General features: G+C 72.8%; 50 protein-coding genes and 4 pseudogenes (2 of these 54 running past the window's edge). 26 read left to right on the forward strand and 28 right to left on the reverse strand.

Annotated features, from left to right (window positions below; translation table 11 throughout):
- A protein-coding gene (locus ACPU2J_RS34270; protein ID WP_423835041.1) for an aminoglycoside phosphotransferase family protein crosses the window boundary here: on the forward strand, window positions 1-240 show its 3' portion. 645 nt of this gene lie to the left of the window's left edge; only the last 240 of its 885 coding nucleotides appear in the window; its start codon lies off the left edge, out of view; it ends in the stop codon at window positions 238-240.
- A 70-nt stretch (window positions 241-310) separates the two neighbouring features.
- Here the strand turns inward: ACPU2J_RS34270 and ACPU2J_RS34275 are convergent, their stop codons facing one another.
- The 3 genes from ACPU2J_RS34275 to ACPU2J_RS34285 form a co-directional block, all read right to left on the reverse strand.
- Window positions 311-841 (reverse strand): hypothetical protein, encoded by a 531-nt coding sequence (locus ACPU2J_RS34275; RefSeq protein WP_423834808.1) that lies wholly within the window; start codon window positions 839-841, stop codon window positions 311-313.
- Between the two features lie 196 nt (window positions 842-1037).
- Window positions 1038-2222, reverse strand: a complete 1185-nt coding sequence (locus tag ACPU2J_RS34280; protein WP_361595821.1) for a cytochrome P450 — start codon at window positions 2220-2222, stop codon at window positions 1038-1040.
- Window positions 2212-2919, reverse strand: a complete 708-nt coding sequence (locus ACPU2J_RS34285; RefSeq protein WP_361595818.1) for a tRNA-dependent cyclodipeptide synthase — start codon at window positions 2917-2919, stop codon at window positions 2212-2214. The genes ACPU2J_RS34280 and ACPU2J_RS34285 overlap by 11 nt, the downstream gene beginning before the upstream one ends.
- Before the next feature lie 217 nt (window positions 2920-3136).
- Between ACPU2J_RS34285 and ACPU2J_RS34290 the strand changes: the two genes are divergently transcribed.
- Window positions 3137-4183 carry a TAXI family TRAP transporter solute-binding subunit gene (locus ACPU2J_RS34290; protein WP_423834809.1) on the forward strand — a complete coding sequence of 349 codons (1047 nt, stop codon included), beginning with the start codon at window positions 3137-3139 and terminating at the stop codon, window positions 4181-4183.
- Window positions 4184-4241: 58 nt separating this feature from the next.
- Here ACPU2J_RS34290 and ACPU2J_RS34295 read toward each other — a convergent pair whose 3' ends face one another.
- The 4 genes from ACPU2J_RS34295 to ACPU2J_RS34310 all read right to left on the reverse strand — a co-directional run bounded on the left by ACPU2J_RS34295 (window position 4242) and on the right by ACPU2J_RS34310 (window position 10349).
- Window positions 4242-8573: an NACHT domain-containing protein gene (locus tag ACPU2J_RS34295; RefSeq protein WP_423834810.1), complete on the reverse strand. Its 4332-nt coding sequence runs from the start codon at window positions 8571-8573 to the stop codon at window positions 4242-4244.
- Window positions 8574-8644: 71 nt separating this feature from the next.
- On the reverse strand, window positions 8645-9502 hold the full coding sequence (locus ACPU2J_RS34300) for a hypothetical protein (RefSeq protein ID WP_423834811.1): 858 nt from the start codon (window positions 9500-9502) through the stop codon (window positions 8645-8647).
- A gap of 247 nt (window positions 9503-9749) precedes the next feature.
- Complete coding sequence (locus tag ACPU2J_RS34305; protein WP_361595806.1) at window positions 9750-9929, reverse strand: hypothetical protein; 180 nt, start codon at window positions 9927-9929, stop codon at window positions 9750-9752.
- Between the two features lie 36 nt (window positions 9930-9965).
- On the reverse strand, window positions 9966-10349 hold the full coding sequence (locus ACPU2J_RS34310) for a hypothetical protein (RefSeq protein ID WP_361595803.1): 384 nt from the start codon (window positions 10347-10349) through the stop codon (window positions 9966-9968).
- A 232-nt stretch (window positions 10350-10581) separates the two neighbouring features.
- On the opposite strand from ACPU2J_RS34310, the gene ACPU2J_RS34315 reads away from it, so the two are divergent.
- Together ACPU2J_RS34315 and ACPU2J_RS34320 are read left to right on the forward strand one after the other, a co-directional pair.
- Window positions 10582-11787: a serine hydrolase domain-containing protein gene (locus ACPU2J_RS34315; RefSeq protein WP_423834812.1), complete on the forward strand. Its 1206-nt coding sequence runs from the start codon at window positions 10582-10584 to the stop codon at window positions 11785-11787.
- Window positions 11788-11930: 143 nt separating this feature from the next.
- Window positions 11931-13031: a glycosyl hydrolase gene (locus tag ACPU2J_RS34320; protein ID WP_423834813.1), complete on the forward strand. Its 1101-nt coding sequence runs from the start codon at window positions 11931-11933 to the stop codon at window positions 13029-13031.
- Here the strand turns inward: ACPU2J_RS34320 and ACPU2J_RS34325 are convergent.
- The 4 genes from ACPU2J_RS34325 to ACPU2J_RS34340 all read right to left on the reverse strand — a co-directional run bounded on the left by ACPU2J_RS34325 (window position 12973) and on the right by ACPU2J_RS34340 (window position 17040).
- Window positions 12973-13464: a hypothetical protein gene (locus ACPU2J_RS34325; RefSeq protein ID WP_423834814.1), complete on the reverse strand. Its 492-nt coding sequence runs from the start codon at window positions 13462-13464 to the stop codon at window positions 12973-12975. The genes ACPU2J_RS34320 and ACPU2J_RS34325 overlap by 59 nt on opposite strands.
- A gap of 22 nt (window positions 13465-13486) precedes the next feature.
- Window positions 13487-14833, reverse strand: a complete 1347-nt coding sequence (locus ACPU2J_RS34330) for a HAMP domain-containing sensor histidine kinase (RefSeq protein WP_423834815.1) — start codon at window positions 14831-14833, stop codon at window positions 13487-13489.
- Between the two features lie 17 nt (window positions 14834-14850).
- On the reverse strand, window positions 14851-15555 hold the full coding sequence (locus ACPU2J_RS34335; RefSeq protein WP_420078161.1) for a response regulator transcription factor: 705 nt from the start codon (window positions 15553-15555) through the stop codon (window positions 14851-14853).
- Between the two features lie 69 nt (window positions 15556-15624).
- Window positions 15625-17040 (reverse strand): MFS transporter, encoded by a 1416-nt coding sequence (locus tag ACPU2J_RS34340; protein ID WP_420078160.1) that lies wholly within the window; start codon window positions 17038-17040, stop codon window positions 15625-15627.
- A 296-nt stretch (window positions 17041-17336) separates the two neighbouring features.
- Here ACPU2J_RS34340 and ACPU2J_RS34345 point away from each other — a divergent pair, with 296 nt between their 5' ends.
- Window positions 17337-18692 (forward strand): phytase, encoded by a 1356-nt coding sequence (locus ACPU2J_RS34345; RefSeq protein ID WP_423834816.1) that lies wholly within the window; start codon window positions 17337-17339, stop codon window positions 18690-18692.
- 49 nt (window positions 18693-18741) lie between these two features.
- On the opposite strand, the gene katG is transcribed toward ACPU2J_RS34345, so the two are convergent.
- Window positions 18742-20973: a catalase/peroxidase HPI gene (gene katG / locus ACPU2J_RS34350; RefSeq protein WP_423834817.1), complete on the reverse strand. Its 2232-nt coding sequence runs from the start codon at window positions 20971-20973 to the stop codon at window positions 18742-18744.
- A gap of 271 nt (window positions 20974-21244) precedes the next feature.
- Between katG and ACPU2J_RS34355 the strand changes: the two genes are divergently transcribed.
- The 3 genes from ACPU2J_RS34355 (at window position 21245) to ACPU2J_RS34365 (ending at window position 22667) form a co-directional block, all read left to right on the forward strand.
- On the forward strand, window positions 21245-21655 hold the full coding sequence (locus ACPU2J_RS34355) for a Fur family transcriptional regulator (RefSeq protein ID WP_423834818.1): 411 nt from the start codon (window positions 21245-21247) through the stop codon (window positions 21653-21655).
- A gap of 179 nt (window positions 21656-21834) precedes the next feature.
- Window positions 21835-22206, forward strand: a complete 372-nt coding sequence (locus tag ACPU2J_RS34360; RefSeq protein ID WP_420078156.1) for an STAS domain-containing protein — start codon at window positions 21835-21837, stop codon at window positions 22204-22206.
- 14 nt (window positions 22207-22220) lie between these two features.
- Complete coding sequence (locus ACPU2J_RS34365; RefSeq protein ID WP_423834819.1) at window positions 22221-22667, forward strand: ATP-binding protein; 447 nt, start codon at window positions 22221-22223, stop codon at window positions 22665-22667.
- 59 nt (window positions 22668-22726) lie between these two features.
- Here the strand turns inward: ACPU2J_RS34365 and ACPU2J_RS34370 are convergent, their stop codons facing one another.
- Window positions 22727-23665 (reverse strand): SigB/SigF/SigG family RNA polymerase sigma factor, encoded by a 939-nt coding sequence (locus ACPU2J_RS34370; RefSeq protein ID WP_423834820.1) that lies wholly within the window; start codon window positions 23663-23665, stop codon window positions 22727-22729.
- Between the two features lie 268 nt (window positions 23666-23933).
- On the opposite strand from ACPU2J_RS34370, the gene ACPU2J_RS34375 reads away from it, so the two are divergent.
- From ACPU2J_RS34375 to ACPU2J_RS34390, 4 genes are all read left to right on the forward strand, one after another.
- Complete coding sequence (locus ACPU2J_RS34375) at window positions 23934-24425, forward strand: DUF6328 family protein (protein WP_420078153.1); 492 nt, start codon at window positions 23934-23936, stop codon at window positions 24423-24425.
- Window positions 24426-24508: 83 nt separating this feature from the next.
- Window positions 24509-24733: a DUF6480 family protein gene (locus tag ACPU2J_RS34380; RefSeq protein WP_365490343.1), complete on the forward strand. Its 225-nt coding sequence runs from the start codon at window positions 24509-24511 to the stop codon at window positions 24731-24733.
- A 167-nt stretch (window positions 24734-24900) separates the two neighbouring features.
- Complete coding sequence (locus ACPU2J_RS34385) at window positions 24901-26295, forward strand: AI-2E family transporter (RefSeq protein ID WP_423834821.1); 1395 nt, start codon at window positions 24901-24903, stop codon at window positions 26293-26295.
- Window positions 26296-26411: 116 nt separating this feature from the next.
- The gene (locus ACPU2J_RS34390) at window positions 26412-27392 is read left to right on the forward strand and encodes a helix-turn-helix transcriptional regulator (RefSeq protein WP_420078151.1); all 981 of its coding nucleotides are present in this window, start codon (window positions 26412-26414) and stop codon (window positions 27390-27392) included.
- Between the two features lie 4 nt (window positions 27393-27396).
- Here ACPU2J_RS34390 and ACPU2J_RS34395 read toward each other — a convergent pair whose 3' ends face one another.
- The 4 genes from ACPU2J_RS34395 to ACPU2J_RS34410 form a co-directional block, all read right to left on the reverse strand.
- The gene (locus ACPU2J_RS34395; RefSeq protein ID WP_420078150.1) at window positions 27397-27783 is read right to left on the reverse strand and encodes a hypothetical protein; all 387 of its coding nucleotides are present in this window, start codon (window positions 27781-27783) and stop codon (window positions 27397-27399) included.
- 98 nt (window positions 27784-27881) lie between these two features.
- Window positions 27882-28940 (reverse strand): iron-containing redox enzyme family protein, encoded by a 1059-nt coding sequence (locus ACPU2J_RS34400; protein ID WP_423834822.1) that lies wholly within the window; start codon window positions 28938-28940, stop codon window positions 27882-27884.
- Window positions 28937-29164, reverse strand: a complete 228-nt coding sequence (locus ACPU2J_RS34405; protein ID WP_361595749.1) for a CDGSH iron-sulfur domain-containing protein — start codon at window positions 29162-29164, stop codon at window positions 28937-28939. Before ACPU2J_RS34405 ends, ACPU2J_RS34400 begins: the two co-directional genes overlap by 4 nt.
- A complete protein-coding gene (locus ACPU2J_RS34410) occupies window positions 29142-29837 on the reverse strand; it encodes a HemK2/MTQ2 family protein methyltransferase (RefSeq protein WP_423834823.1) in 696 nt (231 codons plus the stop codon). Before ACPU2J_RS34410 ends, ACPU2J_RS34405 begins: the two co-directional genes overlap by 23 nt.
- 231 nt (window positions 29838-30068) lie before the next feature.
- Between ACPU2J_RS34410 and ACPU2J_RS34415 the strand changes: the two genes are divergently transcribed.
- Window positions 30069-30731 carry an HAD family hydrolase gene (locus tag ACPU2J_RS34415; RefSeq protein ID WP_420078147.1) on the forward strand — a complete coding sequence of 221 codons (663 nt, stop codon included), beginning with the start codon at window positions 30069-30071 and terminating at the stop codon, window positions 30729-30731.
- 1101 nt (window positions 30732-31832) lie between these two features.
- Window positions 31833-32798: an LLM class F420-dependent oxidoreductase gene (locus ACPU2J_RS34420; RefSeq protein ID WP_423834824.1), complete on the forward strand. Its 966-nt coding sequence runs from the start codon at window positions 31833-31835 to the stop codon at window positions 32796-32798.
- A gap of 612 nt (window positions 32799-33410) precedes the next feature.
- On the opposite strand, the gene ACPU2J_RS34425 is transcribed toward ACPU2J_RS34420, so the two are convergent.
- From ACPU2J_RS34425 to ACPU2J_RS34455, 7 genes and pseudogenes are all read right to left on the reverse strand, one after another.
- A complete protein-coding gene (locus tag ACPU2J_RS34425; protein ID WP_420082535.1) occupies window positions 33411-33629 on the reverse strand; it encodes a hypothetical protein in 219 nt (72 codons plus the stop codon).
- Between the two features lie 119 nt (window positions 33630-33748).
- Window positions 33749-33859, reverse strand: a pseudogene (locus ACPU2J_RS34430) (hypothetical protein); the annotation flags it as partial.
- A gap of 99 nt (window positions 33860-33958) precedes the next feature.
- Window positions 33959-34159, reverse strand: coding sequence for a hypothetical protein (locus ACPU2J_RS34435; protein WP_420078145.1), 201 nt, complete (start codon window positions 34157-34159; stop codon window positions 33959-33961).
- A 99-nt stretch (window positions 34160-34258) separates the two neighbouring features.
- Entirely contained in the window at window positions 34259-34882 is a 624-nt protein-coding gene (locus ACPU2J_RS34440) for a flavodoxin family protein (RefSeq protein WP_399313592.1), read from the reverse strand.
- Between the two features lie 107 nt (window positions 34883-34989).
- The gene (locus tag ACPU2J_RS34445) at window positions 34990-35391 is read right to left on the reverse strand and encodes a cofilin family protein (protein ID WP_423834825.1); all 402 of its coding nucleotides are present in this window, start codon (window positions 35389-35391) and stop codon (window positions 34990-34992) included.
- A 313-nt stretch (window positions 35392-35704) separates the two neighbouring features.
- Complete coding sequence (locus tag ACPU2J_RS34450) at window positions 35705-36055, reverse strand: ATP-binding protein (protein ID WP_420078143.1); 351 nt, start codon at window positions 36053-36055, stop codon at window positions 35705-35707.
- Window positions 36056-36140: 85 nt separating this feature from the next.
- The gene (locus ACPU2J_RS34455) at window positions 36141-36458 is read right to left on the reverse strand and encodes an STAS domain-containing protein (RefSeq protein ID WP_423834826.1); all 318 of its coding nucleotides are present in this window, start codon (window positions 36456-36458) and stop codon (window positions 36141-36143) included.
- A 391-nt stretch (window positions 36459-36849) separates the two neighbouring features.
- Between ACPU2J_RS34455 and ACPU2J_RS34460 the strand changes: the two genes are divergently transcribed.
- From ACPU2J_RS34460 to ACPU2J_RS34475, 4 genes and pseudogenes are all read left to right on the forward strand, one after another.
- Window positions 36850-37299 (forward strand): SRPBCC family protein, encoded by a 450-nt coding sequence (locus ACPU2J_RS34460; protein ID WP_389077332.1) that lies wholly within the window; start codon window positions 36850-36852, stop codon window positions 37297-37299.
- An 80-nt stretch (window positions 37300-37379) separates the two neighbouring features.
- Window positions 37380-37737 (forward strand): annotated as a pseudogene (locus tag ACPU2J_RS34465) (hypothetical protein); the annotation flags it as partial.
- 19 nt (window positions 37738-37756) lie between these two features.
- Window positions 37757-39125 (forward strand): annotated as a pseudogene (locus ACPU2J_RS34470) (thiamine pyrophosphate-binding protein).
- 163 nt (window positions 39126-39288) lie between these two features.
- Window positions 39289-40419: an alcohol dehydrogenase catalytic domain-containing protein gene (locus tag ACPU2J_RS34475; protein ID WP_423834827.1), complete on the forward strand. Its 1131-nt coding sequence runs from the start codon at window positions 39289-39291 to the stop codon at window positions 40417-40419.
- Window positions 40420-40519: 100 nt separating this feature from the next.
- Here the strand turns inward: ACPU2J_RS34475 and ACPU2J_RS34480 are convergent, their stop codons facing one another.
- Genes ACPU2J_RS34480 through ACPU2J_RS34490 form a run of 3 tightly spaced genes read right to left on the reverse strand, consistent with a single transcriptional unit; the run spans window position 40520 to window position 42182 of the window.
- The gene (locus tag ACPU2J_RS34480; RefSeq protein WP_423834828.1) at window positions 40520-41281 is read right to left on the reverse strand and encodes a metallophosphoesterase family protein; all 762 of its coding nucleotides are present in this window, start codon (window positions 41279-41281) and stop codon (window positions 40520-40522) included.
- Window positions 41278-41532 carry a hypothetical protein gene (locus tag ACPU2J_RS34485; protein WP_389077338.1) on the reverse strand — a complete coding sequence of 85 codons (255 nt, stop codon included), beginning with the start codon at window positions 41530-41532 and terminating at the stop codon, window positions 41278-41280. Before ACPU2J_RS34485 ends, ACPU2J_RS34480 begins: the two co-directional genes overlap by 4 nt.
- Complete coding sequence (locus ACPU2J_RS34490; protein WP_420078137.1) at window positions 41532-42182, reverse strand: hypothetical protein; 651 nt, start codon at window positions 42180-42182, stop codon at window positions 41532-41534. The genes ACPU2J_RS34485 and ACPU2J_RS34490 overlap by 1 nt, the downstream gene beginning before the upstream one ends.
- Before the next feature lie 238 nt (window positions 42183-42420).
- Here ACPU2J_RS34490 and ACPU2J_RS34495 point away from each other — a divergent pair, with 238 nt between their 5' ends.
- Together ACPU2J_RS34495 and ACPU2J_RS34500 are read left to right on the forward strand one after the other, a co-directional pair.
- Window positions 42421-42720 carry a DUF6479 family protein gene (locus ACPU2J_RS34495; protein ID WP_423834829.1) on the forward strand — a complete coding sequence of 100 codons (300 nt, stop codon included), beginning with the start codon at window positions 42421-42423 and terminating at the stop codon, window positions 42718-42720.
- A gap of 181 nt (window positions 42721-42901) precedes the next feature.
- A pseudogene (locus ACPU2J_RS34500) lies at window positions 42902-43525 on the forward strand (FAD-dependent oxidoreductase); the annotation flags it as partial.
- A 276-nt stretch (window positions 43526-43801) separates the two neighbouring features.
- On the opposite strand, the gene ACPU2J_RS34505 reads toward ACPU2J_RS34500, so the two are convergent.
- Window positions 43802-44542: a phosphate/phosphite/phosphonate ABC transporter substrate-binding protein gene (locus tag ACPU2J_RS34505; RefSeq protein ID WP_420078135.1), complete on the reverse strand. Its 741-nt coding sequence runs from the start codon at window positions 44540-44542 to the stop codon at window positions 43802-43804.
- A gap of 287 nt (window positions 44543-44829) precedes the next feature.
- Here ACPU2J_RS34505 and ACPU2J_RS34510 point away from each other — a divergent pair, with 287 nt between their 5' ends.
- The 6 genes from ACPU2J_RS34510 to ACPU2J_RS34535 form a co-directional block, all read left to right on the forward strand.
- Window positions 44830-48888, forward strand: coding sequence for a Pls/PosA family non-ribosomal peptide synthetase (locus tag ACPU2J_RS34510; protein ID WP_423834830.1), 4059 nt, complete (start codon window positions 44830-44832; stop codon window positions 48886-48888).
- A 95-nt stretch (window positions 48889-48983) separates the two neighbouring features.
- Complete coding sequence (locus ACPU2J_RS34515; RefSeq protein WP_420078133.1) at window positions 48984-50315, forward strand: M1 family metallopeptidase; 1332 nt, start codon at window positions 48984-48986, stop codon at window positions 50313-50315.
- A gap of 271 nt (window positions 50316-50586) precedes the next feature.
- Window positions 50587-51096 (forward strand): hypothetical protein, encoded by a 510-nt coding sequence (locus ACPU2J_RS34520; RefSeq protein ID WP_420078132.1) that lies wholly within the window; start codon window positions 50587-50589, stop codon window positions 51094-51096.
- Window positions 51097-51239: 143 nt separating this feature from the next.
- The gene (locus ACPU2J_RS34525) at window positions 51240-53069 is read left to right on the forward strand and encodes a VanW family protein (protein ID WP_423834831.1); all 1830 of its coding nucleotides are present in this window, start codon (window positions 51240-51242) and stop codon (window positions 53067-53069) included.
- 198 nt (window positions 53070-53267) lie between these two features.
- On the forward strand, window positions 53268-55901 hold the full coding sequence (locus tag ACPU2J_RS34530; protein WP_423835042.1) for a SpoIIE family protein phosphatase: 2634 nt from the start codon (window positions 53268-53270) through the stop codon (window positions 55899-55901).
- A 58-nt stretch (window positions 55902-55959) separates the two neighbouring features.
- Window positions 55960-56584, forward strand: the 5' portion of a protein-coding gene (locus ACPU2J_RS34535) for an RNA ligase family protein (protein ID WP_423834832.1). Its footprint extends 380 nt past the window's final position; the window shows 625 of its 1005 coding nt (coding positions 1-625); the start codon lies at window positions 55960-55962; its stop codon lies off the right edge, out of view.

Below are 56584 nucleotides of genomic sequence, written 5' to 3' on the forward strand. Positions count from 1 at the left end.
TTCGGGTGCGCCGGGACGGGAGACCCGGCCTGCGACCTCTTCCCGGCGTGGAACCTGCTGCCTCCCGGTGCCCGCGAGGTCTTCCGCGAGACGCTCGGCGCGGACGACGCCACCTGGACCCGCGGCCGCGGGCGGACCCTCTCGCAGGCGCTGATCGCCCTGCCCTACTACCGCCGTACGAACCCGGTGATGGCGCGGGGCGCCCGCCATGTGATCCGCGAGGTGCTGGCGGAGCGCTGACCCCGGCCGGGCCCGTACGACGGGCCCGGCCGGGAGGCCGTGGCGGGACCGCAGTGCGCGGCGCTCCCCGTCAGGAGGAGGCGGAGGCGGTGCAGGCCGCGCTGCCCCCGCAGAAGGTGACGTCCCAGTGGTTGCCCTCGCGCGCGTACACGTTGCCGGCGGCGGAACGCCAGCGCGCGGCCCCGTCCCCGCGGTCGGCGATGCGCGTGAAGCTCCGGGTGATGTAGCCGCTCACGCAGCTCGTCGGGCTGAAGTCGACCTTGTAGCCGTTCCAGTGGCTGTACGTGCCGGAGGCGTGCCCCGTCTCGGTCCCGCCGGTGATGGTCAGGGAGCAGGCACTGGCCCGCCGCAGGGTGGTCACGTCGCTGATGGTGGCCGCGTTGACCTGCTCCAGGGAGGTGCACGTCGGGTTGTTGCGGTTGCTGCAGCCCCCGCTGGAGGACAGGCCGATCCCGCCGGTCGCGTTCAGCCGGCTCACCGCCTCCGCGTGGCCGAGTTTGGCCGGCGCGGCCTGGGCCGTGCCGGGTACGAGCAGCGCCACGAGGGCGGCGGTGGTTCCCACGAGACCGGTGACGGCGGTGGCGCGGAATCTGCTGGACATGCGTCCTCCCCTGGTCGGATCGGTGTGCGGTGCCGGCGGTGCGGCGCCGGGAGGCGCCCCGTCACAGCCTGCCCCCGCGTCCCGCCGCCCCTCCGGTCCGAACCGGCCAATTCCGGGTACGGCACCCGACGGCGGCGGTCCCGGCCGGATTCCCCCCGGCCGGGACCGCCGCCGCGTACGGGCGCGCGGCTCCCGGTTACCAGAACACCGGCAGGCGCTCCGGCAGCCGCTTCATGAAGCGGGTGCGCCACACGAGCTGGTCGACCGGCACGGCCAGCTGGAGGTTCGGCATCTTCTCCAGCAGCACCTCGATGGCGATCTCGGTGTGCCGCTTGCCGAGGGCGGTGGCGGGGCAGTAGTGCGGGCCCCCGCCGAAGGACAGGTGCGTACCGGCGTTCGCGCGGTCGATGTCCACCACGTGCGGGTCGGAGTAGACCGCCGGGTCGGTGTTCGCGGCCTCGACCAGGACGAGCATCAGCTCGCCCTTCTTGACCTCCACGTCACCGAGGGTGACGTCCTCCAGGGCGAGCCGGGGCAGGCCGTCGGCGATCGACAGGTTGATGCGCAGCAGCTCGTCCACGGCCGAGGGGATCTTCTCGGGCGCCTTGCGCAGCTGCTCCCACACGTCGGGGTTCTGCAGGAGGGAGACGATCGCCATCGTCAGGAACCCCATGGTGGAGATGACGCCCGCCCCGAACAGCGTCACGCCGACGGTCGCGAGCATCTCGTCCGTCAGGTGGGCGTACTCCGGGTCCTCGCGCAGGGCGGCCAGCTCCGCCATCAGGCCGGTGGTGGCCGGGTCGTCCAGGCGCTCGACCATGTAGGCCATGTCCCTGTCCCAGTTGAGCTTGGCGCCCGTGACGGGGCAGGCCGAGTTCATGAACGCGATGTCGAGGCTGGCGGCCAGGCGCGGGGCGTCCGACTCCGGTATGCCGAGGATGCGGCAGTGCAGGTTCTCCGCGTACGGGTTGGTGAACTGGCCCCGCAGGTCCACGGGCGCGCCGTGGCTCAGCAGCCCGTCGACCAGGGACTCGGCCTGCTCGCGCATCCAGCCGGTCAGGTTGCCCGTCTTCGGGTTGATCGCCTTCAGCACCGCCTTGCGCAGGCCGGCGCCGGTGATGTTCCCCATGTTGTTGACGACCTCGGGCGGGATCGTCAGCGCGTACTGGCGCGGCACGCCCGGAGCGGAGGTGTCCTTCAGGCTGAACCGCGGATCCTCGAGGACCTGCTTGCACAGTTCATAGGAGGACACGAGCCAGGCTTCGTCGCCGGCGATCGTGCGGACCCGCTTGACCGGCTCGCCGCGCAACTCCTCGACCTCGGCGGGCAGCTGGTCACCCCGGGCCGAGAACGGGAAGTGCAGAAGGGTGTCAGTGGTCATCGGAGGCTCCTTCGGCGGGGGTGATGATGGCGTGTCCCTGGTTGCGCGAGGCGCGCAGACCCGAGCCACGGGAGTAGAGCAGTTCCGCCATGGGCAGGAGCTGGTGGTAGCAGTTGAGGGAGGACGGCACGCCCAGGATGGCGGGCGTGTCCAGGAACAGCGGGGCTTCGGCGCAGACGTACTCGAGGCAGACCTCGCGCTGGCGGGTCGTGGCCGCCTTGCCGCCCAGCACCTTGGACGAAAGGAACGCGTCGACCAGGGAGTTGCAGGTCTCGCGGAACTCCGGATCGATGTCGAGCAGGTTGTTCAGGTGGTTGTGGAGCGTGCGGTACGCCGGAATGTCGGTGAGGGACGACATCGGGCGGGCACGGAGGCGGACGCCGGTGGGGTCGGCTTCGGCGGCGGCGTTGTTGACCTTGGCGCGGACACCGCGCAGGTTCTTCACCGCCTTGCGTCGGGCTTCGTCCTCGCCGTATCCGAGGGCCTCGTACATCTCCGCGACGTGCAGGTCGGTGTAAATGAGGTCGACCTGCTCGAAGTTGCGCATCCCCCAGTGGGCGAGGTCGATGACGCGCTGGGCGGAGAAGTAGCTGTTCCCCGGCGAAATGCCGATGACGGCGTGATCACCTTCTGTGGTGATCACCTGGCAGTGCGGGGTGTACGGCCGGACTGTGAAGACTTCGGTTGCTGTCGTCAACAGGGGTCGGGTCCTTTGCGCCGCAAGTCCCCGTGGGCCCTGTGCCCCGGGTGTGGCGGCGACGGAATGGAAGGTACAGCAACAGTGAGCGACGTTCCATGTCTTCTGGGTAGTAACTCATCTGACGGACAGACCAGTTGACCAGGGCATCCTTCCGCGCCGCGACGGCGGGCCGCGACGGGCCGGGGCGGGTGCGCGGGCGGCCGGACGGCAGGTCATGATGGGGCCCGCGCGCAGCGCGCCCGGCCCCCACCCGCCGCCCCTGGAGACCGACGTGGCCCCCGCCCCCCGTACCGGCCGCCCGTACGGCACCCCGCGGCGCGCCCTCCTCGGCGCCGGGCTCGGCCTCCTGGCGGGCGCGGCGGCGGGCTGCGCGGGCCGACCCGGACCATGGCCGGGGCTGCGGCTCGCCACGGGCCCGGAGGGAGGCCCGTACAACGCGTTCGGCCGGGCCCTCGCCACGGCCGCGGCCCGCAGCGGCGTGCCCGCGCCGATCCTCCCCGTGGCCACCGCGGCCAGTGTGGACAACCTGCGGGAGCTGGACCGGGGTTCGGTGGAACTCGCGCTGGCCATGGCCGACACCGCGGAGGATGCCGTCCGGGGCCGCGAGGACTTCTCCCGGCCCGTGGCCGTCACCGCGCTGGCCCGCGTCTACGTCAACCACACCCACCTCGTCGTCGCCGCAGGCGGGCCGGTGCGGACCATGGGAGACCTGGCCGGCCGGCCCGTGGCGACGGGAGCCGAGGGATCGGGCGTGCGCGTGGTCGCCCGGCGGGTCCTGCGCGCCGCCGGGCTCACCACCGGACCGGCAGCCGTCCGCGAACGCCCGCTGGGGCTCGGCGAGTCCGTGACGGCGCTGCGCTCGGGAACGGTCGACGCCCTCTTCTGGTCCGGCGGCGTACCCACGCCCGCCCTGGCCGCACTGGCCCGGGAGACCCCCGTACGCCTCCTGCCGCTCGACGGCTGGGTGGATGCCCTGCGCGAGCACCACGCACCCGTGTACTCCGCGGTCACCCTGCCCGCCGGCGCCTACGGCCAGACCGAGCCGGTCGGCACCATCGGCGTCGGCAACTACCTCCTCGCGCGCGCCGACGTCGCCGCGCCCGCCGTCCGCGACCTGCTCGGGGCGATCTTCGGCCAGTGGCGCGACCTGCTGCGCGACGTGACCGCCGGAGCCCGCCTGGAACCCCGCTTCGCGATCTCCACGGGCAGCGTCCCCCTGCACCCGGGAGCCACGGAGTACTACCGCTCGGTGTACGGCTAGGGGGCGCAGCAGAGCCGTCCGCCCGGAGGAGGGGCCCGGTGTCGTGCGGCGGCCGCCGCTACTGGTTGGATACCTCCCCCGGCAGGCGCAGGCACAGCGGCCCGGAGGGAGTCTGCAATGCGATGAGGTCCGGGGAGGCCAAAGCCCATGCGGAGACCGGCACGCCGATCCGGATCCGGGACGGTGAAGGACCTTCCGCATCGTTCAGCAGGGCGAGGCTCTCGTCGGAGCAGAGGGCGAGAACGGCAGGCATTCCGTGGGACATCAGGGGAAGCAGACGGACGGCGTGGTTGTGGTCCGGTACCTGCCACCGCCCGAGTTGCTCGTGTGTGGCGACATCGTGGACGACCACGGATCCGTCGATGCCTGCCCAGGCCACGACGAGTTGCCCGTCCCAGTCCCCGATGGCCATGACCAACTCACCCTGGGGGTTCTGTACCACCGTCGACGTCGGGGTCACCACTCCGACCGGCGTCACGGAGGGCAGTTCGTGAACATGGACCGGACTCTTGGGGCGGTGGCACAGGGCGGTGAACGTACGGTCGCCGACCCGGGCCGTCCTGAGGGTGGGAGCTCGCCCTGCGCGCGGCAACGTCAACATCCACCTTCTTCCCAGAATCTCTCCGCTGGACAGGTCCCAGAGGACGAGCCGATTGCCCGTATAGGCGACGAGGAGTTGTTCGTGCTCACGGGTTCTTGCGACGGCGAGGCCGGCTTTCGCCGTGATGCTGATCGATCCCAGGTTCGCTCCAGGTGCCTGAGGGAGAGCGAAACGGACCTTCCTGGCGTTGCCATTTTCCTCCGCAAGGCATGCGACGGCAGGAAACCCCTGATCCGCGCTGGGCACGAATCCTTCGATCGGTGCCGAGAACGGCCAGGGAGTGATCGGTTGCCCGGAGTCCGGTTCCACCGCGATCCACTCCGGCCCCCGGCGGGCCAGCAGCATCGGTCTGTTTCCCACCCTGGCGAGCGTCATGTCGGAACCGGTCTTCGCGGAATGGGTGAGGAGGGGAACCACGGTTTCCTGTTCAGCGTTCACGGCGACGGTCCATGCCTTGAGTGTTCCGCCTCCGGCGGCTGTGGTGGTGATCACCATCAGTTCGCCATGCCCCAAGGCGACCGGCAGAATCGGCTGTGCCCGATCGCCCGTCTCCACATGGGCGACGACACGGCCCGCTTCCGCGTCGCCCCGGGCGATCACGATGCCCCCGTCGACGGACCCCACCACCAGCGGAATACCGTCGTTCACCAGTACCCCGGCTGTCCCCTTTCTCAGCCCGGACCCGACGCCGTCCCCGGCCGGAACGGAAATCTCGGTCAGCCATTCGGCACGGTTCACGCTCCCGCGCGGGTCGCTCGTCGTCAACCGGACTTTGCCCTCGTGCACCATCAGGTGCTCGACGCGCTCTCCCTGGTAGGCAGACTCCTGGATTGCGATGGTGCTCCAGCCGGCCGAGTCGATCGTGTGACGGGTGAGCGTGCGGCCGTGGACCGTCTGCAAGGTGGGGAGATAGGTCGGCTCCGTGCGGCCGTTGTCAGGACTGGGCAGGATCGTGGGCAGCCCCGGCTCAGTCCTACTCCACGAAGTCGCCGCTGCCACGACGAGTCGCCCGGAGTGCGTGCCGCAGGCGACGGCGTGGGGGGTGAGCGCCCCCTGAAGGTCGAGCGAGACCTTCACCAGAGGCAGCCCCGAGCCCGAATCGACCACGTGCACCATCCCGTCTTCCAAGAAGACGGCGAGTGGGCGGCCGTCGACCAGGAACAGACAGGCCTTGGCGTCTCTCTGGATCGGGTACGCGGGGCCGACCGGGTGGCGCTCACGGACGTCCCAGACGGAAGCGACGGACGGAGTGCGTACAAGGAGGTAGGCGCGCTCGCCGTCGTCGACCGCGGTCATGTCGACCACGGGACGCCCGCCCTGGTCGTGCGTCGGCAGGCCCTCCAGCTCTTCGCCCGTGCCAAGGTCCCACAGGCGAATGCGGTGTGGCGACTCCAACGTCGCGATCACCGGGCGACCGTCCAGGCGGAATGCCGCCGCCGAATCGACCCGGCCGTCGAACCATCCCAGCGCGCGGTAGGGAGCGGCGTCCTGGAGGTGTTCCCACACCAGGCCGAACGGCAGGTCCGGGAAGCGCTCCCGCACGGACGCGAGGAGCTGTCCCGCGCCCGTCTGGGCTGCCGCCAGGCTCAACTGTGCAGCCCTGGCTGCGAAGTCCGGTTCCCACCTGAGGTAGGGCGTGCAGCGCAGCCATGCATCGCCGGCCGCTGCCGCCTCGCGCAGGTTGGCGTCGTTCCGTATCTGCGGCAGCGCGGTGCTGAGTGCGCGACTGAGTGTGGTGCTGTCGACGTTCAGCAGGAATCCGGCATCCGTGATGACCTCGTGCAGCAGGTCGTGTTCGGCCAGGTGGGTGGCCACATGGGTGAGCACGTAGGGGTCGGCGCCCGACCAGTCAGGGGTACCCGTTGCCGCGTCCACGGGAACGCTGCCGAGCAGGCAGCGGGACACCTCGCGCCCGGTGTCCGGAGGGAAGGCCGACCTGAGCTCTTCGGCGTAGGCCTCGTGGTAGAGGCGATAGACCGACCGGCCCCGCGAGTCCAGCTGCTCCACCAGGTACGGAGCTGCCTCCCGCAGGATCCAGCGCAGGTCCTCTTCGGTGAGGGCGCCCTCCGTCAGGGTCCGGGCGATCGTCAGCCACGCCGTCCCGGGAACCAGGCCGGCGCCCTCCGTGAAGGCCAGGGCGGCGAGGAGCGCTCGGCCGTCGGACTCATGGGCCCCGAGGTGCTTGCCCAGGGACCACCCGAAAACGGCGGCGGCGGTGCCGGTGGCTCCGGCGGAGGGGAGCTGCCCCTGCCAGTCTGGCACCGTCACGTCCAGGGCCCGGTCCTGCTGGGCGAGCGCGCGGGCCAGGAGTCGGGCCACCAGGTACACACCACCGGCCCTGCGCGCGACCTCCCGGGCCACGGCGGTCAGGGCGGAGCCATCGGCCTGGTACGGACCGTGGCTTGCCGGCCCGTCCGGTGCGAGCAGGAGCTTGCGGGCGTAGCCCTCGATGTCCTCCGCTCCCGTCCACTGGGGATCGTCCAGGTCGAGCTGGTCGAAGGCGGGACCGAGCGCGGCCACGACGTGCCGCCGCGTCCCGACGAGCAGGCGTACGCTCGCCAGGTCGGTCATCGGCCGCAGCAGGGCGGTGGCGATCCTGGCCGGCTCCGTACCCCCCACCGGGCCCGCCTCGTCGAGCGCGTCGATGACCACGAAGAGCGGGTCGGACCGTTCCTGCAGCGCGGACAGCAGGTCGGCGGGGTCGGCCGTCTCCAGTCCGAGGGCATCCGCGATGCCGGATACGACTTCCTCCAGCCGCAGACTCCTCGCGTGGATGGTGACGTCCGCCGCGCGACGCGGCAGCGGAACGTCGGTGGCCACGTCGGGCAGAGTGGCCCGCTGTTCGTCGTCGGCGAGCAGGACGAGTCGCCCCAGCAGCGAGGACTTGCCGACCCCCGGGCCGCCGGTGACGACCAGATGCGCGGGCGGGGCCGTGCCCGTGGCGTTCAGCCAGTCGACCAAGCGGGCGAGTGCGACGGCCCGACCGGTGAAGTAGGAACCCTGGCCGCCCGCGTCGACCCCTCGGCCCCGTGGGCCGAAGTGGGCCATCAGTTCAGCACGGCGGCGGCGGCCTTCAGGGCTCAGCCAGGTCCTCTGCTCGGCGAGGTCCATGCCGGGCTCGTCCTGGGCCGGAAGGTCCGGGATGTACCGGGGGTTGGGGAAGAAGGCGACTCCCTCCCCGTACGGAGTCCCGTAGACGGCGTGCTGGCTGCCGCCCAGCAGGGTGTTGATGCGTCCGACGAGTTCGGGCAGGTACAGGCGGGTCTGCCGGTTGCCCGCGAGCAACAGGTCGTCGATGGCCGTGGCGAAGGCCTTGGCGAAGGCGCCGTCGGTCGCCGGCTCACAGGCGCGGGCCGCCACGATCACGGACAGTTCGGAGATGTCGACGGGATCCGCCTGCCGACTGCCGTTGATCTTGGCCTGGATGCGCTCCACATGTTCGCGCACCAGGTCGGCTCCGCCCTGGCCGGCGGAGCAGGTGTCGATGATCAGGAGCAGTCGCCTGACACCGTTCTCGGCGGTGATCCCGATGAGATCGTCGGTGGCCAGCGCCGTTGCGGTCAGCTTGCCGGTACGGCTGTCGGTGAAGAGCAGGTAGTGCCGATTGTGGTCGAAGTCGCCGTGGCCGGTGTAGTAGATGACGAGGGCGTGGTCGGTGCGGTCCGTCTGCCCCGTCCACTCCATGAGCTCGTTCCGGAAGCCCTGGGTGGTCAGGTCGGTCGGGAGGACGGAGACCAGGTAGCCGAGTCGGGACAGCGATTTCTCGAGGGTGGCGATGTCGTCGGGCACGGCGTCGAGAGGGTCCTGGGACTCGTACTGCGCGGTTCCCGAGAGCAGGGCGGTTCTGATGGTTCCGTCGGTCATGTCGTCAGTCCGGCGGCGATGGCCGCTCCCGTCTCCTTCGCGGTCAGATGGTGCTCAATGGCATGCGCCTCCCACCCGTTGTGTACGGGGATGTCGTCGATGCGATGCGGACCGTTGCCGAAGAGCGGCGCGAGTTCCTTGACCAGCGCCACGACGTCGTAGGCGTCGCACAGGTTGGTCCAGGAGTTCACCCCGGCGGGCCAGGCTCCCGTTCCCTTTTCCGGCCGGGGGCGTAACCGGTCGAAGACGAGGTTGGGGATCCCGAGCGGTGATCCGATGGTCACGAAAGTGGTGACGGGCCACTCGGGGTGTGCGCAGAGCGCCTCGTAGGCCACGACGGAACCCAGTGAATGTCCCACGATCACCCTGGTGTCGCTGGTGACGGTCTCCGCGACCCAGCGTTGCACCTCCTCACGGAGGTCCGGCTCGGTCAGATAGCGCCGGACCTGCGCCAGGACCCCCATCATGAACCGGTCGGGATTGCGAGCGGTGAAGCGGGACCGGCTCAACGCGAGAAAGGCCCGCTGCACGAACCGCGGTACCGCTGCCTTGGTGGTCTCGGACGGGTCCGGGGGTGGCGGAATGCGGTCCGGTTCGTTCCTCGCCGCCTGCGCCCACATCGCCTGGAGCAGTTGAGCCTCGAAGGGATCAGCCGGGGGCGACTGGCTGGTTCCCTTCGTTCCGGGCTTTCTGAACAGATGACCGTAGAACGCCACCTCGACCTCGTCGACGGCCAGTGACGGTCCCTCTGCCAGACGGACCCCGTCGACGACCGCAGGGGCTATGGAACCCTGCAAGGTCTGTGGTCCGAGGAACTGTTTGGCAATGCCATGCACAACGACGACCGCCGCCATGGACTCCTCCTTCGGGGTGAGCCCCGAGAGCGCCGGCCAGCAGGGCCGGCCGGCGCTCTCGGGGCTTCGGCCGGCCCACGACGGACAGCGGCCCTTCCGTGAGCACGGACAGGTTCCTATCAGACGGAGGAGGCCCGGGGAGTGGAGCTCGTGAAAACCGATACGCTGCCGCTCCCCGTCACTTCGCATGCTGCGGCGCCGCAGTGCCGACGGATTCCGAAAGCCGGGCGGTCGCACGGGGCGAGTGCTACGGGTTTCGGGTCGGGTCCGACTCGGGGGTGACGACGAGGAAGGAGTCCGTCGCCAGGTCCATCACGACGGTCGCCGTCTCGCCCCGCTCCCGGCACCGTGCCGCGTACTCCTCCGCCGGCCAACTCCCGTGCGGGTCACCGGCGGGGAAAGAGACGAGTACCTTCTTCGTGCGCATCGCTGCCACCTCCCGAGTGACGGACCGTGCCGGCCTTCAACGCCCCGCGCCGCGGACCGACGCGCGCCTGCTGCGCCGGGCCAGCACCGCGGCCGTCAGCACGCCGGCGGCCGTCATCACCGCGGTGCGGTGCGTACGCGCCGTGCGGACGACCCGGCCCGCGCCCGCCCGCAGGGGGCTGCGGTCGGTGCCCCGCAGGAGCCGGCGGGGGTGGGCGGCCCCGTCCCGCATCGCGGCCGTGAGCCGGGCCACGCCGTCCTTGTCGCGGGCGCTGCCCTGGGCCTTCGCCGCGGCGTGCGCCGCCCGGGAGGCCAGTGCCCCGACCGTCCGGCCCAGGCCCTTGCGGGCACCGGTCACGTGCCGGCGGAGCTCCTCCACGCCGGGTGCGGACGGGCTGCGGTGCGGCTTCATCATCGTCATCGGGGATCCCTTCCCTCGTGTCCTCGGTGCGTGCCGGCCGGTGCCCGACCGCGGTGTGCTGCGCGCTTACCCGCTGACGGGCCGTACAAGCGGCCGAGTTGACGGAACCCGCCGGGCCGGCTCGCGTTCGACCCCGTACGGGAGTGCGCTCAACCCCGGGCGGGCGCACCGCGTCCTCCGCGGCGAGGGGCGGCGCACCGGACCGACCCACGACCGCCGGGGGATCACGACCATGACGCACCGGACCGCACGCGGCGCACTCGCACTCTCGCTCACCGCGGCGCTGCTGGCCGGAGGAGGGCTCCTGGCCCCGGCCGCGCACGCGACGGCGCCGCCGGGCCGCAAGGGGAGCGAGGCGACCCGGACGGCGCTGCGCGATCTCGTCGGGAAGGGCGGACTCCCCGGGGTGGCAGCCACGGTCCGCGACCGCAACGGCAGCTGGTCCGCCGCCTACGGGCACGCCGACACCGCCACGGGGCGGGGCCGCTCCACGGACGAGCACTTCCGCGGAGCGAGCATCACCAAGACGTTCGTCGCGACCGTCCTGCTCCAGCTGGAGGCCGAAGGACGCCTCGACCTGGACGACACCGTCGAACGGTGGCTGCCCGGACTGGTCCGCGGCAACGGCTACGACGGGAACCGGATCACCCTGCGCCAACTGCTCGACCACACCAGCGGGATCGCCAACCACACCGACGACCCGGAGTTCATCCACGACGCCGCGGGACCCGGCTTCCCCGAGCACCGCTTCGACTCCCACACCCCGGAGGAACTCGTCGCGATCGCGCTGACGTACCCGCCGGGCAAGGACCCGCTGCGCGCACCGAAGTACTCCAACAGCAACTTCACGATCGCCGGGATGGTCATCGAGAAGGTCACCGGCCGCTCCTACGCCCAGGAGATCAGGCGCCGCATCGTCGTCCCGCTGGGACTCCGGGGGACCTCGTTCCCCGGCTCGTCCCCGAAGATGCCCGCCCCGCACCCCGTCGGCTACTCCCGGCTCCACCAGAAGGCACCGGACGCCGAGATCCACGACGCCACCGAGCAGAACATGACCTGGCTGGGCGCGGGCGGGGACGTCATCACCACCCTCGACGACCTCGACCGTTTCCAGGGCGCCCTGCTCGGCGGCCGGTTGCTGCCGCCCGCGCAGAGGGCGGAACTCCTGCGCGAGGTCCCCGCCGAGGACGGCATCGGCTTCGGCCTCGGCGTGGAGTTCGCCGTCCTGTCCTGCGGGGTGAGGATCGTGGGCAAGACCGGGCGGACGAACGGCTCCCTGTCCGGCATGGCCTCCACGACGGACGGCAGGCACCGGCTGACCTTCAACATCAACGGGGACTGGCTGCAGGACGGCGCGCTCTACGTGAACGTCGTCGAGGCGGAGTTCTGCGGCGCGCCCGCCGGCCGCCCGGCGCAGGGGACCCGACCGGGCCCGTAGACGTCACCCGGTCGGGCCAACGGCAGCCGGGCCGCTCCCGCGAACGGCCCAGTGCCGGGCCTCCCGGCACACCGCGCCCCCGGCGGGATGTCCTAACGTCGCTGCCGGACACGTCGGTCCGTCGCGGAGCGAGTGGAGGCGTCATGGCCCAGCGGTACCGCCCGTCGGCGGGTGCGTGGACGGCCGCGGTGGCCGTCGGCGCCGTCCTCGTCGGCTGCCTCCTCGCCACGCCCCCTCCCCGGGCGGGCTCGGGCGGCCCCGCCGGTGCCGCCGGGACCGGTGCCGCCGGGACCGACGTAGCCCTGGGCGCCTACCTCCACTACGGCTCACCCGGCGTCGAGCGGATGGAGGCCCTCTCGCGCTGGCTCGGCGGTACGGAGCTGCGCGCGGGCCACACCTACCTGCCCGGGGACACCTGGGAGAACATCGAAGGAGCCCCCGACTCCCTGCGGACCTGGGCGCGCTGGCGCACGGAGCGTCGGGACCGGATGTTCGTCCTCAACGTGCCCATGCTGGAACACAACGAGGCCCGCGTCCCGGACCCGCAGGTCGCCGCCCTGCTCCGGGCCGGCGCCGCGGGGGAGTACGACCACCACTTCCGGCGGCTGGGCGAACGGCTGGTGGCCCTCGGGGTACCGGACACGGTGGTCGTGCTCGGCTGGGAGATGAACGGCTTCGACTACACGCACCGGTGCGCTCCCGACCCGGAGAGCTGGAAGCGCTACTGGCGGCGCGTCGTGGCCGCCATGCGGTCGGTGCAGGGGCAGCGCTTCCGCTTCGACTTCGCACCCAACCGCGGTGGCGACGCGGTCGCGTGGACCACGTGCTACCCCGGGGACGACGTGGTCGACGTCGTGGGCATGGACTCCTACGACCAGCCGCCGGGCCACACCTTCGACGAGCAGGTGGAGCAGCCGTACGGGCTCCGGCAGCAGGTCGACTTCGCGAAGGCGCACGGCAAGCGGATCTCCTACCCCGAATGGGGGCTGTTCCGCAACGGCGACAACGCGGAGTACGTGCGGCGCATGCTGGCCTGGATCGCCGAGCACAGGCCGCTCTACCACAGCATCACGGACTACTGCCCGCACGGGGTGTGGCAGTGTGCGGAGAACCCGCGCTCGGCACAGGTGTTCCGCGAGCTCCTCGGCCGGGCCGGCCCCGCCCGTCCTGCCCGTCCTACCCGTCCTACCCGTCCTGCCGGTCCTGCCGGTCCTGCCGGTCCGGCAGGGGGTCCTCGTCGGTGAGGAAGTGGACGTCGTGGAGGCCGGCCGGCTCCAGCGGGCCGAGCCCGAGCAGGCCGCAGTCGTCCCGGACCTCCCGCCAGAACTCCGCCTCGGTCGGCGCCGTCCCGAGGACCGCCCAGGGCGCGCCGTGGCGCGTGTCCGCCCGCCACACCCGCAGGGGCCGGTCACCGGGGCCGTGGAGCTCCTCCCCGACGGGAGGCTCCTGCATCTCTGCGACCAGGGCGGGCGTGTGCCGGTGCGGGCACGCGGCCCGCAACCGGGACCCCTCCCACGCGGCGCGGAGCCGGTCCGCGGTGGCGTCGGCGGCGCGGTCCGCGTCGTCCAGCGCCGTCTGCACGGCGTTCGGCGCAGCGGGCCGGACGACCCGTACGAGCAGCTCGTGCCCGCAGGGCGCGTAACGGAACAGTCTGAAGATCGTGATCGGAGCAGCCACGTCCGCCATTGTGCCGCGCCGCTCATGCGGTCGGCAGGGCGAGCTCCACGGACAGCCCGTGCGGCCGGTTCGCCCCGACGGCCAGACGGCCGCCGCTGATCCGGGCGATCTCGTCGGCGATGGCCAGGCCCAGTCCGCTTCCGGGCACGTTCTGGTGTCCGGGGGAGCGGGCGAAGCGCCGCAGCAGCAGGCCGAGCTGGTCCGCCGGGACCCCCGGACCGTCGTCGTCCACCCGTACGGTCACCGTGCCGTCCGGCCCGGACGCGGCCCGCACCTCGACCCGGCTCCCGCGCGGCACGAACTTGACGGCGTTGTCCAGTACGGCGTCCAGGACCCGCCCCGCCGCGTCCGGGAGGGCGCGCGCCCGCAGGCCGTCCGGGACGGCGGCCACGGCGAGCTCCACACCCGCCGCCCCGAAGACCGGCGTCCACGCCGCCACCCGGTCCCGTACGCACCGGGACACGTCCTGCTCGACGGGTTCCGTCGCGCCGGCCTCCACCCGCGCCAGCGCCAGCAGGCCGTCGAGCAGCTCTTCCAGGCGCTCCGCCTCGTCCAGGGCGCGGGCGTGCTCGGCGAGACCGGGCGCGCCCGCGATGTGCGGCTCGACGTTCTCCAGCTGGAGCACCAGGGTGGCCAGGGGATTGCGCAACTGGTGGGAGGCGTCCGCGACGAAGTCGCGCTGGCGGCCGATGGAATCGGCCACGGCATCGGCCATCGCGTTGAAGTGCCTGTGCAGCCGCCGCAGTTCGGGCGGCCCGCTGCCGGAGCCGGCCCGGGCCAGCAGGCTCCCGGCCGCCAGCCGCTCCACGGCCCGGTCCAGGTCGAGCACGGGACGCAGCAGCCAGCGCGCGATCCCCGCCGCCACCAGGGCCGCCGCCGCGAACGCGGCCAGGGCCCCGGCGGCGATCCACGTCCAGCGCACGGCCACGTCCCGGCGGGCGGCGGTGGTGGGCACCGTCAGCAGGACCGCCCCGCTCACCCGCTCGTCCCGGCCCACGGGCTCGGCCACGACGACGCTCCCGGGCCCCCACGGCAGCAGGGTCGGCAACCGGTCGGTGGAGCGCCCGGTCAGGGCCCGGCGCCGCGCCTCCGCGGCCCCGGCGGCGGTTTGCGCACCGGCCCGCGCCAGGGTCGCCCCGGCCGTGTCCACGACCACCACGCCCGCGCCGTACAGGTCGGCGTACCGGTCGATCTCCGCGGCCAGCTCCGCGCGGTCGGCCGGGGTACGCAGGCGCTCCGCGAGATCGGCGAACCGTACGGCCTCCGACCGCCGCTGGAGCAGCAGGTGCTCGGTGCGCCCGCGGGCGTACCCGTCGGCCAGCGGGACGCAGAGCAGCAGCGCGGCGACCCCCATGAGTACCGTCAGCACGGCGAGGAGCCGGCGCCTCACCGCTCGGTGCCGAGCTGGTAGCCGAATCCGCGGACGGTGCGCACCAGCCAGGAACGGCCGGTCTTGGCGCGGATGCCCGCCACGTGGACGTCGAGGGAGCGCGAGGCGGCGAAGAAGGCGTCGCCCCAGATCCGGTCCAGGATCTCGGCCCGCGGATGCACCTCGTCGGGGCGAGCCGCCAGGTGGGCGAGGACGTCGAACTCCCGCCGGGTCAGCCGTACTTCGGCTCCCGCCACGCACACCGTCCGGGCCGCCAGGTCCACTTCGGCGTCCCCGCGGCACACCGTCCGTACGGCAGCGGCGTCCGGCCCCGCCGGACCCGCTGGCCCGGGCCGCCCGGCCACGGCCCCGGGGGCCCGGCGGCGGACCGTGTCGATGCGCGCCATCAGCTCGGCCATCCGGAACGGCTTGACCACGTAGTCGTCGGCTCCCGCCCGCAGGCCCTGCACGACGTCGCGTTCCTCGCAGCGGGCCGTCACCACGATCAGCGGCGCCGCGCACACGCTCCGCAGCCGCCGCAGCAGCTCCATCCCGTCCAGATCGGGCAGCCCCAGGTCCAGCAGGACGAACTCGGCCTCGCGGGTGTGGCGCAACGCGTCCGCGGCGCGCGCCACCCGGCGCACGGTGTGTCCCCGCTGCGCGAGGGCGGTGCCCAGCGCGTGGGCCATGCGGTCGTCGTCCTCGACGAGCAGCGCGTGCACGGGAAGCCCCCCTCGGCGTCCGGGATCCGCGGCCCGCGCGAGCCGCGGCCCCAGGCTACCGCCGGCCGCTCAGCGCACCGTCTCGACCGGCTTCCCGGCCGGACCGGTGCCCTCGCCCGTGCCCCCGCCCCTGCCGGACGCCGCGGCCGCATCGGCGTCCGCCTCGGCGCGGCTGAGCGCCGCGTCACGGGTGTCGGGCATCAGCACGTAGGTCACCAGGGAGATCAGCGCGCATCCGGACACGTACCAGAAGAACATGGTCTCGTGACCACTGTTCTTGAACCACAGCGCCACGTACTCCGCCGTCCCGCCGAAGAGGGCGTTGGCGATGGCGTACGGCAGGGCCACGCCCAGGGCGCGGACCCGGGTCGGGAACAGTTCCGCCTTGACCGCCGCGTTGATCGAGGTGTAGCCGGTGATGATCACGAGGGCGAGCAGGGACAGCCCGAGCGCGGACCAGTACGACGACGCCGACCCGAGCGCGGTCATGATCGGGTAGGTGCCGACGGTGCAGCCGACCGCGAAGGTGATGAGCAGGGGACGGCGGCCGATCCGGTCGGACAGCATTCCGGCGAAGGGCTGGAGCACGGCGAAGAGGGCCAGGGCGGTGAAACTGACCAGGGTCGCGGTGGTCTTCTCCATGCCGGCGCTGCCGACCAGGTACTTGGTCAGGTACGTGGTGTACGTGTAGTACGCCACGGTTCCGCCGAGCGTCAGCGCCATCACCAGCCCGGCCTGGCGCCGGTACTGCCACAGGGCCCGCAGGGTGCCGCGCGCGCCGTCGTCGTGGGCGTCCTCGCCCGAGGACTGCTCCCGGAAGGCGTCGGTCTCCTGGAGCCGCCGCCGCAGCCAGAACACGACCACCGCGAACAACGCCCCGAGGAGGAAGGGGATCCGCCATCCCCAGCTCTCCAACTGTGCCGTGGTGAGCGTGTGTTGCAGGGTGATCAGGACGGCCAGGCCCAGGAGCTGGCCGCAGGTCATCGACACGTACTGGAAGGAGGACCCCAGACCGCGCCGGTTGCGGGCCGACGCCTCGGTGAGGTAAGTGGCGCTGGCCGCGTACTCGCCGCCGATGCTCATGCCCTGGAGGAGGCGGGCCAGGAGGAGCACGAGGGCGCCGAAGTAGCCGGCCTGTCCGTAGGTGGGGGCGACGGCGATCAGCAGCGCGGCCACCGACATCATGGTGACGGTGAGGGTGAGCGCGCTCTTGCGCCCGTGGCGGTCGGCCGCCCGGCCGAGGATCCAGCCGCCGACCGGGCGCATCAGGAAGCCGACGGCGAAGATCCCGGCGGTGTTCATCAGCTGGGTGGTCGGGTTGTCGCCGGGGAAGAAGGAGTCGGCGAAGTAGATCGCGAAGCTGGCGTAGACGAACCAGTCGTACCACTCGACCAGATTGCCGAGGGAGCCTCCGACCAGGGCCGTACGGCGCCTGCGGCGTTCCTCCCCGGATGTCGGGGCGGGCACGGCGACGGACGAGGGCATGGCGGCTCCAACGGGAAGTCCCCGAGGGGAAGGGGGAGAACGGCCCCGGACGCGGGGGAGTGCCCAGAGCATGCGGCCGCCGCCGGGGCCGTTCAAGCTCCGCCGCGCAGATCTAACGTTCCGCTAAGGAAGCGCGTCGGCCGGGGAGTTCACGACGTGGACATGTCCGCGTCACGTCCGCAACACGGCGGCCACCCGCGGGTGCCCCACCGTGGGGGCGGCCCGCCGCCGGACAGAAGCCGTACCCGGCTCCCCGGCCGGCGCCATCGAACACGACCCCGTGAGCAGGAGGCAGGATGAGCGTGACACCGGCGAGGCGGACACCGGCACGGCGGACCCCGGCGGTGGCCGTGGCGGCCGTCGTGGTGCTGGGGGTGGTCGCCGTCCCGGCGCACGCCCGTGCGGACCGCGGCACCCCGCCGCCCACGGCCCGGGTGGAGGCTGCCGTCGAGACCCCCTCCCTCTTCGACGACGAGGCGGGCGGCAACGCCAACGCGGACGACCCGGCGATCTGGCGCAATCCCGAGGACCCCGACCGCAGCCTGGTCATCGCCACCGCCAAGGAGGGCGGCCTGCGCGTCTACGACCTCGACGGACGCCAGGTGCAGTCCCTGCCCGCCCCGCCCCCGCCCCGCGAGGGCGACAAGCCCGGACGTTTCAACAACGTCGACCTGGTCACCGGCCTGCGCTTCCCCGACGGCCGCCACGACGTGGCCGTGGTCTCCGACCGCGGCAGCGACCGGCTGCGCGTCTACCGGATCGACGCCGGACGGCCCTCCGCACCCCTGGTCGACGTCACCGACCCGGCGGCGGCCCCGCTGGTGTTCTCCGCGGACCAGGACGAGGTCAACGACCAGCGCACCGCCTACGGCCTCGCCGCCTACACCGACCGCCGCACCGGGCGCTCGTACGCGGTGGCCAGCCGGCGCAACGGCACCGAACTCGCCCTGGCCGAACTCCGGCCCACCGCGCGCGGGAAGGTCGGCTACCGCACCGTCCGCACGACGAGCCTCCCCGCCGCCTTCACCCTGCCCGACGGGACCTCCTGGTCGCCGTGCGGTGAGCCGGGCGAACTGCCCCAGATCGAGGGGATGGTCGTCGACCCCGACACCGGAGACCTGTACGCGGGCCAGGAGGACGTCGGCATCTGGAAGCTCGGCGCGGACCTGCGCTCCCCGGCCCGGCTGATCGAGAAGGTCCGCTCCTACGGCGTGCCCGGCACCTACGACCCGCAGACCGAGGAGTGCACCGCGGGCGCGGACCCCGGATTCGGCGGCCGGCACGTCTCCGCCGACGTCGAGGGCCTGACCATCTGGCGCGACCCGAGGGACCCCCGGCGCGCCGGCTACCTGCTCGCCTCCAGCCAGGGCGACGACACCTTCGCGGTCTTCGACCGGCAGAAGGGCAACGCCCACGTCCGCGGCTTCCGCGTCGCGCCGGGCACGGGAGCCGGATCCCCCGACGGCTCGGAGGAGAGCGACGGCGCCGCCGTCACGAGCGCCCCGCTGGGCCGGAAGTTCCCCCAGGGGCTCCTCGTCGTCCAGGACGGTCACAACGGCCCGGCGACCCCCGGACCCGACGGGGAGCCCCGTACCGACACGAACTTCAAGTTCGTGGACCTGGGCGCCCTGCGGCGCGCGGCGGGGCTCTGAGGCGGCCGGTGTCCGGGCCGGCTCTCCCGAGCCGGCCCGGACACGGCGGTCACGCGAGGTCGAACCGGTCCAGGTTCATGACCTTGTCCCAGGCCGCGACGAAGTCCCGGGCGAACTTCTCCTTCGCGTCGTCGCTCGCGTAGACCTCCGCGATGGCCCGCAGCTCGGAGTTGGAACCGAAGACCAGGTCGGCGCGGGTACCGGTCCAGCGGACCTCGCCGGTGGCCGCGTCGCGCCCCTCGAAGGTGTTGGCGTCCCCGGAGGCCGCCGTCCAGACCGTCCCCAGGTCCAGCAGGTTGACGAAGAAGTCGTTCGTCAGCGACCCGGGGGTCGTGGTGAGGACGCCGTGCCGCGACTGCTGGTGGTTGGCGCCCAGCACCCGCAGACCGCCGACGAGGACCGTCAGCTCGGGCGCGCTCAGGTCGAGCAGGTTCGCCCGGTCCAGCAGCAGGTACTCGGCCGGGAGCCGGTTGCCCTTGCCGAGGTAGTTGCGGAACCCGTCGGCGGTCGGCTCCAGGGCGGCGAAGGACTCCACGTCCGTCTGCTCCTGCGAGGCGTCCGCACGGCCCGGCGTGAACGGCACCGTGATCGCGAACCCGGCGTCCTTCGCGGCCTGTTCGACGGCAGCGGCGCCACCGAGCACGACCAGGTCGGCGAGCGAGATCCGCTTGCCGTCCGTCCGGGACCCGTTGAACGACTCCTGGATGCCCGTCAGGGTGCGCAGCACGGCCGCCAGCTGGTCCGGCTCGTTGACCTCCCAGCCGCTCTGCGGCTGGAGCCGGATCCGGCCGCCGTTGGCGCCGCCGCGCTTGTCGCTCGAGCGGAAGGAGGAGGCCGACGCCCAGGCGGTGGAGACCAGCTGCGCCACCGACAGGTCCGAGGCCAGCACCCGCGCCTTGAGGTCGGCGACGTCGGCGTCGTCGACGAGCTCGTGGGTCACTGCGGGCAGCGGGTCCTGCCACAGCAGCTCCTCGGACGGGACCTCCGGGCCGAGGTAGCGCACGATCGGGCCCATGTCGCGGTGGGTCAGCTTGAACCAGGCGCGGGCGAAGGCGTCCGCGAAGGCCTGCGGGTCCGCCAGGAAGCGGCGCGAGATCTGCTCGTACGCCGGGTCGAAGCGCAGCGACAGGTCCGTTGTCAGCATCGTCGGGGCGTGCGTCTTCGACGGGTCGTGGGCGTCGGGGACGGTACCGGCGCCGCCGCCGTCCTTCGGCCGCCATTGGTGGGCGCCGGCCGGGCTCTTGAACTGCTCCCACTCGTAGCCGAAGAGGATCTCGAAGAAGCTGTTGTCCCAGGTGATGGGCGTGTTGGTCCAGATGCCCTCCAGACCGCTGGTGATCGTGTCACCGCCCTTGCCCGTGCCGAAGGAGTTCGCCCAGCCCAGCCCCTGCGCCTCGATCGGCGCGGCCTCGGGGTCGGCACCGACGCTCTCGGCCGGTCCGGCTCCGTGGGTCTTGCCGAAGGTGTGACCGCCCGCGATCAGGGCGACCGTCTCCTCGTCGTTCATCGCCATGCGGCGGAAGGTCTCGCGGATGTCGCGGGCCGCGGCGACCGGGTCCGGGTTCCCGTTCGGGCCCTCGGGGTTGACGTAGATCAGGCCCATCTGGACGGCGCCGAGCGGGTTCTCCAGCTCCCGGTCACCGGTGTACCGCTGGTCGTCGAGCCAGGTGGTCTCGGGGCCCCAGTACACGTCCTCGTCGGGCTCCCACACGTCGGCGCGGCCGCCGCCGAAGCCGAAGGTCTCGAAGCCCATGGTCTCCAGCGCGACGTTCCCGGCGAGGATCATCAGGTCGGCCCACGAGAGGTTCTGGCCGTACTTCTTCTTCACCGGCCACAGCAGGCGGCGGGCCTTGTCCAGGTTGCCGTTGTCCGGCCAGCTGTTGAGCGGGGCGAACCGCTGCTGTCCGGATCCGGCGCCGCCGCGGCCGTCGCTGATGCGGTAGGTGCCCGCGCTGTGCCAGGCCATCCGGACCATGAAGGGGCCGTAGTGGCCGAAGTCGGCCGGCCACCAGTCCTGGGAGGTGGTGAGCACCTCGGCGATGTCCCGCTTCACCGCGGGCAGGTCGAGGGTGCCGAAGGCCGCGGCGTAGTCGAACTCCTCGCCCAGCGGGTTGGAGACGGCCGGGTTCTTGGCGAGGATCTTCAGGTTCAGCCGTTCGGGCCACCATTGGCGGTTTCCGCCGCCCTGGGTCGGGTGCGCGGCGCGCTCGTGGGCGACCGGACAGCGGCCGGCGCCCTCCGGCGTCGCGTCCGTGACGATGGCGTCGTGGTTCTCAGACATGGGAATCCTTCCGTACCAGGCGGATCAAGGTGCTCATGAACTGAATGCGGCCGAGCGGGGCGGGGCACGGGACCCCGTGCGGGGCGCGGCTTCGTCGGACGCGTGCCGACGCCGGCGGGTCACCGTCCCGGACGGTCTTTGTTGTCAACGGATTCCGATCCTATGATGGACCCATTCCAAGTCAAGAAGCACACCAAGCCCGTATTCCATCGGAACCCGGATCCGACCGATAATCTCCGGGTCCCCGTCGAGCTTGATTGGGTGAGCCGATATGAGTGACCTGCTGGAGCGGCTGCGCGGACGCGGCTGGCGACTCACCTCCCAGCGGCGGGTCGTCGCGGAGGTCCTCGACGGCGACCACGTGCACCTCACCGCCGACGAGGTGCACGCCCGCGCGGTCCGGCGGCTGCCCGAGATCTCCAGGGCGACCGTCTACAACGCGCTGGGGGAGCTGGTCGCCCTCGGGGAGGTCGTGGAGGTCACCACCGACGGCCGGGCCAAGCGCTACGACCCGAACGCCCACCGCCCGCACCAGCACCTGGTGTGCTCCGGCTGCGGGCTCATCCGCGACGTCCACCCCACCGGCGACCCGCTCACCGGCCTGCCGGACGGGGACCGCTTCGGCTTCACGGTCTCCGCGGTCGAGGTCACCTACCGCGGTCTGTGCCCGGACTGCGCCTGAGCCGGTCGGTCCCGCGCACGGCCTGATTGGCGATTGTGCGCCCGGGTAGGTGCCCCACATAACCGACCCGGATCCCCCGGACGGCCCGGAGGGCGCCACGCGCCCCCGGTCGCGGCACGGGGAGGGGCACAGCACGATGTCACTGCTCGGGCCGTCGCGTGTGGAAGGGGTGGTCCTCGATGACCTCGTCGGCGGAGGGTGATCGATTCGCCGTGGACGTGCGGCCGGCCGGAGACGGCGTCGTCGTCCTCGCGCTGGCCGGGGAGCTGGACCACGACACGGCCGAACCTCTGCGGGCGGCCTTGGCCGCGGCGATCGGGAGCGGCGTGCGCAGGCTCCTCGTCGACTTCACGCAGCTGAGCTTCTGCGATTCCACCGGGCTGAACGTGCTGCTGCACAGCAGGCTCGACGCCCAGGCGGCGGGCGGGACCATTGCGCTGGTCGGGCTGCGGCAGCCCGTCGCCCGCATGTTCCGGATCACGGGAGCCGACGCGATCTTCCCCGTGTACCCCGAAGTGGCACAGGCACTGGCGGAACCCCGGCACGCGTAGGGGAGGAGCACCTCATGGAGCGACGGTCGTCCGACCGGATCCGGAGCCTGCGGCTCGCGGGTACGACGGACGCCGTCACCCGGTGCCGGGACTTCACCCGGGACGCGCTGGTGGCCTGGCACTGGATGGCCACCGCCCGCGAGGAGTCCGAGGACGTCCTGCTGCTGGTCTCCGAGGTCGTGGCCAACGCCTGCCTGCACGCGGGCGGCCCGCACGCGCTCCTGCTGGACTGCACCGACGAACGGCTCCGCATCGAGGTCGCCGACAGCAGCCCGGAACCCCCGGCCCCGAGGTCCCGCCCGGATCCGGGCCGCCCCGGCGGCTACGGCCTGCTCATCGTGGAGCGGATCGCCCGGCGGTGGGGCTCGGTGCCGACGGCGGACGGCAAGTACGTCTGGGCGGAGATCGACACACCCCTGCGGTCCCCGGACCTCCGGGGACCGCAGCCGGTGGCGCCGTAGCGGGCGCCCGCCGTCATGACGGCGGGCGTCGGGTGGTGTTCGTACCGGCGGCGCGGCCCTCAGGCCGGGTGCTCGCCGTCCTGGACCCCGGTGCGGCCCTCGTCGCCGGGTCCCTCACCGAGGGGCTCGTCGCCGGGCTCCTCCTCCCGGTCCTCCAGCATTCCGGCCCGCAGTCCCGTCATGATCCGGCTCAGCAGCCGCGACACGTGCATCTGCGAGATGCCGAGGCGCTCGCCGATCTGCGACTGGGTGAGCTCCTCACCGAAGCGCAGCGACAGCACCAGCCGGTCCCGCTCGCCCAGGGCGTCGAGCAGCGGCTTCAGGGTCTCCAGGTCCTCGATGAGCTCGTAGGCCGCTTCCTCGGTGCCCAGCGACCGGGGCAGCACCCTGCCGTCCGCGTCCTCGCCCAGCGACGTGCTGAGGGACTCGGCCACATAGCAGTTCGCGGCCTGGCGGCCCTCGGCCAGCGCCTCGTCGCTGATCCCGAGGTGCTCCGCGAGCTCGTGGTCGGTGGGCCGCCGGCCCAGGCCCTGCTCCATGGCGTCGCAGGACTTGGCGATGTCCAGCCGCATCTCCTGGAGCCGCCGGGGGACCTTGACGGACCAGCTCGTGTCCCGGAAGAAGCGCTTCATCTCGCCGGTGATGGTCGGCACGGCGAACGTGGCGAACTCGACCCCCCGCTCGACGTCGTACCGGTTGATCGCCTTGATCAGGCCGATCGTGCCGACCTGCACGATGTCCTCGAAGGGTTCGCTGCGGCTGCGGAAGCGCCGGGCCGCGTACTTCACCAGGCTGAGGTTCAGCTCGACCAGCGTGTTGCGCACGTACGAGTACTCCGGCGTCCCCTCGGCCAGCGAGTCCAGGCGGCGGAAGAGCACGACGGACAGGGTCCGGGCGTCGTCGGTGCTCACGCCGAGCGGATTCTCGGGGATCTCGAAGGTGTCCACGGGGGACCCGGTGCGGACGGGGTCCTCGGCGTCGTGGGATGTGCGGGTCATGAGTGTCCTCCGACGGGTCGGGAAGCCGCGCTGGGCGCGGCAGGGCCGTCGTGGTTTCCCGAGGAGTCTTATACCCGCTCCGGCGGTCCTGACCCCTGAAGCCCGGAAGCTCAGGTTCCGCTCCTGTCGCCGGGCGGTACGGGTGGGGGCGGGTGCGTGGACTCCCGCGGAGCGGGTACCCGGGCGCGCGGGGATGCTGGGAGGACCACTCCGCCCGGCGCGACCAGGGGGCCAAGGGGGCCGCCGCCACGACCCGCAGGGAGCCGGCATGGCCGAGGAACAGGACACACACGGTGGACGCGGCGAGACCGAGAAGGAGCGCGCCGACCGGCAGTGGCAGGAACTCATCCAGGAGATCAGAGTCGCCCAGACGGGCGTGCAGATCCTCTTCGGCTTCCTGCTGACGGTGGCCTTCACGCCGCTCTTCCACCAGCTGCCGCAGACCGACCGGACGATCTACATCGTCACGATCGTGCTCGGCGCCCTGGCGACCGGGGCGCTCATAGGGCCGGTGGCCTTCCACCGGGTGGTCTCCGGCCGCCGGATCAAGCCCGAGGCCGTGGCGTGGGCCTCGCGGCTCACCTTCGTGGGCCTGATCCTGCTGCTCGCGACCTGCACCTCGGCGCTGTTCCTGGTGCTGCGGGTGGCGACCCACAACGCCCTGGTCCCGTGGCTGGTGGCCGCGGTGGTGGCCTGGTACGTGGCCTGTTGGTTCGGCCTGCCCTTGTGGGCGCGGGTGCGCTACACCGCCGAGAAGTAGGGATGGGAACGGGACGGGGCGGGTAGGCGCCGGGCAGCCCGGCCGGCCCGCCGACAGGGCGCACAGGGGGGCAGGAGGCCGACATGTCCGCAAGCATCCCCGACCCGCACGCACCCCGTATGCCCCGACCCGTCGGGGGAGTGCCGCCCGGCGAGACCCCGCCCGGTGAGTCGAGCACCGGCTCGGGCGCGGGTCCGTACCGCCCCCTCACCCGCGGGTGGGCCATGGCCCCCCTCGTGCTGATCTGCCTGGTGGCCCTGGCCTGTGCCCTCTTCTTCCTCGCCTACGCCGTCATGCTGAACGTATGAGGTCCGTCAGGCGGCAGCCGTCGGTGGACCGCCCCTTCCGGGCCGCCTCTCGCGCAGGCCGGACCGCGTCCGCCCGGTACCGCCGCCGGAACACCTCCACCGATCCGATCGTCTGACCACCCGTGCCGTGGGCAGACGGTCGACCGGGGGCGGAGGGAGGCCCGAGGATGTCCAGGATCCGTGACCTGCTCGGCCGGGCCAAGGGCGCCGCGACCGGGCTGGAGGAGCGGCGCGGACGGGCGCTAGCCCGCCACGACGCCGAGGAGGCGGCCGAACGGCAGCGGACGGCGAGCCGCTACCCCGCCCGGGCCCGGGACCGCGCCCCGGACCCGGCCCGCGCGGTGCCCTGGAGCATGCGGGTCGCGGCGGAGATCGCCTGGCGGTTCCTGGTCCTCGCCGCGGCCGTGTGGGTGCTGATGCGGGTGATCGGATCCGTCCGGCTCGTCGCGCTCGCGTTCATGGCCGGGCTGCTGATCACCGCGCTGCTGCAACCGACGGTCGCCCGGCTGCACCGCCGCGGGCTCCCGCAGGGGATCGCCACCCTCGTCACGGCACTCTGCGGGTTCGTCGCGCTCGGGCTCACCGGCTGGTTCGTCGTATGGCAGGTGCTCGACAACCTGGACAGCCTGTCCGCACGGCTCCAGGAAGGCGTCGCGGAGCTGAAGCGCTGGCTCCTCAACAGTCCGTTCCATGTGACCGAGCAGCAGATCAACGACGTGACGCAGCGCCTGAGCGATGCCATCGGCACCGGCGCCGGCGAGATCACCTCGACCGGTCTCCAGGGGGTGACCGTCCTGATCGAGGTCATCACCGGCATGCTCCTGGCGATGTTCATCACGCTCTTCCTGCTGTACGACGGCCGGCGCGTCTGGGAGTGGACGCTGCATCTGCTGCCGGTCGCGGTCCGGCCGCCCGTCGCGGGAGCCGGCATGCCGGCCTGGCGGACGCTCACCGCCTACATCCGCGGGACCCTGATCGTCGCCCTCATCGACGCGGTGTTCATCGGCATCGGCATCTACGTCCTCGGAGTCCCCCTGGCCGTACCCATCGCCGTGGTGATCTTCCTGGCCTCGTTCGTACCGCTGATCGGAGCCATCGCCTCCGGCGCGCTCGCCGTGATCGTCGCGCTGGTCACCCAGGGCGTCTTCACCGCGCTGATGACCCTGGGGGTGGTCCTGCTCGTCCAGCAGATCGAAGGGCACATCCTCCAGCCGTTCATCCTGGGCCGGGCGGTCCGCATCCATCCGCTGGCCGTGGCCCTGTCCGTCGCCACCGGCGGGCTCGTCGCCGGCATCGGCGGTGCGGTCGTCGCCGTCCCCCTGGTCGCCGTCGCGAACACGGTGATCACCCACCTCAGGTCCCATGCCGGCGAGTACGAAGGGCCGGACACCGGACCGGGATCCGGCCCGGACGCGTCGCCCGACCCGCACCCCGCGGCGGCGCCGACGGAACCCGGGGCACCCGTCACCGCCGGGCAGTCCGTGCCCGGCCGCCCGGCTGCCGAGGACGGACCCGCAGAGGGGGCCGACGCGCCGGGGCGGCGTCCCGACGCCGCGGAGTGAACCCCATGCCGTGTTCCGGCGTGCGGATACGCACTCCGGAGGCCCGCCCCGTCGATAGGCTGAAGACGCGTGGGTCCTCCGTGCCGCGCCCGTCGCACGAGAGGACGCCCGCCCCCGTGTCACAGCAGTCGCAGAGCACCACGCCGAGTCGGCACAGCAGCTTCCGGACCACCGAAGTCGACGTCGCCCGCGACTGGTTGAGGGCCTCGTACGGGACCAGCCTGCGCATGCGCAGCCCCGCGCCGCACAGCCCGTTCCGCTACGCGCGCACCAGTGTCGGCGCCCTGTCGCTGAGCACGCTGGCACTGCCCACCGACTACGCGTACGCCACGGATCCGCTCGGCGCCGTGGCCGTCACGCACGTCGTCGGCGGCCGGATGACCCGCGAGTGCAAGGACGACGTCACCACCGCCGGCCCGGGCGACCTCCTGGCGATCTCCCAGCCCCACCTCCCGTACGCGGGCCGGGTGTACGCCGCCGAGCTGCGGGCCGTGACCGTACCGCTCGCCCTGGTGAAGGAGCTCGCGGGACATCCGGCCGGGCACGAACCCCGCCCGCTGCGCTTCACCCGCTTCACACCGGTCTCCGCGGCCATGGCCGCCCACTGGAAGCGGACCGTCGACTATGCGGAGACGAGCGTCCTGGCCCTCCCGTCGGACGGCGCGCGGCTGGTGGTCGACGCGCTCGCGCGGCTCCTGGCGGCTACCCTCCTGACGGTCTTCCCCACCGACGCCCGCCCCGAGCCGGTCCTCGCCGACACCCGTGACGCGACCTCCGAAACCGTGCGCAGGGCCGCCGCGTTCATCGAGTCGCACCCCCTGGCGGAGATCGGACTCGCCGACATGGCCGCGGCCGCCGGCGTCACCCCCCGGGCCCTGCAGTACGCCTTCCGGCGCCACCTCGGCACCACCCCCACGGCCCATCTGCGGCGCGTACGCCTCGCACTGGCGCACGAGGAGCTGATCGCGGCGGATCCGGCCCGGGACACGGTCACCGCCGTGGCCCACCGCTGGGGCTTCCACCACCAGGGCCGGTTCGCCGCCGCCTACCGGGCGGCGTACGGGGTCCTGCCCCGGGACACGCTGGCCGGCCGCTGACGGATCAACCCGGTGCCGCCGGGGCCCCGTCGGCCACGGCGGGCCGGGCCCGGACCACGACGAGGCGGTCCCCGTGGGCGGCCGCGTCGAGGCCCGCGTCGCGCAGGATCACGGCGAGGGCGGTCTGGAGCACCCTGTGCAGACCGGACAGGGAGGTCAGCCGGGCGAGGTCCTCCTCGTGGCCGTGCACCTGCACGGTCGGCCGCAGGACCTCGCGGGCGAGCCACCCCACCATCACGCCTTCCGGCTCCTCCCACACCCGCAGGCCGTCCTCGTCCCACGACGACGTGTCGAACCCGGCGCGGTCCAGGATCCGCCGCACCCGCTCGCAGCCGTCCTCCGGAGCCCGCGGAGGGCCGGGGTTCCCCGTGTGCCCGGTGGTGGTGTGCATGGACCCACTCCAGCGCCCCGCGCCACGGCGGGAAAGCCGCTGCGCGAACTCTTCCGGGCCGGCAGCCGCAGAACGAAACCGGCCGGACCGGCACTTCCTCAGCTCGGGCGGGCGGGGCCGCCGGAGGTGCCACCGCGGGCGTCGCCCTCCGGGCGGCGCAGCGCCGAGCGCCCCGCCCCCCAGGCGGTGAGGAGGTGCGTGCCCAGCCGGTCCTCCAGCAGGCCGGTCGCGGCGCAGCCGAAGGCGACGTCGGGCTCCAGCCCGGGCTCCTCCGCGAGCAGACCGCCGACCACCTCGTGGCGGACCACCTGCTCGTGCACGGCGTCGGCCTCGACGTGTTCCGCGTAGAAGTGCTCCGCCGCCGGCCCGGCGCCGCACCGGCGCATGGCCGCGGCGAGACGGCGCGACCCCGGCGAGGAGGTGATCTCGACGCAGGCGAAGTGCCCCACCAGGGCCCCGCGCAGCGCGCGGTGCAGACCGAAGAGGGACATCAGGTTGACGGTTGCCAGCAGCACCGCGGGCGCCAGGTCCAGGTGGGCACCGTACGAGGTGTCCAGGCCCAGGTCGTCCAGGAGCGCGGCGAACAGCCCCGCGTGGATGCGCTCGGCCCGTCCCGCGCCGAACTCGTCGTACTCGACGGCCACCATGCCCGCCTTCGCGCGGCCGGTCAGCCGGGGGACGACCCAGAGGTGGGGGTCGGCCTCCTTCAGGTGGTAGAGCGAGCGCAGGGCCGCGTACTCGCGCAGCTGCCACAGCTCGCCGTCCGTCTCGAGGTGGCGGCTGACGCTGCCCGACAGGTCGACGGGCTCGACGAGGAGCGGCGCGAAGGCCTCGTCCACGGTGCGCGGCCCGTCCTCCAGGCCGGTCCGCAGGGCCCCGAGGAAGCGGTCCTCCAGCGCTCGGCGCAGCCGGAGCAGCTCCGGGTCCCATTCGCGGTCGTCGTCGACACCCGCGAAGCCCCGGTAGTGGAGCTCGTACAGCAGGTACAGGGCGAGCTGCAGGTCCTCGCCCCACGGGTCGGCGTCCGGGACCGCCGCAGGGTCGTGAGCGGGCGGCCGCCCGGTGCGCAGCGAACGGACCACGGCGGACGAGATGTCACCCCTTCCCCCGACCAGTGCCGGCGCGGAGCGGGCGGGAGCGGGAGCCGTCGCGTTCACGAGCCGTCTCCTTCCGCCGGGCCGCGGGACACCCGCCGGCGGTGGCTTGTGTCGCACCACGGGTAGGTCCGGCTGCGGCGGCAGGTGCACAGAGCGACGGCGAACCGGTCGGAGCGGGCCAGGGTGCCGTCCTCCAGCACGACCTCGACCGGCCCCTCCACCACCACCGGGCCCCCGCGTTCCATGTGGACCCGGCGCGCCCTAGGAGCAGGATCGTTCGGCACGGATGACCACCAGTCCTTCCCGGTCCTCACCGGCTCCCACGAGCCCCTGCTCCTCCAGCCAGGCCCGGCGGGAACGCAGTACGGGCCCCCAGGGCACGACGGCCCGCATCGTGACCCCGGCCGACAGCCCCGTCCGGCTCAGGTGGTCCACCGTCGTGCGGGAACCGCACAGGGCGGAGTGGACCATCAGCAGGACGCCACCGGGGCGCAGCAGGGTCGCGGCCCGCGCGCAGATCCGGTCGATGACGCGACGTCCGGCGTCCCCGCCCTCCCAGGCGCGTCCGGGCCCGTGACCGGGCGGCTCGGCCGCGGGGGAGGGGACGTACGGCGGGTTGGCCACGACGACGTCGAAGCGCCGCCCGGGGCTCACGGCGGCGAAGTCGCCGTGCAGGACGTGCAGGGGCAGGCCGAGCCGGATGCCGTTCAGGCGGGCCGCCGCGACCGCCCTCCAGGAGACGTCGACCGCGGTGACACGGGCGCCCCTGGAGGCGGCGAGGAGCGCGAGGACGCCGGACCCGGTGCCGATGTCCATGACCTCCGTGTCCGGGCCGACGCGCTCGCCCGCGAGGGCCCGCGCGAGCAGCCCGGTGTCGGCCTGCGGGCGGTACACGCCGGGCGGGACGTACAGGCGGGCCGGTGGGGCCGCCACTGCCGCCATGAGTGCGGACGCCATGGATGACCTCCCTGGGTCGGCCGTGCGCTGCCGGTGCGGGCGGGCACGGTGTGGCTGATGGTCCGCTGACGCGGCTACCCGCACACCGGCGCGCTACCCACGGCCGTCCTGTCGTGCTGCCCGTGAGGGCCGCGCGCGGTCCGCGGGCGGCGCACCCGGCACGCGTGTCCCGACGGACAGCGGGTAGACGCCGCTGGTGCGGATCCCATGCCGACGGAGGCGGAGGCGGAGATGAACCGAGCAGCCCTCTTCGATGTGGACGGCACCCTCGCCGACACCAACCACCTGCACGTCACGTGCTGGTGGGAGGCGCTCCGGCAGGCCGGACACACCGTGGCCATGCACGACATCCACCGCGCCATCGGGCTGCCCGGCGGGGACCTGCTGCGCCACCTCCTCGGCGACGACCACGACACGGGACGGGACGAGTCCCTCAGCGCGGCGCACGCCACCCTGTACGCCACATACTTTGACCGGCTGCCCGCCCTGGACCGGGCCGGCGACCTGTTGCGTGCGCTCGACGGGCGTGGCTGGCGGGTGGTCCTGGTGACCTCCGCGGGGAGCAGCGAGCTCGGCGCGTTGCGCAGGGCCGTGGCGGCCGACGACGCCATCACCGCGACCGCGAGCGCCGACGACGTCAGGGAGGGCAAACCCGCACCGGATCCGGTGTCCCACGCCCTCGGACTCGCCGACGCGAACGCCCACGAGGCCGTCTTCGTCGGCGACACGGTCTGGGACATGGAAGCCGCCACCCGCGCCGGCGTCACGGCGGTGGGCCTGCTCAGCGGCGGGATCCCGCGCCATGACCTGGAGGACGCCGGCGCCTGCGCCGTCTACCTGCACCCGGCGGATCTCCTCCGCAACCTCGACGACAGTCCCTTCGCCGGGGCCTAGGGGGTACGTGCCGCTCCCGGGGCGGGGCAGGCGCGCCGGTCGAGGGCACTGCGGCCGCGCCGCACCGGTGAACGGACCTGCCCGCGTCCCGCGCGCAGCCGCCCGGCCCGAGGAGCGACGACGGTGTGCCGCGGCCCACGCCTGGCACCAGGGGCCGTTCACCGAGGCGGGTACAGACGGCAACCTGTCTGCTGTTTCTCCCCCACGGACGGGGGGCAGGCGCAGGTCAGGCGGTCGCCCGACGGGACGGCCCGTCGCCGCCCGGGCCCGATTTCCGAGGGGAGCCGGTGTCATGCATTCCGGCGAACGACGGGCACCCCTGGCCGAGCGAACGATCAGCCGGCCGACCACGCGGAACGGACGGCCGTACGATCGGCTCCACCGGGCGCGGTGGCTCCCGTGAAGGTCGTGGTCACCGGAGCCACCGGCAACGCGGGGACAAGCGTCGTCCACGCCCTTGCGGCGCACCCGCGGGTGAAGGATGTCCTCGGTATCGCCCGTCGCCTGCCCGCCCCGGGCTCATCCCGGCGCTGCCGGCCATCACGGGACTCCGCTTCCAGGCCCTGCACACCGACGACGCTGCCGCGGCCTACCTGGCCGCGGTACTACGCGCCGTACGCGGACCCTTCAACCGGGTCGCCGACCCGGTGCTGGACATCCAGGCCGTAGCCCGACTGCTCGATGCGCGGAACGTTCCGAGGCCCCCCGGAGCGGCACGTGCCGCCCTGGCCGCAGCATGGCGCCTGCACGTGGCCCCCGCCGACCCGGGGCTGCTGGACGCGGTGTTGCGACTGCCGCTCCTTGATGCCGGACGTGCCCGCGACGAGACGGCCTGTATCCCCTCACACACGGCCACGGACGCGGTCGGCGCCTTCCTCGAAGGCCTCCACCGCGGGGCCGGACTCGAAACCCCGCCGCTCGCAGCGGCAGCGGCCGAAGGAGCAGGACGGTAGCGACCGAAACCGGTCGGAAGGAAAGGAGGCTCGCGATGTCCCGAGGAGAACCCCTTGCTCGGCGGGTGCCTCGGCGGCTCCCAGGAAGTGGCACCTCGGCCTCGCCCCGTGAGCGTTTCCCGACGCCCGCAGCGGTAAGACGCAGGACATGGTGCGCATCGGGTACACGATGATGACCGAGCAGGCCGGACCCCGCGAACTGGTCGGCCACCTGGTGGCGGCCGAACGGGCGGGCTTCGACTTCTCCGTCACTTCCGACCACTCTTTCCCCTGGTTGGAGGCCCAAGGGCACTCCCCCTACGCCTGGAGTGTCCTGGGCGCCGCCGCGCAAGCGACCTCCCGTATCCCCCTCATGACCTACGTGACCTGCCCGACCTTCCGCTACCACCCCGCGGTCGTCGCACAGAAGGCGGCCACGATGCAGCTGCTGTCCGGAGGGCGCTTCCGGCTCGGCCTGGGATCGGGCGAGAACCTCAACGAGCATGTCGTCGGGGCGGGCTGGCCGGCCGCCCACGTCCGCCTGGAGATGCTCGAAGAGGCCGTGGACATCATCCGCTCCCTGTTCGGGGGAGGGTACGTCAGCCACCACGGCACCCACTTCGACGTCGAGAACGCCAGACTCTGGGACCTTCCCGACGACCCGCCCCCGATCGGCATCGCCGCCTCCGGCGACCGGTCCTGCGCGATCGCGGGCACCCGCGGGGACCTCCTGATCGCCACCGAGCCGAAGCGGGAGCTGCTGAGCGCGTTCGACGCTCACGGAGGTGCGGGCAAACCGCGTGTGGGCCAGCTACCGGTCTCCTACGACCCTGACCACGATGCTGCCGTGGCCCGGGCGCATGAGCAGTTCCGGTGGGCGCTCGGCGGATGGAAGGTCAACGCCGAACTACCAGGCCCGGCCTCCTTCACCCAAGCGGCGCAGCACACCAGGCCCCAGGACGTCGCCGACGCCATCCCCTGCGGCGACGACGTGGATACCTTCGTCGATGCCGTACGCCCTTATGTGGAGGCCGGATTCGACGAGATCGCCCTGGTCCAGATAGGCGGCGACCAGCAGGACTCGTTCCTGGCCTGGTCGGAGACGAAGCTGCTGCCCGTGTTGCGAAAGCTGTGAAGCAGACCTCCCGCGGCCCCCGGCCGGGCCGGAACCCTGCACCCCTCCGCCAACGGCCCGTCGGGTGGCGGTGGCGCCGACCGCCCGGACCCTGGCGGTGTCGCCGCCGACCGTCGTCGGGCCGTCGGCTCGGTCACCTGCAGTATCCGGTGTGGAGGAAGTCCCGGTGTCCCGGTGTCCCGGTGTCCCGGTGCCCCGAGGTCCAGCGGGATGGCGATGTGGCTCGGCAGTGCGGTGAAGAGGGCGTTCGGCAGGATGAACTCGCGTCCGGTGTACCGCTCCCGCACACTCTGCCGGTCGGCGGGCCGGCACACGAACGGGTTGGCGTACGTGTTGTGGCCCAGCCCCACACCGGTGTGAGGAACCCGGCGTCCTGGCACTGGAACAGGGCGCCCCGCAGTGCGGAGGCGTCCCGGTCGCCCCGGTAGCGCGTCTGGAAGTGCGCGAAGCACGCCGAGGAGTCGGCGCCGTCGTACGGGCCGGCCGCCTGACCACCAGCGCGTGCAGGATGCCGGCTCGTGCCGCGAACGGACTTCACAGCAGCCCGTGCACCGGGCTGCGCGGTGATGCAGGCGCCCGGCGGCGGGAGCAGAAGGACCAGCCCGGGGGAAGTCATCGTCGGCGGTGTTGCCTGCCGGCCCGCGAGGCCAGAGCCGCCGGCGCCGTGGCGCCCACGACCCACGTACGGCGCCGCGTCAGGACGGCCACGATCGGGGGGACGCCGTTGCCGGCCTCGTGGGGCGTGTCGTCCGCTCCGAGGAGCCGGTCGGCGATGATCGCGGTCTTCCGGCGTGTCGACTGTCGGAGTTCACTCGTGCTTCCGTTGGCCACGGTTTCCGTCTTCCTTCCTCGTGCATGCGTCGAATGTCGAAGTCATCCGCCGACGCCACATGCCCGGACAGAACCCCCATGCTCCCCAGCAGCCGCGGCTTGATGTGCTCCGGCCGCAGCGGCTCGGTGAGCAACAGGTTGTCCTGCAAGAAGATCAGGGCTGCCGCGACATAGTCGGCCGCCCGTCCGTAAGGGGCCCGCTGGGACTGCGCAGACACGGTCACGGTCACGACCGCCTCCGGGGAGGTCGGGGATGCGCTCTGCCGCGCCTGCCCAGGTCCTCCCCGCTCAACCCGGCGCTGCCGAGCGGCGTCGATCCGTTCGACGGATCAGGGCTTCTGCGTATTCGAGTTCTTCGCCTTCGCCGCGCGGGTCTGCGCCTGCCGGCCGGTGGTGCGCGGGCCGGCAGCTCCGGCCTTCCCGGTGCGGGGAACGACCGCCTCCTCGGCTTGTCGGCGCGCCTCGGTGTCTCCGCTTTCGCCGGGGGCCTGCGACGGCGTGGTACGTCGATGTCCGTGCTTCTTGGTCATGCTGTCCTCCTGCATCGGGGGATCCGGGCCGAGCCCCGGATCCGGATGTCCGAACCGCGCTGCGGCGCGGCCCCGTTCCGTCGGCGCGCTGTTCGCTGTTCAGGTCGACGGGTAGACGCTGCGCTTGAGGCGTCGGGCAAGGTGCGCGGTGTTGGCGGCGAGCGTCCGGGTGGTTGCGGCGGTCTTCTCGGGGGTCTTGTCGAGGTCCTGGTAGTCGGTGCCGTGCATCGCCTCGCCGACCCAGTAGGTGACGGCGTTCGGCGCCAGGGAGAAACCGACGTCGTTGAGGCCCTGGAACAGATCGGCGCTGACCTTGTGCGCACCGTCCTCGTTGCCCACGACGCAGACGGCGGCCACCTTGCCGTACGTGAGCAGCCGCCCTTCGTCGTCGGTCTCGCCGATCTCCGCATTGAGACGTTCCAGGACGCGCTGGCAGATGCTGGAGGGGTGGCCGAGCCAGATCGGCGTCGCGAGGATCAGGATGTCCGTTCCCAGGATGGTCTCCCGAATGTCCGGCCACGCGTCACCCTCACCCAGATCGGTCTTCACCCCCGACTTCACGTCGTGGTCTGCGATTCGGACGGTCTTGCCCGTCACGCCGTGCTCGGCCAGGGCTTCCAGGGTCTGCTGGGCCAGGAGCTCGGAACTGGAGGGGGCGGGGGACGGGGACAGCGTGCAGATCAGTGCGACGGCACGCAAAGGGGTGTTCTCAGTGGCATCCATGCCGTGCGCCTACCCGGGGTTCCGGTTCCAACCCGGGGCTGTCGCATCAGATCCGTGGAAGTCGGGACAACATCCCTCCGGCCACCGGCGCAGCGCGATCGGCCCGGTCAGCCGGCGAGCGCCACGAGCCGTCGGTACTCGAGCTGGCTCGCCCGACGAGCGGTGAGATGCACGTGAACGTCGCCCAGATACTCCTGCAGGGCTGCGAATCCGGCCGTGTACGTCTTCTCCTCCTCTTCGGCCGTCTGCGGTATCCACATGATCAGCAAGGGTTCGTTCCGACGGGAGCCGTCCGCCGTGGCGAAGCACAACGAGTGGAGGACCAGCCGCGGCTCGTCCGCGGGCAGGGCCCGCACCAGCTCGTCGTGCGTGAGGTTGCCCTCGAGGTCCGGGAGCAGGGCGTCCGGGGACTCGCCGTAGCGCAGGACCACGGTGTTGATCTCCCGCCTTTCCCTCAGGTGGTGCAGGGCCGCGAGCGCGCCCTGCGAGAGGACGATCGGGCTGCTCACAGGCATCTCACCTCACTGATGGACAGAGTGTGACCGGGAAGCCGGGACGTATGACGAGCGGCTGACCTGCATGTTTCCCCTGCCGAGAGTCCGGTCGGCGGAGCCGGAGGGGTGTCCGCTCCGACGGCAGGCGTCTAACTCGTCCGGCGGCCACCGAAACCGGTGCCCCGGTGTCCCACCGGCCGGCGTGCCGTGGAATCCCGGCGGCCACCGAAACCGGTGCCCCGGTGTCCCACCGGCCGGCGTGCCGTGGAATCCGAGCGGCCACGGGCGTTGGCGCTGTCCTTGACGGCGGCCGGGGCACGGGACTCCGTCATGCCCCGAGCGGGAGTGTGGGGAGGGTGGCGATCACCGTCTTGCCACCGCGGTGAAAGCGGATGAAGGTGCCGGGGGCGAGGGTCGTGACCAGGCGCCATCCGAAGCCACCGGGCATGCGCGGGGCCTGCGGTCGCAGGCGAGGGGAACGCGTCGAGCGGTCGGACACCGCGACGGTGAGGCGGCCGTCGCGGCAGGAGACGTCGAAGCCGGTGACGCCGCCCGCGTGGCGGCGGGCATTGGAGACGAGCTCGGTGACCACCAGCAGCACCCTCTCGGCCAGATCCGGCGACGCGTCGACTTCGGCCAGGACGCGGAGAGCAGCCTCTCTGGCCTGCGCACAGCTCAACGGGTCCGGAAGACACTGCGCACCCCAGCGTGATCTCATGTGGTGCGGTTGCCCGCTGTGCGGCGGGTGACTCCCGTTGTGCGGGTCAGCGGGCACGGCCGGTGCTGTCGTGGATCTCGAACAGGGGCAGCGCCCCCGTCATCTCCATCACCCTGTGCAGCTGCTTCGGCAGGGGTCCGCGAAGAGTCAGCGGGCGACTGTTCCGCAGGCGGATCAGGGCGTTGAGGAAGCTCGAATCCGCGAAGGTCACCTCCGTGACGTCGACGATCAGACACTCCGCCGGAGCGGCTTCAGCGCAGGCCTTCAGCAGCAGCCCGGTGGTGTCCAGATCGAACTCACCGGAGCAGCAGACCAGCCGCACGCCGGACGCCTCGGCCCCGACTGTCACCTTGGGGGCGATCACGTTGTCTCCACGTTGTCTCCCGGAAACACGAGTGGATGGCTCATCGTGACCGTACGGGAAGGCGTGCAGCCTGCGACAGCCGGGAAACGAAGATCACGTGTTCGTTGTACGCGGCGTCCGCCACGGCCCGCCCACCCCAGGAAGCGCGCGGCGCCGCGGGCAGCGGCCAGGGCTGCCCGGGCAGGGCACAGCACCCGGCCCGTAGCGCAGCCCGCGGGGTGCGCCAGCGGGGCGGACCGTGTGGCCCACCGGAACGGCTCGTTCGGTGTGTGCCGTTCGCCGTGTGGGGCAGGCGCGCCGGTCGAGGGCACCGATGCAGTGCCCCACCCGGTGGCCGCTCGCGACCGAGCGCCGACCCCGGGCTCCCCCACCCCACACCAGGAGGCTGATCATGTCGCAGGTCAAGGAATCCATCGAGGTCGATGTTCCGATCCGCACCGCATACGACCAGTGGACGCAGTTCGAGTCGTTTCCGCAGTTCATGGGCGGCGTCGAGCGGATCGAACAGCGCACGGACACGCTCACGCACTGGGTGACGAAGATCGCCGGTGTGGAGCGGGAGTTCGACGCGGAGATCACCGAGCAGATCCCCGACACCAAGGTGGCCTGGGTCTCCGTCGGAGGGGAGACCGAGCAGTCGGGCCTGGTGACGTTCGAGCCCATCGACCCGACCCATACGCAGGTCACCCTGATGATGGACTTCGATCCCGAGGGGATGGCGGAGAACATCGGCGACAAGCTCGGCTTCGTCGACCGTCAGGTCAAGGGCGACCTGAAGCGCTTCAAGCACTTCATCGAGGACCGCGGATCCGCCACCGGCGGCTGGCGCGGCCAGGTCTGACACCGCACCGAGCCTGCGGGGCCGCGCGCACAGCGTTCGCTGATGGTGCGCGGCCCCGTCGGCGCGAGGGGCTCGGCGGTGAGCTGGTGCGCTTCCTGGCCCTGATGCGGGAGCCGGCAGGCGTCGAGCCCGTCGGATCCACACTCTGCGTCGGCTCGCGCCGCGAGTTCCTCGCCGTGTGCCGGGCCGCCCTGGAGGAGAACACCGCCCCGGACTTCATCGTCGTCGACGGAGCCGAAGGCGATGACGGCCGCGATGGACATCGACGTGCCCAGGCCCTGCGCCCCGCACATGCTGCTCCGGCGCATCGACCCCCACACCGTGCGCTCCTACGCCGAACTCCGCGAGTGGCTCTCTCCCGGACAACTCCTGGCATCCCCGTCCGAAACGTGGGCAGCCGACTGGGCGGCGGCCGATCCCGACCGCTTCACCCACTGAACCCGCCGCGGAGGTCCCCATGGCACGCACCGTCGCCCGCGTCATCATCGACGCACTCCAGGAACTGGAAGTCGGACAGGTCTTCGGTGTCGTCGGCGACGCGCTGAACCCCCTGACCGAGGCCATCCGTACCACCGACGGCCTGCAGTGGGTCGGCTGCCGGCACGAGGAGGCGGCAGCCTTCGCAGCGGGCGCCCGGGCCCAGCTCTCCGGAACCCTCGGCGTCTGCATGGGCACCGTCGGGCCGGGCTCCGTGCACCTGCTCAACGGCCTCTACGACGCTGCCAAGAGCCGCGCACCCGTCCTGGCGATCTGCGGCCAGGTCCCCCTCGCCGAGATCGGCAGCGACTACTTCCAGGAAGTCGACAACGACCTGCTTTTCCGTGACGTCGCCGTGCACCGGGCCACCGTCACCTCCCCGGACCAGATGCCGCGCGCGCTCGAGGCCGCCGTCCGGGCCGCGGTCACCCGCGGAGGGGTCGCCGTGCTGACCGTTCCCGGCGACATGGGCGACCGGGAGCTGACCGAGGACCGGCCCACGCGCTTCGCCCTGGACCGGGCCGTCACCCGCCCCGACGATCCCTCCCTCACCCGCGCCGCCGACCTGCTCAACGCCGCGTCGCGCGTGACCCTGCTCGTCGGCCAGGGGGCACGCGGCGCCCGCCCCGACGTCCTGCGCACCGCCGAGACCCTGGCGGCTCCCATGGTCCTGACGCTCAAGGCCAAGGAGGGCTTCGAGGGCGACAACCCCTTCCAGGTCGGGCAGACGGGCCTCATCGGCAATCCCGCGGCCGCCCACGCCTTCGACAGCGCCGACGCCCTCCTGATGCTGGGGACCGACTTCCCCTACCGCGACTGGTACCCGAAAGACGCCAAGGTGGTGCAGGTCGACACCCGCGAGGAGCACCTGGGACGCCGTACCCCCGTGGACGTGGGTCTGGCCGGCGATGCAGGCCATCGGAGCCCAGCTCTGGGCACCCGACCGCCAGGTCATCGCCTTCTGTGGGGACGGCGGACTGAGCATGCTGCTCGGCGACCTGATGACCATCAAGACCCACCGGCTCCCCGTGAAACTCGTCGTCTTCGACAACCGCCGCCTCGGGATGGTCAAACTGGAACAGGAACAGGTCGGCCTGCCCGAATTCGGCACCGAACTCGACAACCCCGACTTCGCGGCCGTCGCCACCGCCCTGGGCATCACCGGAATCCGGCTCACGGACCCCGCCGACCTCGACGAGACCGTCCGTCGCGCCCTCGACACTCCCGGCCCGGTGCTGCTGGACGTCCTGACCAACCCCGAGGAGATCGCCGTACCCGGCAAGCCCACCCTCGCCCAGGGCTGGGGCTTCGCCGTCGCCAAGGCCAAGGAGATGCTCCCCGGCCGGTAAAGCCCGCGTGCCTGAATGTCGAACGCGCGTGCGCCGGCCCGCGCAGCTCGGAACACCCGCGCAGCTCGGAACACTTGACGGCAAACCGGGCCATTCCGGTTGAGCCGGAGCGGCAGGGGCAGGCGCAGTCGGTGGAGCACGCAGCAACCCGAGCGGAGGCGTCATGAGGGCACTGACATGGCACGGCAGGCGGGACGTACGCGTCGACACCGTTCCCGACCCCGTCCTGAAAGCCGCCGACGACATCATCGTCAAGATCACGACCACCGGGCTGTGCGGCTCCGACCTGCACCTGTACGAGATCCTCGCCCCCTTCCTGGACAGCGGCGACATCCTGGGCCACGAGCCGATGGGCATCGTCCAGGAAGTGGGGCCCGAGGTCACCGCCGTCAGGCCCGGAGACCGGGTGGTGATCCCCTTCAACATCTCCTGCGGGACCTGCTTCATGTGCACCCGCGGTCTCCACTCCCAGTGCGAGACCACCCAGGTCCACGCCCACGGCACCGGGGCCTCGCTCTTCGGCTACACCAAGCTGTACGGGCAGGTACCCGGCGGCCAGGCCCAGTACCTGCGGGTCCCCTTCGGCAACACCCTCCCCGTCCCCGTCCCTCACGGCCCGCCCGACGACCGCTACGTCTACCTCTCCGACGTCCTGCCGACCGCCTGGCAGGCGGTGGAGTACGCGGACATCCCGCCCGGCGGCAGCGTCGCCGTGCTGGGTCTCGGTCCCATCGGGGACATGAGCTGCCGCATCGCCACCCACCAGGGCGCGGACACCGTCATCGGCATCGACCTCGTTCCCGAACGCCTGGACCGGGCCCGCGGCCGCGGCGTCCACGCCCTGGACCTCGGCGCGCTCGGAGACGGCCTGACGGACGCCGTGCACGAGCTCACCGACGGGCGGGGCCCCGACGCCGTCATCGACGCGGTGGGGATGGAGGCACACGGCAGCCGCGTGGCCGCAGCGGCACAGGGCATCACCACCCTCCTGCCCGACGCCCTCGCCGCCGCCATGATGAAACACGCCGGCGTGGACCGGCTCGCCGCGCTCCACGCGGCGATCTCCCTCGTACGCCGTGGCGGCACCGTGTCCGTGTCCGGCGTGTACGGCGGCGCCGCAGACCCGCTGCCCCTGTTCACCATGTTCGACAAGCAGCTCACCTTCCGGATGGGCCAGGCCAACGTCCGGCGCTGGATCGACGACATCCTGCCCCTCCTCACCGACGAGGACCCGCTCGGAGTGGACGACTTCGCCACGCACCGGCTGCCCCTCGAACAAGCCCCCTCCGCGTAAGAGACGTTCCAGAAGAAGCAGGACGGCGCCGTGAAGATCCTCTTCACCCCCTGAGCGGGTACGGCGACGATACCGAGGACGTCTCCGCCCGCCTCCGCGCTCACCCGCGACCCGGTCTGTCCTCCTGCGTGCCCCCGCCGTGCGGCGAGAGGTGGTAGACGGCGAAGGCGCGGTCGATGACCGGCATGGCCACGTTGCGGACCCGCACCCCGCCGGCCGTCATCCCGTGCTCGGTCCCGAGGTGAGCGTGCCCGTGGACCGCCAGGTCGGCTCCCGCTCCGTCGATGGCCTCCGCCAGGAGGTAGCTTCCGAGGAAGGGATATATTTCCGGCGGTTCGCCCGCCAGCGTGTCCGGCACGGGAGAGAAGTGGGTCAGCGCCACGCGCAACGCGCTGCCCCCTGACCGCAGTTCACGGAGGGCCCGCCCGAGCCCCTCCGCACATGTCCGGGAGTACCGGATGAACGCCTTCATCTCCGGCTCCCCGAACTCCGTGGCGCTGCGCCCTGCGAACCCGCCGCCGAAGCCCTTCGTCCCGGCCACGCCCACCGTGACCCCGCGGACCCCGAGCATCACCCCGTCGCCCTCGAGTACGTGCACGCCCCCCGCCACCAGTTCGGCCGTGACCACATCCGGCTGATCGCTCTGGTAGTCGTGGTTGCCGAGCACGGCGACGACCGGGACGGCGAGCCCCGCGACCTCGGAGCCCACCACCCGTGCCTCCTCCCGGGTCCCGTGCCGGGTCAGGTCCCCCGCCAGCAGCAACAGGTCCGCGCACTCGCCGAGCGCGTCGAAGGCGGGACGCAGGGTGCCCGCGCTGTCGGGACCGAGATGGATGTCCCCCACGGCGGCGACCCGGATCACGACAGCACCTCCGCCCCATCGGGAGGCCCGACATGACTGACGGTCAGGTCCTCGTGCCAGGGCACGCCCGCGAGCTCCTCCCCGACGACGCGGAGCACGGCGGCCCGGGCCGCCGGACCCGTGACACAGCCCCAGACCATCACCCATGCGCCGCGCGCCTCGACGCGCACGCCCAGTTCCGCGACGTCCTCACGGGCCAGCCGGTCCCGCAGGTGCTCCACCCGGTAGTCCAGGTTCTCGACGGAAGTCATCAGGTCCCCTTCCCCCAGTCGACGACGTGCAGCCTTTCGAGCAGGTAGAGAAAGGCGTCGGGCAGCGGATCGGCCCTGTGCACTGCGTCCAGCCGCACCCAGTCGATCTGCTCGCGCAGCATCCGGGCCATCGGCAGCAGGTCGCCGAAGTCGCAGTAGTGCTCGGACAGCGCCGCGAGTCTGCTGTCCATCAGGTCGGTGGGGGAGAGGACGGGCATCCACACCGAGTCCACCGACTTCATGGTTGCGCGCTCCAGCAGCTCGGTGCCGACCGGCCGGCGGGCCAGCTCGAAGATCAGGTCGATCTCCTCCCCGCCCGTGGTGCCCTTGATCAGCCAGTCCTCGGGGGCCCGACGCATGGCGATGCCGCCGTCCTCCAGGGCCTGGATCGCCGCATCGGCGTCCTCGCGCCGCATGCAGAAGTCCGTATCGTGCTGGAAGCGGGCCGGAACGCCGTGCGCGAACGCGGCCACGCTCCCGGCGAGCGCGAACGGCCGGCCCGACTCCTTCAGCAGGGATGCCACCCGTTTGGTGACCTCCAGGATGGCCTGCGTGTGGTCGTGGGGGAGCCGGCCGTCGCTCATGACCGGCGGGTCCAGGGCATCGGACGGTGGGTCCCCGAGTCCCGCGTCGCCAGGACGATTCTTCACGGAGGACCCCGCTCAGTCGGTCCGGCCCGCCGGGCCGGAGAACCCCGCTCTGACGGCAGGCTCCTAACCCGCCCCGCGCCGCCGAAACCCGTCGCGGTGCGGGCGCACCCGTAGGGCCGGACCGGTCACCGTCCGGCGTTCCCACCGCAGTCCGTCGAGGGGACGAGGGCCGTTTCCGCTGCGGGCGGGCGGGCAGGCGCGGTGACAGCCGGAGAACCTTCCGAAAGGCGGCAACACCATGACGGACCTCTCAGCAGGAGTGGCCGGCGCAGGACTTCTCGCCGTGGGCATCGTGATCGCACTGCTCCTCATCGCCGCCGTCTGGTGGGGAATCCGGCGCCGCGCCGCGGAGCCGCCCCCGGGCGCGCCCACCCGCCGTACGGCCCGCAGGCCCCAGCACGTCGAGGAACACCGCGAACCCGACCCCCGGCAGTTCCCCGTCGGCGGCGAACGGCTGTCGCCGCACGACTTGAAGGGCTACGGGAACATCGGCTCGGCGCAGGAGGGCGCCGACGACGCCGACGGGACGAGGCGATGACAGCGGCCGCCGGAACAGGGCCGCAGTAGGCGCACCGATGCGTCGGCACGAACTCGTCGTCATCGGTGCCGGCTCGGGCAACGCGGTCGTCGCCGACTCCTTCGCGGACCTGGACGTGGCCATCGTCGAGGACCGCTGGTTCGGCGGTACCTGCCTCAACGCGGGATGCATCCCGAGCAAGATGTTCGCCCACACGGCCCACGTGGCCCGCGCCGTTGAGGACGCCGGGACGTACGACGTGGACGCCGAGCCGGGCGGGATCCGCTGGCGCGACGCGCGCGACCGGATCTTCCGTCGGCTGGGCGCCGAACGGGAAGAGGGCCGCCGGGGCCGGGAGGCCCAGGACTTCGTCACCGTGTACGAGGGCCGGGCCCGTTTCACCGGCCCGAGGACCCTCCGCATCGAACGGTCCGGCACCGCACCCCTCGACATCGGCGTGGCGCAGGTCGTCATCGCCGCGGAGCTGGCCGAGGTGTTCGCCGCGGCGGGCAGCGCCGTCACCATCGTGGAGAAGGAACGGCGTCTGCTCGGCCCACAGGACGAGACGGTCTCACGGCGGTTCACCGAACTGGTCCGCTTCCGTCACGACCTCAGGCTCGGCCGGGAACTCACCGCACTCGGAGCCAGCCCGGGCGCGCTGCGGCTTGCCCTCGACGACGGTTCGACGGTCGACGCGGACACCCTGCTCGTCGCAGTGGGCCGCATCCCCGACAGCGACCGCCTGGACCTGGGGGCGGCCGGCATCGCCACCCACGACGACGGCCGGGTGATCGTGGACGCCCACCAGCGCACGACCGCGGGATCCGTGTACGCCCTGGGGGACATCTGCTCGCCGGTGCCCCTCAAACACGTCGCCAACCGGGAGGCGAAGGTCGTCGCGCACAACCTCCGCCACCCCGACGACCCGATCGCCTGCGACCACGACCTCGTACCGGCGGCGGTGTTCACGGCTGGGGATCGACGCCCCCACGCTCACCGGGTCCCCGTACTGGATCCACCCCGCGCTGACCGAGGTGGTGGAGAACGCCCTGCTCGACCTCGGTCCCGACCCGTGAGGCTTGCGCCGGGCCTGCGCCGGACGTCACGCGAGCGCTTCCTCGGCGATCCGGAAGGTCTCCTCCACCGCGGCGGCGTCGTACGGGGCGAATCCGGAGAACAGGGCGGACGCCTCGTCGGCCGGCCTGTGGTGCAGCAGGAGGTCCAGGACGGCCGAGCGCAGCCGGGGCGGAGCCTGCGTGCCGACGATGAACAGGGGCGTCGGCAGATGGTCCCGCCGGGCGATCACGCGGGTCTTCTCGGCATGGGCCGGGTCCTTCCGCCAGACGTCCTCCTGGACGAACGTCGCGTCCGCCGTACCGGCCACGACCGCCTCCACCTGGCCCTCGTAGGGCGGTGTGACGACGAGTTCGCCGAAGAACTCGTCGATGTGGCTCCCCAGGTCGTGGACCAGCAGCAGGGGCGCGAGGAAGCTCGTGGTGCAGAACCGGTGCGCGATGGCCAGCCGCTTGCCGCGAAGACCGCCCGGATCCGTGACCTCGCTGTCCGCGGGGACGACGAGCACGCTCGGGATGCCGGTGGTGCCGTCCGCCGCGGAGAGGGCGCTGGCGACCGGCTCGTACGCGGGGTCCGCGCGCAGGTGGAAGTAGTTGAGCACGGGGAGGTAGGAGAACGTCGCCGCGTGGCCCTCGAGCTGCTCGGTCAGCGGAGCCATGTCGCCGTGGAAGCCGTGGACGTGAACGCCGTGCTCCCCGAGGAACGCTGCCCAGTCGGGAGAATCGACGTCGAGTCTGAGGTTCGCATCGTACAGAAACGTCGCGGTCATCGATCCTCCCGTGGCGTGCGGGTTCTGCGTCCAGTCTCGCCCCTGCCGTGAACAGCCGCAGGGAGTCGCCGGCGCCGGCGACCGGGGCCCGGCGGCGTCACCCGGACGGGCGCGAGGTTCCGCTCCGTGCGCGCCGTCCCTTACCGGCCAGAGGTGAGGTTTCGACGGGAAGATTCTTGACGGCGCACTAGGCTGGTGGGTTGTTCGGCAACAGATCGGAACAATCCGGGTGAAATGCCGGTGTCTGTTGGCGAACCGCTCCATCGCCGGACGAAACGCGAGGGCCGATGCCAGCCACACCCGACCGCACTGAACTCGCTCTGCTCGACTGCGGCGGAACGGACGGTGCTGTGGACCCGGCACCGCCCCGCACCCCCCACGATCCCCCGCGCCCCGGCGGCCCGACGCCCGACGGGGCGGCCCCCGACCACCACCCCGCGCACGCGACGCCGGATCCCGGTGGGCCCCCCTGCGGGCCCCCCGCGGAGGAGGACACCGGCAAGTCCGCGCTTTTCCGCGCCGGGCCCGCCGCACCGCCGCGCACCCTCGTCGACCTCTTCGAGCACACCGTCGGGGCCCACCCGGACGAGCCCGCCCTGGACGACGGGACCACCCGTCTGACGTACCGGGCCCTGGCCGCCGAGGTCGAGCGGCGCCGGCGCGCCCTCGTCGCCGCGGGGGTCGGGGCCGGCGACCGCGTCGGCATCCGCGTGCCCTCCGGGACCTGCGACCTGTACGCGGCGATTCTCGCCGTCCTCGCCGCGGGGGCCGCCTATGTTCCGGTCGACTTCGAGGACCCCGACGAACGGGCCGACCTGGTCTTCGGCGAGGCCGGCGTCCGGGCCGTCGTCGGCGCCGGACAGCACATCGACACCACCCGCGCCACGAGCCCCGCGGACGGCCCGCGCCGCGCCGCGCGACCGGGCCCCGGGGACGACGCCTGGATCATCTTCACCTCCGGATCCACCGGCAGGCCCAAGGGGGTCGCCGTCACCCACCGCAGCGCCGCCGCCTTCGTGGACGCCGAGGCCGCCCTCTTCCTCGCCGAGGAACCCGTCGGCCCCGGCGACCGCGTCATGGCCGGGCTCTCCGTCGCCTTCGACGCCTCCTGCGAGGAGATGTGGCTGGCCTGGCGCCACGGGGCGTGCCTCGTCCCCGTCCCGCGCTCGCAGGTCCGCAGCGGCGCCGACCTCGGCCCCTGGCTCGTGGAGCAGGAGATCACCGTCGTCTCCACGGTCCCGACGCTGGCGGCCCTCTGGGAACCGGACACCCTCACCGACGTCCGCCTGCTGATCTTCGGCGGGGAGGCCTGCCCGCCCGAGCTGTCCCAGCGCCTGGTCACCGAGGGCCGCGAGGTCTGGAACACCTACGGCCCCACCGAGGCCACCGTCGTCGCCTGCGCCGCCCTCCTCACCGGAGCGGAGCCGATCCGCATCGGCCTGCCCCTCGACGGCTGGGAACTGGCCGTCGTCGACGAATCCGGCGAGCCCGTCCCCATGGGCGGCAGCGGCCAGCTCGTGATCGGCGGCGTCGGCCTCGCCCGCTACCTCGACCCGGCCAAGGACGCCGAGAAGTACGCACCGCTCACCGCCCTCGGCTGGGAGCGCGCCTACCGCAGCGGCGACCTCGTCCGCGCGGAAGCGGAAGGCCTCGTCTTCCTCGGCCGCGCCGACGAGCAGATCAAGCTCGGCGGGCGTCGCATCGAGCTCGGCGAGGTCGACGCCGCCCTCCAGGCGCTGCCCCACGTGGCCGGAGCCGCCGCAGCCGTCCGCACCGCGCGCAGCGGCAACCAGCTCCTCGTCGGCTACCTGGTCACCCAGGACGGATGGGACCGGGCCGCCGCCGTCGAGCGGCTGCGCGCCGCCCTGCCAGCCGCCCTCGTACCGCTCCTCGCGCCCGTCGCCGAACTGCCCACCCGTACGTCCGGCAAGGTGGACCGCGACGCCCTGCCCTGGCCGCTCCCCGACCTGGAGACGGACCGCCCGGCCGAACGGCTCCACGGCACCGAGGCCTGGCTCGCCGAACAGTGGAGCGCGACCCTCGGAACGCCCGTCACCAGCGCCACCGACGACTTCTTCGCGATCGGCGGCGGCAGCCTCGCCGCCGCCCAGCTCACCACCCGGCTGCGCACCCGCTACCCGAGCGCCGCCGTCCTCGACATCTACCAGCAGCCCACCCTGCGCAAGCTGGCCCGGCGCCTGGAGAAGGCCGCACCGGAAGACACCAGAGCCCGCACCGTCGCACCGGTCCCGGCACGGACCCAGATCCTGCAGTGCCTGCTGCTGCTCCCCCTGCTCACCGTGGTCGGCATGCGCTGGACCGTGGCCCTGCTCGCCCTCGGCAACGTCCTGCACGCGCTCGGCCCCCACCCGTGGGCACCCACCGCCTCGTGGTGGGTGCTCGCCCCCGCCGCGGCCCTGTTCTTCAGCCCGCCGGGCCGCCTCGCCCTCGCCGCCGGCGGCGCCCGGCTGCTGCTGCGCGGCGTCGGGGCGGGCCGCTACCCCCGCGGCGGCAGCGTGCACCTCCGGCTCTGGACCGCCGAACGCCTGGCCGAGTACGCGGGCGCCACCTCGCTCACCGGCTCCTGGCTGGAACGCTACGCCCGGGCCCTCGGCGCCAGGGTCGGCCCCGAGGCGGACCTGCACTCCCTGCCCCCGGTCACCGGCCTGCTCAAGCTCGGCCGGGGCTGCGCCGTGGAGTCCGAGGTGGACCTCAGCGGGCACTGGCTGGACGGCGACCGCCTGGTCATCGGCCAGGTCAGGGTCGGCGCGGGAGCCGTCATCGGCACCCGCAGCATGCTCCTGCCCGGCGCACGGGTCGGCAAGCGCGCCGAGGTCGCCCCCGGCTCGGCCGTGGCGGGGCAGGTCCCCACCGGCCAGCGCTGGGGCGGCGCGCCCGCCGTCAAGCTCGGCCGGGCCAAACGCAACTGGCCCCAGGAGCGCCCGCCGCGCGGACTCCCCTGGCGCGCCGCCTACGGTGCGGCCGGATTCGGCCTCACGGCGCTGCCCCTGCTCGCGGCCGTGCCCGCCCTGCTCGTCCTCGGCCGGTTCGTACCCGTCGGCGCGGGCCCGGCCGACGCCCTCCGCGGAGCACTGCTCGCCGTGGTCCCCGCCGCGCTCGCCTTCGGGTGCGCGTACGCCCTGCTGGTGCTGGTCGCCGTACGCCTGCTCAGCCTCGGGCTGCGCACCGGCACCCACCCCACCCACAGCCGCGTCGGCTGGCAGGCCTGGACCGTCACCCAGCTGATGGACCTGGCACGGGACACCCTCTTCCCGCTGTACGCCGGACTGATCACCCCCGTCTGGCTGCGCCTGCTCGGCATGAAGATCGGCCGGGGCGCGGAGGTTTCCACCGTGCTGGCGCTGCCCAGCCTCACCACCGTCGGCGAGGGAGCGTTCCTGGCCGACGACACCCTCACCGCCCCCTACGAACTGGGCGGCGGCTGGATGCGGATCGGCCACTCCTCGATCGGCCGCCGGGCCTTCCTCGGCAACTCCGGGATGGCGGCCCCCGGCCGCACCGTCCCGGACGACGGCCTGGTGGGCGTCCTGTCCGCCGCGCCGAAGAAGGCCAAGAAGGGCAGCTCCTACCTCGGCCTGCCCCCCGTCCGGCTGCCCCGCTCGGCGGCCGAGGCCGACCGGGGCCGGACCTACGACCCGCCCGCGCGCCTGCTGTGGGCCCGCGGTCTCGTCGAGCTGTGCCGGCTGGTGCCCGTCTTCTGCTCGGCCGCCCTCGCCGTGCTCACCGCGGCGGCGCTCTGCGCCCTGGCCACCCGCACCGGGCTCGGGATCGCGGGAGCCGCCCTGCTCTCCGGCGCGGTCCTGGCGGCCGCCGGAGCCGCCGCCTGCGCCGTCTCGATCGCCGCGAAGTGGCTGCTGGTCGGCCGGCACCGGCCGGGCGAGCACCCGCTGTGGAGCGGCTTCGTCTGGCGCAACGAACTCGCCGACACCTTCGTGGAGGTGCTGGCCGTGCCGTGGCTGGCCGGATCCGTCCCCGGCACACCCCTGCTGCCCCTGTGGCTGCGCGGCCTGGGAGCCCGCGTCGGCCGGGGAGTGTGGTGCGAGAGCTACTGGCTGCCCGAGACCGACCTGGTCGAGCTGGGGGACGGGGTGAGCGTCAACCGCGGCTGTGTGTTGCAGACGCACCTCTTCCACGACCGGATCTTGAGGACGGATACTGTGGTCCTCCGCGAGGGCGCCACCCTGGGTCCGGGCGGAATCGTCCTGCCCGGCACCACGGTCGGGGCGCGCACCACCCTGGGTCCCGCCTCCCTGGTGATGGCGGGCGAATCCGTCCCCGCCGACACCCGCTGGCTGGGCAATCCGATCGAGGCGTGGCGGTCCTGAGAGCGGCTGGGCACCCGGCCGCGACAACCGCGGCCGGGCCCCGGCGGACCGGCACGTCGCACGACCAGAGCACAGCGCAGGGAGCGGAAGCGGCAGTGAGCGGCCAGACGACAGCGGCATCGGACCCGTACTTCCCGGCCAACGGCGACGCCCGCTACCGCGTGCACCGGTACGAGATCGCCCTGGACTACCGCCCCGGCCCCAACCGGCTGGCCGGAACCGCCCGGCTCAGCGCCATCGCCGGCCGGGCGCCGCTGGCCGAGTTCCACCTGAACCTGGCCGAGTTCAAGATCGGCCGCGTGCTGGTCAACGGGCGGGCGGTCCACTACGCGCACCGCGGCGGCCGGCTGCGCGTCCGGCCGACGAAGCCGCTGCCCGCCGGAGCCGCGTTCACCGTCGACGTGCAGTGGGCCGGCAACCCCAGGCCGGTGCGCAGCCCCTGGGGCGGCCTCGGCTGGGAGGAGCTGACCGACGGCGCGCTCGTCGCCAGCCAGCCCGTCGGCGCCCCCTCCTGGTACCCCTGCAACGACAGGCCCGCGGACAAGGCCTCGTACCAGATCTCGGTCAACACGCCGTCGGCCTACACGGTGGTCGCCGGCGGACGGCTCCTCACCCGCACCACGAAGGCGAGCACCACCACCTGGGTGTACGAGCAGCCCGCGCCCACCTCCACCTACCTGGTCGGGCTGTCCATCGGCATGCACCAGACCGTCCTCCTCGGCGACCCCGGGCTCGGCGGCGTGTCGCAGACCGCCCACGTGCCCGCCCACCTGCTGCCCCGGTTCTCCCGGGACTTCGCCCGGCAGCCCGCGATGATGCATTTGTTCGAGGAAATGTTCGGTCCCTACCCCTTCGGGGAGTACACCGTCGTCGTCGCCGACGAGGAGCTCGACGTCCCCGTGGAGGCCCAGGGGCTCTCCCTGTTCGGCACCAACCACGTGGACGGAGCCCGCGGCTCGGAGCGACTCATCGCCCACGAACTCGCCCACCAGTGGTTCGGCAACAGCGTGACCATCGCCGACTGGCGGCACATCTGGCTCAACGAGGGCTTCGCCAAGTACGCAGAGTGGCTCTGGTCGGAACGCTCGGGGGGCCGCACCGCGCACGAGCGCGCCGCCGCCGCCCACCGGTTGCTGCTCGCGCACCCCCAGGACCTCCGTCTGGTGGACCCGGGCCGCAAGCTGATGTTCGACGACCGCCTCTACGAGCGCGGCGGGCTCGTGCTGCACGCCCTGCGCTGCGCCCTGGGCGAGGAGGCGTTCTTCCGGATGATGCGCGACTGGGCCACCATCCACCGCCACGGCGTGGTGACCACCGCCGCCTTCACCACCCACGCCTCCCGCTACGCCACCGATCCGCTGGACGAGCTGTACTCGGCCTGGCTGTACGAGGCCCCGCTCCCGCCGCTGCCGTCGCCGTCCCGGTGACCGCGGGGCCCGCCGGTCGCGGGTCGTCGCCGGTTTCCGGTCGGGCCGCGGCCGCGCGCGTCCGGCGACCCCTGGTGAAACGGCAGGTCACGACCGTGCCGCGGACGGCCTGAAGTGGGCCGGGAGGGGGCGGGGCGCCCTTGCCCGGGGCCTATGCGCATGCCAGCATTCCAGCGCACGCCGGGACGGGGCGGGCCGGGGACGAGCGGATCCGGCACCTGCCGTCCCGTCGTCTCCGTCCGTTGCTGAACAACGAGCCAGGAGTGCATCCGTGATCCGATCGACACTGCGTTCTCTGCTGCTCGGCGGCGGGGGAGCGGCCGTCATGCTGGCAGCCGCCCTCGTCCCCGCCACCGCCTCCGCCACGCCGTTACCGGCGCCGGCGCCCCTGACCGGAGCGCCGGCCGCGAACGGCACGGCCCCCGTGGCCGCCGCCGGGTTCTGGTCCTGCACCGTCCCGCCCGGATACGTCTACACCTCCACCCAGTCCACCCTGAACTGCAGCGGCTCCGGCTTCAGCACCTACTACTACGTGCAGCCGCCCGCCGACGGGCTGTGGGCCTGCACCGCCCCGTCGCAGTTCACCTACAGCTCCACGCAGAGCACCCTCGACTGCTCCACGGGCGGCGGCTTCCGCACCAAGTACCTGCTGAAGACCCCGGTGACCGGGCTGTGGGCCTGCACCGTGCCCTCGGGCTTCACGTACACGAGCACCCAGTCCACCCTGGACTGCTCGACGAGCGGCGGCTTCCGCACCAAATACCTCCTGCGGGCCTTCTGACGGCCGGCCGTGAGAACCATTACATTCCTCCCCCAAATCACCCTTTTGGGGCAATCATGATGGGTGGTAACTGTCGTAGATGTGCCGCGTGAGCGGCCCGCGCCTGCCGGTGATCGTGACCGGCAGGCGCCGCTGGGAGTGACATGGGACGCGTGCGCGACTGGACCGGCAACCCGCGGACGGCCCTGCCGATGGCGGGCGGAGCGGTCGTACTGGTACTGGGCGGGCTCTACGTCACCGGCCTCGTCGCCGGTGCCGACATCGACCAGGGCACGCACGTCCGCGGCGTGGACATCGGCGGCATGAGCCGCGAGCAGGCCCGGCACACCGTCGAGCGCGAGCTCGGCCCCGACGCCGCGGCACCCGTGGCGATGCGGATCGGCGACCGCGTCGAGAAGGCCGCACCCGCCACCCTCGGCCTCTCCCTCGACACCGACGCCACCGTCGACCGCGCCGTGCGCAAGGGCCTGGACCCCGTCAGCGTCGTCGGCGGTCTCTTCGCCTCCGGCGAGCGCCGGGTCGAGCCCGTGGTCCGGGTCGACGAGCCGACCGCCCGCGCGGCCGTCGGCCGCATCGCCGCCGACACCGCCCTGCAGCCCCGCGACGGCGTCATCGCCTTCGACAAGGGCACCGCGAAGGCCGTCGCCCCCGTCACCGGCGTCAACCTCGTCCAGGACCGCGCCCTCGCCACCCTGCGCGACGCCTACCTCCGGCCCGAGCCGGGGCCCGTCGTCCTGCCGGTCGTACGCACCGAGCCGCGCGTCGACGCCGAGGAGACCGGACGGGCCATGCGGCAGTTCGCGCGGCCCGCCATGTCCGGCCCCGTGTCGCTCACCGTCGCCGGACGGAGCATGTCCCTCAGCCCCGCCGTCATCGGCGAGCACCTGAAGATGAAGCCCGACGCCCAGGGCCGCCTCGTGCCCGCCCTGGACTCCAAGGGCCTGCTCGCCGAGCCCGCCGTCGCCCGCCCCGTCGAGGAGGTCACCCTCGCCCCGCGCGACGCGGAGCCGCGCGTCGACGGCCAGGGCCGCTTCGTCCTCGCCGCGCAGAGCCGCGAAGGGCGCAAGGTGACCCAGGAGGCACTGCACAGCGCCGTGATGCCGCTGCTGACCCGCACCGGCGCCGCCCGCACCGGCGAGCTCGCCACCGCGGCCGTGCAGCCGGACCTCACCAGCGAGGAGGCCCGGCAGCTCGGCATCACGGAGGAGATGTCCTCCTTCACCGTCGAGTTCCCGGCCGCCCCCTACCGCAGCACGAACATCGGCCGCGCCGTGGAGCTGATCAACGGCTCGGTGGTGCAGCCGGGCCAGGAGTGGAGCTTCAACCGCACGGTCGGCGAGCGCACCCCGGAGAACGGCTTCGTCGACGGCATCATGATCAACGACGGCCAGTACGTGAAGTCGCCCGGCGGCGGCGTCTCGGCGGTCGCCACCACCATGTACAACGCCGCCTTCTTCGCCGGTCTCAAGCCCGTCGAGCACGGCCCCCACTCCTTCTACATCGAGCGCTACCCCGAGGGCCGTGAGGCCACCGTCGCCTGGGGCACCCTCGACCTGCGCTGGATCAACGACTCCGGACACCCCCTCTACATCCGGGCCGAATCCACCGACACCTCCCTGACCATCACCCTCCTCGGCACCAAGAAGTACGACGAGATACGCGCGACCAAGGGACCGCGCACCAACGTCGTGCAGCCCGCCAAGCGTCAGGGCAGTGGGCCGACCTGCGAGGTGCAGACCCCGCTCGAGGGCTTCGACGTGACCGTCGGCCGCGTCTTCGTCAACGGCGGCAAGGAGGTCAAGCGCGAGGAGTACAAGACCCACTACACCCCGCGCGACGAGGTCACCTGCACCCCGGAGGGCGCACCCGCCCCCGACGCCACCGCGCCGTCCTCCTCTCCCGCGCCCCCGCCGACCGCCGAGGCCGCACCCGCCCCCACCGCCGCCTCCGCCACCGCTCCCCGGACCGCCTGAGCGCCCTCCCCGACCCCCGGAGGGAGGGACGAGACGTGACACTTCGGGCGCACATTGTGCATGCCGGGGGCCGCGGCGGCCCGGAGGTGCTACAACTGGGGACGTGACCATTCCTCGCCACCCGTGCCGGGTACGTCGGTGCGGTCACCTCTAGGCAACCGGTTCAAGAGCGTCGCCGGCCAGGTATTCGTCCTCCAGGTGGCGATCGTGGTGTTGCTCGCGGCCGGGGCCCTGCTGGCCCTCGTCCTCCAGTCGCGCCACGACATCGACCGCGAGGCCCGCAACCGCTCGGTGGCCGTGGCCGAGACCTTCGCGCACCAGCTCGGCCTCCAGGGCGCACTGAAGACCTCCGACCCCTCCGCGGTGCTCCAGCCCCTCGCCGAGCAGACCCGCAAGGCCGCCGGGGTCGACTTCATCGTGGTGATGGACACCAACGGCATCCGCTACAGCCATCCCAAACCCGACCGCATCGGGAAACGGTTCGTCGGCACCATCGAGCCCTCCCTCCAGGGCAAGGTCCACACCGAGAGCGTCGAGGGCCCCCTCGGCAAGGAGATCCAGGCCGTCGTCCCCGTCAAGGGCGCCGACGGCAAGGTGGTCGGCCTGGTGTCCGCCGGCCTGACCGTCGAGAACGTCACCGGCGCCCTCGACCGCCAGCTCCCGGTCATCCTCCTGGCCATCGCCACCGGCCTGGCCCTCGCCACCGTCGGCACCGCGCTCATCAGCAGACGCCTGCGCCGCCAGACCCACGGGCTCGGCACGCAGGAGATGACCCGCATGTACGAGCACCACGACGCGGTCCTCCACGCCGTCCGCGAAGGCGTCGTCATCACCGACGGCGACGGCCGCCTCGTGCTCGCCAACGACGAGGCAAAACGTCTCCTCGGCCTGCCCGACGAAGCCGAGGGACACCGCATCGGGGACGTCGGCGGCCTCGACCGCCGGATCGCCGACCTGCTGCTCTCCGGGCGCGAGGCCACCGACCAGGTCCTCGAGAGCGGCGACCGCCTGCTCGTCGTCAACCAGCGGCCCACCCACCCCGGCGGCCGCCCCGAGGGCGCCGTGGTCACCATCCGGGACTCCACCGAGATGCAGATCCTGACCAGCCGCGCCGAGACGGCCCGCCGGCGCCTGAAGCTGCTCTACGACGCCGGCGGCGACATCGGCACCTCGCTCGACGTGGTCCGCACGGCCGAGGAACTGGCCGCCGTCGCCGTCCCCCGCTTCGCGGACTTCGTCACCGTCGACCTCGCCGACCAGGTCGTCGACGGGGACGAACCCGTCCCCGGCGCCGACATGCGGCGCACGGCCGTCAGCGGCATCCGTTCCGACCACCCCCTCTACCCGGTCGGCCGGATGATCGACTTCCTGCCGTCCACGCCCCAGGCCCGCGGCTACGGCACCGGGCGCGCCGAACTGGTGCCCCACCTGGACGACGCACCCGGCTGGAAGGCCCAGGACCCGCCCCGCGCCCAGGCCATCGTCGACTACGGCATCCACTCCCTCATCGCGGCCCCGCTGATGGCCCGCGGCGTCGTCCTCGGCGTGGTCAACTTCTGGCGGTCGCAGAAGCAGGAACCCTTCGACGAGGACGAGCTGTCCCTCGCCGAGGAGCTCGTCGCCCGCGCCGCGGTCAGCATGGACAACGCCCGCCGCTACACCCGCGAGCACGCGCTCGCCGTCACCCTCCAGCGCAGCCTGCTGCCCCGCGCGCTGCCCGAACAGAGCGCCATGGACGTCGCCCACTTCTACCTGCCCGCACAGTCCGGCGTGGGCGGCGACTGGTTCGACGTCATCCCGCTGCCCGGCAGCAGGGTCGCGCTCGTCGTCGGAGACGTCGTCGGCCACGGCCTGCACGCCGCCGCCACCATGGGACGGCTGCGCACCGCCGTGCACAACTTCTCCTCCCTCGACCTGCCGCCCGACGAGATCCTCGCCCGCCTGGACGACCTCGTACAGCGCATCGACCACGACCACAACGCCGACAGCGAGGAGGGCACCGGGGGCGTGCTCGGCGCCACCTGCCTCTACACCGTCTACGACCCGGTCTCCCAGCGCTGCACCATGGCCCGCGCCGGCCACCTGCCGCCACTGCTGGTCGCCCCCGACGGCACCACGGAGATCGTCGAGCTCCCCGCCGGCCCGCCGCTCGGGCTGGGCGGCATGCCGTTCGAGACCGCGGAACTCGAGCTGGCCGAGGGCAGCCAGCTCGTCCTGTACACCGACGGCCTCGTCGAGGAACGCACCCGGGACATCAGCGAGGGCCTGGAACTCCTGCGCGCCGCGCTGAGCCATCCCGACCGCGACCCCCACGACAGCTGCCGGGCCGTGCTCGACATGCTGCTGCCGGCCCGCCCCACCGACGACGTCGCGCTGCTCATCGCACGCACCCGGACCCTCGGCCCCGACCGGGTCGCCCAGTGGGACGTGCCCTTCCACCCGAGCGCCGTCAGCGCGATGCGCAGCGTCGCCGCGAAGAAGCTGGACGAGTGGGACCTGTCCGAGCTCGGCTTCGCCACGGAACTGATCCTCAGCGAGCTGATCACCAATGCCCTGCGGCACGGCAGCGAGCCGGTCCGCGTCCGACTGCTCCGCGACCACAACCTGACCTGCGAGGTGTGGGACGGCAGCAGCACCGCCCCCCACCTGCGCTACGCCGCCACCACCGACGAGGGCGGGCGCGGGCTGTTCCTCGTCGCGCAGCTCAGCGAGCACTGGGGCACCCGCTACACCCCCGAGGGCAAGGTCATCTGGGCGGAGCTGAGCCTGCCGGGCACCGCAGGAGCCACCGACGCCGCCCTTTCCGCCTTCCTGGACGTCGACCCGCTCTGACCCGCGCCCCGCGGAAAACCCCTGCCCGGGCGCGCGTCCGCGTGGCTACCATCGCCCGGTGCAGAGCGAACCCGCCCCCTGGTCCCCGTACCCGAAGATCCCCGCGAACCGCAGGCTGGGGGAGGCCGGCGGCCGCGGCTGGGTCGCGCACGAGAAGATCCACGGGGCCAACTTCGCCGTCGTCTGCGACGCGGCCGGGGCCCGCCCGGCCAAACGGCGCGCCCTGCTCGACGACGGAGGACTCGACGACTTCTTCGGCGTCGGCCGCGTCTGGCCCGCGCTGGCGGTCGCCGCCACCCGCTGCGCCGCGCACCTGCGCCGGGCCACCGGGGCCGTGGACTCCGCCGTCGTGACCGTCTACGGCGAACTGGCGGGCGGCCGCTACCCCCACCCCGACGTGCCACCGGTACCGGGCGCCGAGGCGGTCCAGACCGGCGTCTGGTACGCCCCCGACCTGGTCTGGCTGCCGTTCGACGCCACCCTGACCGACGGCGACGGCCTGCACTGGGCCGCCGACCGGACCCTGCGCGCCGCGGCCGGATCCGCCGGGCTGACCTGCGTGCCCCTGCTGGCCGCGGGCCCCCTCTCCCGCCTCGGGGAACTGCCCGCGCTCTTCCCCACCCGGCTCCCCGGGCTGCTCGGCCTCCCGGCGCTGCCGGACAACCTCGCGGAGGGCCTCGTGC

It is taken from the genome of Streptomyces manipurensis (genome assembly GCF_049570255.1).
In the GTDB taxonomy this organism is placed as follows: domain Bacteria; phylum Actinomycetota; class Actinomycetes; order Streptomycetales; family Streptomycetaceae; genus Streptomyces; species Streptomyces manipurensis.

What these genes read in the sequence shown, in the direction of transcription:
- ACPU2J_RS34510 (WP_423834830.1), top strand. Translation starts at nt 44,830, where the DNA reads ATGCCAGCCACACCCGACCGCACTGAACTCGCTCTGCTCGACTGCGGC.
- ACPU2J_RS34485 (WP_389077338.1), bottom strand. Translation starts at nt 41,532, where the DNA reads ATGACTTCCGTCGAGAACCTGGACTACCGGGTGGAGCACCTGCGGGAC.
- ACPU2J_RS34360 (WP_420078156.1), top strand. Translation starts at nt 21,835, where the DNA reads ATGACCTCGTCGGCGGAGGGTGATCGATTCGCCGTGGACGTGCGGCCG.
- ACPU2J_RS34290 (WP_423834809.1), top strand. Translation starts at nt 3,137, where the DNA reads ATGATGGGGCCCGCGCGCAGCGCGCCCGGCCCCCACCCGCCGCCCCTG.
- ACPU2J_RS34435 (WP_420078145.1), bottom strand. Translation starts at nt 34,159, where the DNA reads ATGACCAAGAAGCACGGACATCGACGTACCACGCCGTCGCAGGCCCCC.
- ACPU2J_RS34310 (WP_361595803.1), bottom strand. Translation starts at nt 10,349, where the DNA reads ATGACGATGATGAAGCCGCACCGCAGCCCGTCCGCACCCGGCGTGGAG.
- ACPU2J_RS34365 (WP_423834819.1), top strand. Translation starts at nt 22,221, where the DNA reads ATGGAGCGACGGTCGTCCGACCGGATCCGGAGCCTGCGGCTCGCGGGT.
- ACPU2J_RS34275 (WP_423834808.1), bottom strand. Translation starts at nt 841, where the DNA reads ATGTCCAGCAGATTCCGCGCCACCGCCGTCACCGGTCTCGTGGGAACC.
- ACPU2J_RS34415 (WP_420078147.1), top strand. Translation starts at nt 30,069, where the DNA reads ATGAACCGAGCAGCCCTCTTCGATGTGGACGGCACCCTCGCCGACACC.
- ACPU2J_RS34305 (WP_361595806.1), bottom strand. Translation starts at nt 9,929, where the DNA reads ATGCGCACGAAGAAGGTACTCGTCTCTTTCCCCGCCGGTGACCCGCAC.
- ACPU2J_RS34315 (WP_423834812.1), top strand. Translation starts at nt 10,582, where the DNA reads ATGACGCACCGGACCGCACGCGGCGCACTCGCACTCTCGCTCACCGCG.
- ACPU2J_RS34280 (WP_361595821.1), bottom strand. Translation starts at nt 2,222, where the DNA reads ATGACCACTGACACCCTTCTGCACTTCCCGTTCTCGGCCCGGGGTGAC.
- ACPU2J_RS34440 (WP_399313592.1), bottom strand. Translation starts at nt 34,882, where the DNA reads ATGGATGCCACTGAGAACACCCCTTTGCGTGCCGTCGCACTGATCTGC.
- ACPU2J_RS34410 (WP_423834823.1), bottom strand. Translation starts at nt 29,837, where the DNA reads ATGGCGTCCGCACTCATGGCGGCAGTGGCGGCCCCACCGGCCCGCCTG.
- ACPU2J_RS34320 (WP_423834813.1), top strand. Translation starts at nt 11,931, where the DNA reads ATGGCCCAGCGGTACCGCCCGTCGGCGGGTGCGTGGACGGCCGCGGTG.
- ACPU2J_RS34460 (WP_389077332.1), top strand. Translation starts at nt 36,850, where the DNA reads ATGTCGCAGGTCAAGGAATCCATCGAGGTCGATGTTCCGATCCGCACC.
- ACPU2J_RS34505 (WP_420078135.1), bottom strand. Translation starts at nt 44,542, where the DNA reads ATGACCGCGACGTTTCTGTACGATGCGAACCTCAGACTCGACGTCGAT.
- ACPU2J_RS34375 (WP_420078153.1), top strand. Translation starts at nt 23,934, where the DNA reads ATGGCCGAGGAACAGGACACACACGGTGGACGCGGCGAGACCGAGAAG.
- ACPU2J_RS34355 (WP_423834818.1), top strand. Translation starts at nt 21,245, where the DNA reads ATGAGTGACCTGCTGGAGCGGCTGCGCGGACGCGGCTGGCGACTCACC.
- ACPU2J_RS34420 (WP_423834824.1), top strand. Translation starts at nt 31,833, where the DNA reads ATGGTGCGCATCGGGTACACGATGATGACCGAGCAGGCCGGACCCCGC.
- ACPU2J_RS34525 (WP_423834831.1), top strand. Translation starts at nt 51,240, where the DNA reads ATGGGACGCGTGCGCGACTGGACCGGCAACCCGCGGACGGCCCTGCCG.
- ACPU2J_RS34340 (WP_420078160.1), bottom strand. Translation starts at nt 17,040, where the DNA reads ATGCCCTCGTCCGTCGCCGTGCCCGCCCCGACATCCGGGGAGGAACGC.
- ACPU2J_RS34495 (WP_423834829.1), top strand. Translation starts at nt 42,421, where the DNA reads ATGACGGACCTCTCAGCAGGAGTGGCCGGCGCAGGACTTCTCGCCGTG.
- ACPU2J_RS34395 (WP_420078150.1), bottom strand. Translation starts at nt 27,783, where the DNA reads ATGCACACCACCACCGGGCACACGGGGAACCCCGGCCCTCCGCGGGCT.
- ACPU2J_RS34475 (WP_423834827.1), top strand. Translation starts at nt 39,289, where the DNA reads ATGAGGGCACTGACATGGCACGGCAGGCGGGACGTACGCGTCGACACC.
- ACPU2J_RS34385 (WP_423834821.1), top strand. Translation starts at nt 24,901, where the DNA reads ATGTCCAGGATCCGTGACCTGCTCGGCCGGGCCAAGGGCGCCGCGACC.
- ACPU2J_RS34345 (WP_423834816.1), top strand. Translation starts at nt 17,337, where the DNA reads ATGAGCGTGACACCGGCGAGGCGGACACCGGCACGGCGGACCCCGGCG.
- katG (WP_423834817.1), bottom strand. Translation starts at nt 20,973, where the DNA reads ATGTCTGAGAACCACGACGCCATCGTCACGGACGCGACGCCGGAGGGC.
- ACPU2J_RS34300 (WP_423834811.1), bottom strand. Translation starts at nt 9,502, where the DNA reads ATGGCGGCGGTCGTCGTTGTGCATGGCATTGCCAAACAGTTCCTCGGA.
- ACPU2J_RS34370 (WP_423834820.1), bottom strand. Translation starts at nt 23,665, where the DNA reads ATGACCCGCACATCCCACGACGCCGAGGACCCCGTCCGCACCGGGTCC.
- ACPU2J_RS34380 (WP_365490343.1), top strand. Translation starts at nt 24,509, where the DNA reads ATGTCCGCAAGCATCCCCGACCCGCACGCACCCCGTATGCCCCGACCC.